This window comes from Ligilactobacillus equi DSM 15833 = JCM 10991, assembly GCF_001435735.1.
GTDB classification, from domain to species: Bacteria; Bacillota; Bacilli; order Lactobacillales; family Lactobacillaceae; genus Ligilactobacillus; species Ligilactobacillus equi.
On the sequence record NZ_AZFH01000204.1, the window covers coordinates 1 to 50,039 of the forward strand.

At 39.6% G+C, this 50,039-nt stretch carries 44 protein-coding genes; 34 read left to right on the top strand and 10 right to left on the bottom strand.

Translation table 11 applies throughout. The features are described 5' to 3' along the window. Positions 1-90 precede the first annotated feature (90 nt). From FC36_RS11170 to glyS, 10 genes are all read left to right on the top strand, one after another. Positions 91-1,209, top strand: a complete 1,119-nt coding sequence (locus tag FC36_RS11170) for an exonuclease SbcCD subunit D (protein WP_035189705.1) — start codon at positions 91-93, stop codon at positions 1,207-1,209. Continuing rightward, positions 1,210-4,377, top strand: coding sequence for an AAA family ATPase (locus FC36_RS11175; protein ID WP_025020869.1), 3,168 nt, complete (start codon positions 1,210-1,212; stop codon positions 4,375-4,377). Between the two features lie 21 nt (positions 4,378-4,398). Continuing rightward, positions 4,399-8,199: a PD-(D/E)XK nuclease family protein gene (locus FC36_RS11180; RefSeq protein WP_056986976.1), complete on the top strand. Its 3,801-nt coding sequence runs from the start codon at positions 4,399-4,401 to the stop codon at positions 8,197-8,199. Further along, positions 8,192-12,250 carry a helicase-exonuclease AddAB subunit AddA gene (gene addA / locus FC36_RS11185; RefSeq protein ID WP_056986978.1) on the top strand — a complete coding sequence of 1,353 codons (4,059 nt, stop codon included), beginning with the start codon at positions 8,192-8,194 and terminating at the stop codon, positions 12,248-12,250. The genes FC36_RS11180 and addA overlap by 8 nt, the downstream gene beginning before the upstream one ends. A gap of 72 nt (positions 12,251-12,322) precedes the next feature. Continuing rightward, on the top strand, positions 12,323-12,910 hold the full coding sequence (locus FC36_RS11190) for a GNAT family N-acetyltransferase (protein ID WP_025020866.1): 588 nt from the start codon (positions 12,323-12,325) through the stop codon (positions 12,908-12,910). An 18-nt stretch (positions 12,911-12,928) separates the two neighbouring features. Next, complete coding sequence (locus FC36_RS11195; RefSeq protein ID WP_025020865.1) at positions 12,929-14,164, top strand: hypothetical protein; 1,236 nt, start codon at positions 12,929-12,931, stop codon at positions 14,162-14,164. Between the two features lie 118 nt (positions 14,165-14,282). Further along, complete coding sequence (gene glmM, locus FC36_RS11200; protein ID WP_056986980.1) at positions 14,283-15,629, top strand: phosphoglucosamine mutase; 1,347 nt, start codon at positions 14,283-14,285, stop codon at positions 15,627-15,629. Positions 15,630-15,687: 58 nt separating this feature from the next. Then, positions 15,688-16,497 (top strand): DNA repair protein RecO, encoded by an 810-nt coding sequence (gene recO / locus FC36_RS11205; RefSeq protein ID WP_025020864.1) that lies wholly within the window; start codon positions 15,688-15,690, stop codon positions 16,495-16,497. 302 nt (positions 16,498-16,799) lie between these two features. Beyond that, a complete protein-coding gene (gene glyQ, locus FC36_RS11210) occupies positions 16,800-17,717 on the top strand; it encodes a glycine--tRNA ligase subunit alpha (protein WP_023859383.1) in 918 nt (305 codons plus the stop codon). Position 17,718: 1 nt separating this feature from the next. After that, the gene (gene glyS, locus FC36_RS11215; RefSeq protein ID WP_025020863.1) at positions 17,719-19,800 is read left to right on the top strand and encodes a glycine--tRNA ligase subunit beta; all 2,082 of its coding nucleotides are present in this window, start codon (positions 17,719-17,721) and stop codon (positions 19,798-19,800) included. Positions 19,801-19,993: 193 nt separating this feature from the next. Here the strand turns inward: glyS and FC36_RS11220 are convergent, their stop codons facing one another. Beyond that, the gene (locus FC36_RS11220; RefSeq protein ID WP_025020862.1) at positions 19,994-20,809 is read right to left on the bottom strand and encodes a Cof-type HAD-IIB family hydrolase; all 816 of its coding nucleotides are present in this window, start codon (positions 20,807-20,809) and stop codon (positions 19,994-19,996) included. Positions 20,810-20,992: 183 nt separating this feature from the next. On the opposite strand from FC36_RS11220, the gene FC36_RS11225 reads away from it, so the two are divergent. From FC36_RS11225 to pyk, 6 genes are all read left to right on the top strand, one after another. Beyond that, positions 20,993-21,748, top strand: coding sequence for a dienelactone hydrolase family protein (locus FC36_RS11225; protein WP_025020861.1), 756 nt, complete (start codon positions 20,993-20,995; stop codon positions 21,746-21,748). Positions 21,749-21,753: 5 nt separating this feature from the next. Further along, a complete protein-coding gene (locus FC36_RS11230) occupies positions 21,754-22,719 on the top strand; it encodes a hypothetical protein (protein WP_023859379.1) in 966 nt (321 codons plus the stop codon). Further along, a complete protein-coding gene (locus FC36_RS11235) occupies positions 22,713-24,122 on the top strand; it encodes an RsmB/NOP family class I SAM-dependent RNA methyltransferase (protein WP_025020860.1) in 1,410 nt (469 codons plus the stop codon). The genes FC36_RS11230 and FC36_RS11235 overlap by 7 nt, the downstream gene beginning before the upstream one ends. 81 nt (positions 24,123-24,203) lie before the next feature. Beyond that, on the top strand, positions 24,204-27,530 hold the full coding sequence (locus FC36_RS11240; protein WP_056986983.1) for a DNA polymerase III subunit alpha: 3,327 nt from the start codon (positions 24,204-24,206) through the stop codon (positions 27,528-27,530). A gap of 120 nt (positions 27,531-27,650) precedes the next feature. After that, on the top strand, positions 27,651-28,616 hold the full coding sequence (gene pfkA / locus FC36_RS11245; protein ID WP_023859376.1) for a 6-phosphofructokinase: 966 nt from the start codon (positions 27,651-27,653) through the stop codon (positions 28,614-28,616). Between the two features lie 57 nt (positions 28,617-28,673). After that, positions 28,674-30,440: a pyruvate kinase gene (gene pyk, locus FC36_RS11250; protein WP_023859375.1), complete on the top strand. Its 1,767-nt coding sequence runs from the start codon at positions 28,674-28,676 to the stop codon at positions 30,438-30,440. A 254-nt stretch (positions 30,441-30,694) separates the two neighbouring features. On the opposite strand, the gene FC36_RS11255 is transcribed toward pyk, so the two are convergent. Further along, positions 30,695-31,576, bottom strand: a complete 882-nt coding sequence (locus tag FC36_RS11255; protein ID WP_162257674.1) for an IS3 family transposase — start codon at positions 31,574-31,576, stop codon at positions 30,695-30,697. 646 nt (positions 31,577-32,222) lie between these two features. On the opposite strand from FC36_RS11255, the gene FC36_RS11265 reads away from it, so the two are divergent. Continuing rightward, positions 32,223-32,894: a nitroreductase family protein gene (locus FC36_RS11265; protein WP_025021548.1), complete on the top strand. Its 672-nt coding sequence runs from the start codon at positions 32,223-32,225 to the stop codon at positions 32,892-32,894. 33 nt (positions 32,895-32,927) lie between these two features. On the opposite strand, the gene FC36_RS11270 is transcribed toward FC36_RS11265, so the two are convergent. Beyond that, positions 32,928-33,401: a helix-turn-helix domain-containing protein gene (locus tag FC36_RS11270; protein ID WP_023859474.1), complete on the bottom strand. Its 474-nt coding sequence runs from the start codon at positions 33,399-33,401 to the stop codon at positions 32,928-32,930. A 164-nt stretch (positions 33,402-33,565) separates the two neighbouring features. Here FC36_RS11270 and FC36_RS11275 point away from each other — a divergent pair, with 164 nt between their 5' ends. Genes FC36_RS11275 through crcB form a run of 3 tightly spaced genes read left to right on the top strand, consistent with a single transcriptional unit; the run spans position 33,566 to position 35,131 of the window. Then, positions 33,566-34,390 (top strand): Cof-type HAD-IIB family hydrolase, encoded by an 825-nt coding sequence (locus FC36_RS11275; protein ID WP_023859475.1) that lies wholly within the window; start codon positions 33,566-33,568, stop codon positions 34,388-34,390. A 21-nt stretch (positions 34,391-34,411) separates the two neighbouring features. Further along, complete coding sequence (locus tag FC36_RS11280) at positions 34,412-34,774, top strand: fluoride efflux transporter FluC (protein WP_225349971.1); 363 nt, start codon at positions 34,412-34,414, stop codon at positions 34,772-34,774. Beyond that, complete coding sequence (gene crcB / locus FC36_RS11285) at positions 34,775-35,131, top strand: fluoride efflux transporter CrcB (RefSeq protein WP_056986985.1); 357 nt, start codon at positions 34,775-34,777, stop codon at positions 35,129-35,131. A 24-nt stretch (positions 35,132-35,155) separates the two neighbouring features. On the opposite strand, the gene FC36_RS11290 is transcribed toward crcB, so the two are convergent. After that, positions 35,156-35,464, bottom strand: a complete 309-nt coding sequence (locus tag FC36_RS11290; RefSeq protein ID WP_023859478.1) for a hypothetical protein — start codon at positions 35,462-35,464, stop codon at positions 35,156-35,158. 613 nt (positions 35,465-36,077) lie between these two features. Here FC36_RS11290 and FC36_RS11295 point away from each other — a divergent pair. Then, the gene (locus FC36_RS11295; RefSeq protein ID WP_056986987.1) at positions 36,078-37,622 is read left to right on the top strand and encodes a LysM peptidoglycan-binding domain-containing protein; all 1,545 of its coding nucleotides are present in this window, start codon (positions 36,078-36,080) and stop codon (positions 37,620-37,622) included. A gap of 45 nt (positions 37,623-37,667) precedes the next feature. Here the strand turns inward: FC36_RS11295 and FC36_RS11300 are convergent, their stop codons facing one another. From FC36_RS11300 to FC36_RS11310, 3 genes are all read right to left on the bottom strand, one after another. Further along, the gene (locus FC36_RS11300) at positions 37,668-38,174 is read right to left on the bottom strand and encodes a TetR/AcrR family transcriptional regulator (RefSeq protein WP_025021294.1); all 507 of its coding nucleotides are present in this window, start codon (positions 38,172-38,174) and stop codon (positions 37,668-37,670) included. A gap of 202 nt (positions 38,175-38,376) precedes the next feature. Continuing rightward, a complete protein-coding gene (locus FC36_RS11305; protein WP_025021295.1) occupies positions 38,377-39,057 on the bottom strand; it encodes an ABC transporter ATP-binding protein in 681 nt (226 codons plus the stop codon). A 4-nt stretch (positions 39,058-39,061) separates the two neighbouring features. Beyond that, the gene (locus FC36_RS11310) at positions 39,062-40,123 is read right to left on the bottom strand and encodes an ABC transporter permease (RefSeq protein ID WP_023859482.1); all 1,062 of its coding nucleotides are present in this window, start codon (positions 40,121-40,123) and stop codon (positions 39,062-39,064) included. A 172-nt stretch (positions 40,124-40,295) separates the two neighbouring features. Between FC36_RS11310 and FC36_RS11315 the strand changes: the two genes are divergently transcribed. The 8 genes from FC36_RS11315 (at position 40,296) to FC36_RS11345 (ending at position 45,435) form a co-directional block, all read left to right on the top strand. After that, positions 40,296-40,754, top strand: a complete 459-nt coding sequence (locus tag FC36_RS11315) for a hypothetical protein (protein ID WP_056986989.1) — start codon at positions 40,296-40,298, stop codon at positions 40,752-40,754. A gap of 1 nt (position 40,755) precedes the next feature. Beyond that, positions 40,756-41,172, top strand: coding sequence for a peptide deformylase (locus FC36_RS11320; protein WP_023859484.1), 417 nt, complete (start codon positions 40,756-40,758; stop codon positions 41,170-41,172). Positions 41,173-41,296: 124 nt separating this feature from the next. Further along, on the top strand, positions 41,297-41,470 hold the full coding sequence (locus tag FC36_RS12285) for a hypothetical protein (protein ID WP_023859485.1): 174 nt from the start codon (positions 41,297-41,299) through the stop codon (positions 41,468-41,470). 194 nt (positions 41,471-41,664) lie between these two features. Then, on the top strand, positions 41,665-43,515 hold the full coding sequence (locus FC36_RS11325) for a heavy metal translocating P-type ATPase (protein ID WP_025021297.1): 1,851 nt from the start codon (positions 41,665-41,667) through the stop codon (positions 43,513-43,515). Between the two features lie 79 nt (positions 43,516-43,594). Further along, the gene (locus FC36_RS11330; RefSeq protein WP_025021298.1) at positions 43,595-43,822 is read left to right on the top strand and encodes a heavy-metal-associated domain-containing protein; all 228 of its coding nucleotides are present in this window, start codon (positions 43,595-43,597) and stop codon (positions 43,820-43,822) included. A 15-nt stretch (positions 43,823-43,837) separates the two neighbouring features. Beyond that, positions 43,838-44,116, top strand: a complete 279-nt coding sequence (locus tag FC36_RS11335; protein WP_025021299.1) for a hypothetical protein — start codon at positions 43,838-43,840, stop codon at positions 44,114-44,116. 27 nt (positions 44,117-44,143) lie between these two features. Continuing rightward, on the top strand, positions 44,144-44,797 hold the full coding sequence (locus FC36_RS11340) for a Crp/Fnr family transcriptional regulator (protein WP_056986990.1): 654 nt from the start codon (positions 44,144-44,146) through the stop codon (positions 44,795-44,797). Positions 44,798-44,805: 8 nt separating this feature from the next. Continuing rightward, positions 44,806-45,435: a hypothetical protein gene (locus FC36_RS11345; protein WP_056986993.1), complete on the top strand. Its 630-nt coding sequence runs from the start codon at positions 44,806-44,808 to the stop codon at positions 45,433-45,435. Positions 45,436-45,481: 46 nt separating this feature from the next. Here the strand turns inward: FC36_RS11345 and FC36_RS11745 are convergent, their stop codons facing one another. Beyond that, on the bottom strand, positions 45,482-45,661 hold the full coding sequence (locus FC36_RS11745) for a helix-turn-helix domain-containing protein (protein ID WP_235805826.1): 180 nt from the start codon (positions 45,659-45,661) through the stop codon (positions 45,482-45,484). Positions 45,662-45,879: 218 nt separating this feature from the next. Then, positions 45,880-46,065 (bottom strand): zinc ribbon domain-containing protein, encoded by a 186-nt coding sequence (locus tag FC36_RS11750; RefSeq protein WP_420843347.1) that lies wholly within the window; start codon positions 46,063-46,065, stop codon positions 45,880-45,882. 449 nt (positions 46,066-46,514) lie between these two features. On the opposite strand from FC36_RS11750, the gene FC36_RS12760 reads away from it, so the two are divergent. From FC36_RS12760 to rnhB, 5 genes are all read left to right on the top strand, one after another. Continuing rightward, positions 46,515-46,685, top strand: a complete 171-nt coding sequence (locus FC36_RS12760) for a transposase (protein ID WP_420843348.1) — start codon at positions 46,515-46,517, stop codon at positions 46,683-46,685. A 558-nt stretch (positions 46,686-47,243) separates the two neighbouring features. After that, on the top strand, positions 47,244-47,369 hold the full coding sequence (locus tag FC36_RS12765; protein WP_263640310.1) for a hypothetical protein: 126 nt from the start codon (positions 47,244-47,246) through the stop codon (positions 47,367-47,369). A 233-nt stretch (positions 47,370-47,602) separates the two neighbouring features. Continuing rightward, on the top strand, positions 47,603-47,803 hold the full coding sequence (locus tag FC36_RS12770) for a hypothetical protein (protein ID WP_025021303.1): 201 nt from the start codon (positions 47,603-47,605) through the stop codon (positions 47,801-47,803). Positions 47,804-48,111: 308 nt separating this feature from the next. Continuing rightward, positions 48,112-48,972, top strand: a complete 861-nt coding sequence (gene ylqF, locus FC36_RS11360) for a ribosome biogenesis GTPase YlqF (protein WP_023859495.1) — start codon at positions 48,112-48,114, stop codon at positions 48,970-48,972. 1 nt (position 48,973) lies between these two features. After that, positions 48,974-49,741, top strand: a complete 768-nt coding sequence (gene rnhB, locus FC36_RS11365; RefSeq protein ID WP_056986995.1) for a ribonuclease HII — start codon at positions 48,974-48,976, stop codon at positions 49,739-49,741. Positions 49,742-49,790: 49 nt separating this feature from the next. On the opposite strand, the gene FC36_RS12775 is transcribed toward rnhB, so the two are convergent. Then, positions 49,791-49,979: a ribbon-helix-helix domain-containing protein gene (locus FC36_RS12775; protein ID WP_082614618.1), complete on the bottom strand. Its 189-nt coding sequence runs from the start codon at positions 49,977-49,979 to the stop codon at positions 49,791-49,793. Positions 49,980-50,039 lie beyond the last annotated feature (60 nt).

Consider the following 50,039-nt stretch of genomic DNA (forward strand, 5'->3'; position numbering starts at 1 on the left):
TGTTAAGCTTTTTTTGCGAATTTTCAAATATTACGAACTAGCAAATCGCGTATAATGTTAAAAAAGAGTATTGGGAAAGGTGGGCCAAAAATGAAATTTTTACATACTGGAGATTGGCACTTAGGGAAAAAATTGGGAGATTTCGACTTGCGTCAGGAACAGTGGGATGCTTTTTTAAAGCTTGTGGCCATTGCTAAAGAAGAAAAAGTTGATGCTATCGTGATTGCTGGAGACTTGTATGATAGCCCGCGTCCTAATGAAGATAGTGTTGCTCTTTTGAATCGAATGCTTGTGCAGTTGAATTTGGAAGAAAAGTATCCTTTATTGATGATTAATGGAAATCACGATTCTGCAGTCCGTTTGAATACGGGAAATCAGTGGTATCGTTTAAACCATTTTTACTTGAATACTCGTTTGGAAGATGCCTTTGATCCGGTAGAAATTGGGGATTGTCAGTTTTTTTTAGTGCCTTATTTCAAGTTGGCGCAAGCCAAAAATTATTTTGATAAAGATTATCAAGATTTAGCCCAAGCCATGCAAGATGTAGTAGCGTGCTGCCAAGAAAAATTTGTGGTGGGGAAAAAGCATGTTTTTGTTGGTCACTTTTTTGCGGCGGGTAGCCTACGGTCAGATTCTGAAACCAAGGTAGAAGTTGGTGGTTTAGGAGCCGTTCCGGTGGACTTATTTGCGAGTTTTGATTATGTTGCTTTAGGTCATATTCACAAAGCCAATGCTTTGCAGATGGATAAGGTTAAGTATAGTGGTTCCCCTTTGAAGTTTTCGGCTTCGGAGGCTAAGGATAAAAAAGGGGTTTGGATTGTGGATACGAATATGGATGCGCCTTATTTCCGAGAAATTCAACCTTTAAATGATTTGTATCAATTAAAAGGCACGGTGGCAGAATTAACGCGTGCAGAAAAGCGACAGGAAATTCCTGTAGGTTCGTATGTATCTGTGATCATGACGGATGAAAAACCAGTCTTTGATAGTTATGAACGTCTGTTAGCTTGTTACCCACATATGTTCAATCTCCAAAGACAAACGCCAGCCTTTTCTTCAACAGGCTTTGAAGTCGTGGCAGGCGTAGGAGAGATGCAACCCACTGAATTAGTGCAAACATTTTTTAGTCAGGTAATTGGTAAAGATTTAGAACCCGCGGACTTAGCTTTAGTGGAAGATTGTCTGCAAAAAGTTGGAAAGGAAGATTAAATGCAACTATTAACTTTAGAATTATCTTATTTTGGACCTTATCAGGAAGCTAAGATTGATTTTAATGAATTTAGCGATAGTCAGCTCTTTTTAATCAGTGGTAAAACAGGTTCTGGAAAGACGACCATCTTTGATGCTATGAGTTTTGCTCTTTACGGAGAAACTTCGGGTTCTGATCGACGTGGGGAGGATTTACGTTCGGAATTTGCTAGTGAAAAAGAAGTTACCCAGGTGAAACTAGTTTTCGAGCATCATGATTTAATCTATACTATTATGAGGCAACCCGCTTACTTTAGGGCTAAACGTGGGGGGCAAGGTTTGACCAAAGTTGGAGCCAAAGTCGAATTAACTTATGAAGATGAACTGGGGGAATTTCACAGTTTAGACAAGGCCAAAGAAATTAAAGCCAAGCTTGAAGAAATTATCCCTTTGACGGCCAAACAATTTCGGCAAGTGATTGTGTTGCCACAAGGACAGTTTCGAAATTTTTTGGAAGCAGATAGTAATGCCAAGGAAGTTGTTCTCAAAGAAATTTTTGACACCCAGATTTATGCAGATTTAGGCCAGGTAATTGCCAGAAAAACCAAGGAAATTCGAGATAAAAGTGATGCTCAGGCGCAAAAAGTTGAGCTTTATCAAAAAAGTGTTTATGAGAAAGAAGGCTTGGCTCCGAGTGTAGAGTATGGTTTATGGTTTGAACGAGTACAAGCGCGCTTGGCAGAATTAAAGGCAAGTCAGCAAGAGCAAGCCGCTAAACTACAAAATGTTGAAAGCCAAAAAGAACAATTACGTGAAGCAATTGCGCGCAAGAAAGGGCTTTTGGTAGATTTCCAGGCGCTAAAACAAGCCCAAGCCGAGTCTGAAAAATTAGTACAAGAAGAAGCTGCTCAAATACAACAAAATCAATATTTGGACCAGTTGTTGTGGGCGCAAAAGCAAGCACCATTATGGCAAAAAGTTTGTGATCAAAGACAAAGTATTCAGGTTAAAAATGAACAATTGGCGCAGTTAGACCAAAAGTGGCAGATTTTGGTAGACGAAGAAGCCCACTTAGTTAAGCAAGCTAATCAATTGGCTAGTTTAGCTAATCAAGCAGAAGACAAAGAAATTTTGCTGAGTAAGTTAGCAGGCAAAGAAGAGCTTTATGATAAATATCAAGGTCAGACAATACAATTAGAACAGCAATTAGCTAGTCAGGCGACAGAAGCTCAAAAGGTTAAGGCGACTGCGGAACGTTTGGAAAATGGCCAAAATATCTTGACAAAAATTAAAGCAGATTTGAACCAGAAACGGGCAGAATTAATGGCGGTTAATCATAATCAGGCGGATCTAGCTAACTTAAGGTTACAAGCCCAAACTACGGCAAATTATCAGATGCAAGGCCAAGAATTACAGGCCTTGGCAGATGATTTGGCACAGCAAAAGCAAGTTTGGCAACAAAAGGCTGAACAAGTTCCTAACTTAAAAGCCGAAGTACAAAAAAAGACTGCTGCTGTTCAGGTTTTAAAAAAACAATTAGCACAAAATATTGCGGCGAGTTTGGCAGAAGATCTCCAGGAAGATAATCCTTGTCCTGTTTGTGGAAGTTTAAACCACCCTCACTTAGCCCAAAGAACCGATGAAATCAGTCAAGCGATTATTGAGCAAGCAGAAAAAAACCAGCAAGTAGCCCAAAGTCAATTTGATCGCTTGCAAGCTACTACTAATCGTGACAAAGCTGAATGGCAAAGCGAAGTTAAGCGATATGCTGGCAAATTAACGAATTTTCAAGAAGCGGTGGCAATGCCTGCTGTTGCTTTAGAAGAAATTTTGTCAGCCTTAAAACAAAAATATGTGACCTTATCCAAGCAGGTTACAGAGTTAGAAGCTCAAGAGGAGATTGCTGTAACTTTACAAGCTGAAATTAGCGCCTTAGAAGTGAAGCAGGTTAAATGTGAACAACTATGGCAAGATTTAACGGTTGAGCATCAAGTAAACCAAGCTGCCTTTACAAAGGTTCAATTGGAAGTGAAGGCTTTGGAGGGGAAAATGGTGGAATTAAAAGCCAATCTTTTACCAGAATATCCGGATAAAGAGGCTTTTGTACGTTACTACCAAGACTTACAAGCCGAGGTGATAGCTTATCAGGAAGAAAAGCAAGCCTATGAAAATCGTCAGCAAACTTTCAACCAAGAAAAAGCTGAAGTGAAAAGTTTACGTCAAGCTAAGCAAGCTGAATTAGTAGACCTTGAAAAGGAAAGTCAGATCCAAGCGAACGCTTTAGCGAAAGTTTTAGAAACGGCGGACTTCAAGGTTGGTTTATCGGATTTAGAAAATCTTTTAAAGAATTTGGAGCAAATTGATAGTTTACAAGTCGCTAAGACCCAGTTTGCAGTGGCTAAAAAGACAAACCAAGAAAATTTAGCCCGTCTACAGGAAAAATTAGGCTCGAGTTTAATGCCAGATACGCGTGAAGATGAAGCGCAATTGGCTGCGTATAATGAAGAATTGGATACTGGTCAAGCTGTTTTAGGGCAATTGGTTCGACGATTGGAGAATTTGCAGGAAAGTTACCAACAAGTTCAAGCTATCCACGAAAGTAGTCATGAGATTTTAGAGCAGTTGAACCGTTGGAGCTACCTTAACGAAGCGATTAATGGCAGTGGACGCCGCAAGGATAGTAATAGTTTGAGTCTGGAACGTTTTGCCCTCCAGCAATACTTTCAACAGGTCTTGGCCGAAGCCAATCGAATTTTTACCCGTTTGTCGCATGGACGTTATAGTTTCTTATTGAAGGACGGCCAGGACCGCAGTGCCAAGCATACAGGTTTGGAATTAAATGTCGTAGAGGCTTATTCGGGTAAGCAAAGAAGTGTTAATACCTTGTCAGGTGGAGAGGGTTTTATGGCTGCTTTGTCCTTGGCTCTTGGTTTAGGTAAGGTGATCCAAATTCAAAATGGCGGTTTACAATTGGGGGCACTCTTTATTGATGAAGGTTTTGGTTCTTTGGATCAAGAGAGTCTCGATACGGCAATTTTGACCTTACAAAACCTGGAAGGTGACCATCGGATGATTGGGATTATTAGTCATGTGAGTGAATTAAAAGAAAGAATTGCAGACCAGTTGCAAGTAACTGCCGATCAAGGACAAAGTCACTTGCAAGTTATTCACGGGCGTGATCGTTTTTAAAGATAAGGAAAGGAAGAATTTATGGCATTAGGATTCGTATTGGGGAAGGCTTCCCATGACAAACAAGCCGTGATGCTAGCGCAACTAGCTACTTGGTACCAAGAAGAACCCAAGCAACATTATTTCTATTTGGTACCTAATCATATTAAATTTGAGTCGGAAGTACAGGTGTTAGACTTTTTACGCCAAAAATTTGGCCATGATGGGGTTTATGCCGCGGAAAATGTGCAAATTTTCTCCTTTTCACGTTTAGCGTGGTACTTTTTAAAAGACCATCCCAAACTTCAAGCGCGCCATCTCTCGCAAACCGGTTTAACCATGATGGTCCAACACATCTTACATCAAAGAGATGATTTAGTGGTCTTTGCGGCTGCCAAGAATCAGCCGGGTTTTGCGGCCCAATTGACCAGCCAGTTAATAGAATTACGGCAGGGAGGCTACACCAGTCAAGACCTGGTGACTATGGCTCAAGATTTAGCCCAAAAACCTAACTTGACGCGTTTACAAACTGCCTTGCAAGAAAAATTAGCCGAGTTAGCTAAAATTTATGCGGATTTTGAAGCTCTAGACCAAAGTCAATACGTCGATGTAACCGTGATTTTAACCGAGTTAAAAACGTACCTAACTGAGGCGGATTTAAGTGATACTGTTATTTTTATTGATGGATTTACGGATTTCACTGCTTTAGAAGAACAAATTATTTTACTATTGGCCCAAAAAGCGAAGGAAGTACGGGTAAGCTTGGACTTGACCAAGGAACAAGCTCGTCAAAAAGAAATATCCAGTCGGGACATGTATGCTCCCGCCTATCGCCGTTATTGGTCTTTATATCGTCAAGCTATCAAGGCTGGCATCCCGGTTTTATACGATGACCATTCCGCTCATTTGCGAGTGCAACCGGATTTATTAGCACTGGAGAAAGTTTGGGAGGCGGAATTTAGTCATCAGCAAATTTCAGATTTATCCTTAAGGAATAATCAAGCCTTACAAGCTTATCATTTTAGTGATCGGGTGAGTGAAGTTCGTTTTGTCGCTAGCCAAGTTCGACAGCTGGTAGCCCGTGAAGATTATGCTTATCGAGATATTTTGGTTTTGACGCCGGATATTGAAAAATATCGTAACTTGTTGGTACCTTTGTTCCAGCAAGCAGAGATTCCGACTTTTACTGACCTGTCACGAAGTATGCAAACGCACCCCTTTGTAGAATTTATGACCAGTCTCTTGGAATTTGAAGGGCAAAATGGGCTTTATCCCTATCAGTTAGTGATGCGTCTCTTGAAGACGGAATTAATTGTGCCGGAGCTATATGTCTATAATCCAGACTATAATCAGCAACGGACTGATTTTAAAATTGAGCATGGTTTGCGCTACCAAACTGATGCTACAGGGCAAAGAGTCTATGAATATGTCAAAAAGCGTAGCTTAGGGACTTACCGGGATAATGTCGATTGGTTAGAAAACTTCTTGCTGAGAACAGGAATTAGTAGTCAAAAACGTTGGGAAGATGATCAAGTCTGGGAAATTGAAGGTCGGAAGAGTGTCGGAGTCAAACGCTTGCATGATTTAAATGGTCAAATCATTCGTCAAACTCTGGTTCACTTGCGGCAGCGTTTCAGTCAAATTTTAAAAACTACCCAAACTGGTCGTCAATTTGCGGTAGCTTTGATGGAACTTTTAAATGAGATGCAAATTCCGCAAACTTTAGTTTTGTGGCAGCAAACTGCTCAAAATTTACGGGCGGATGCTAGTGATGCCAGTCGTCCTAAGGAAGTTTGGGATGCTTTTTGCAATCTCTTGGACGAATATGTTTTGGCTTTAGGCGATGAAAGTTTTAACCTAGCTAGTTTCAGTGAAATTTTGCAAAGTGGTTTTAACCAAGCAACCTATAATCAAGTGCCCTCGACTTTAGACCAGGTAATTTTCTCGAAGACTGGTATTGAGCAGATGCAAAATCGCAAAATTACCTTTATTTTGGGTTTGAATGCTGATGTTTTTCCTCAGACGACTGTGACAGAAGGTCTCCTAGGCGACTTGGACCGGGAATTACTTGCCGAGACTAGTCACAACTTAGTTAATAGTGAAAGCAAGCACCTTAACGACCGCCCTCAAGTTCAACTAGATAATGAAATTTACTGGGCTTACCGAGCCTTTATGACAGGACAAGATCGTTTGTATCTGACGGCTGCCAGTTTAGAAGTTACCGGTGAAAAGTTAGAATTGTCACCTTACTTGCTAACTTTGGTTGAAAAGTATGGTCTAGAACTTCAAACGGTTAACGCTGACCAAGTTGAAACTCTAGCTGGAAGTCCTCAAAGTATGCTGACGGACCTTATTAATTACAGTCGACAGCATTTTGGACAAGTAAAAGTACCTGCAACTTGGCGTGTGGTTTACCAAAATTTAAAGGCTAAGTTACCGCTTCAAGTCGACCAGCTTTTTCAAAGTTTAACTTATCGTAATGAAATTTTACCTGGGGTAGCTGAAGTTGATGGTCACAAACATTTAGATCAGGAGCTAGTGGATGAATTATACCGTAAGGATGATGGCAAAATTTATCTATTTGGATCGGTTTCGGCTTTGGAAACCTACTTCGAAAACCCTTATGAGTACTTTTTGAAGTATGGTTTGAAACTTCAACCACGTCAGGAATTTAAGGTTGACGCAGCTAAGACCGGGACTTATTTTCACGAAATTTTGGAAGTCTTTATCCGTACGGTTCAAGAAACAGGGCAAACTATCGGCGAGTTAAGTTCGGAGCAATTTGACCAAATAATGCAGACAACCTTTGCTAAGGTACAAGCTAATTTAGAAGAACGTAAATTAGAAGTCTTTGACAGTACCCATCGTTATCAAAATATGCGTAAGCGACTCAACAAGACGGCCTATAAAGTCGCCCAATCCATTTGGGACCAAAGAAAACAAGTACCAATTGTAACCTTACAGACTGAAACACCGTTTGGAGACTTCGGAGGACGTGAGCGAACCTTGAACGGTTTGATTTTACCTCCGTACGCTCAGGCTGGTGCGGCTGGAAGTTTGAATTTACGGGGGCGGATTGATCGGATTGATGTGGTTGCGGCTCAGTTGGCCGATCAAAAACAATTATTTTTAAATTTGGTGGATTACAAGTCAGGGAATATTGAAGGTCGTATGAAAGATTTTTATGTCAAAGCCTATCACGGTTTGACATTGCAACTTTTAACCTATCTAGCAACCTTACAGATGCCAAATAATCAACCTTTACTGGCAGAAATGTTTGCTAATTTACCAGTCCAATTAAGAAAGAAATTAGGTGGTACAAATCAGCTGGATTTCGGCAGTGTGGCTTACTTGCAGTTAAACGACCCAATTTTAAAATTTGCAGACTTCAAGCAAAAACAAAAAGACTTGCCAGCCTTATTTGCCCAAAATCACCGCTATAGCGGTTTATTACGCCAAGACGATAGTGATTTTCTCAGGACAATTGACGCCGGTTTAAGTCAAGATGCCAAAAGTGGGGCTAATTATCAAATCAAGGCCACCAAGAAAGGTCTCACAACGCTAGCTGGTAGTCACTTGGTAACGCCAGAACAATTACAACTCTTAATTCAATTGGATTTGTTGAAATTAGAAGAAGCTCGTCAAGAAATTTTAGGCGGAGTGATTGACCTAGCACCTTATCGCTTAGGGCAACAATCCGGCTTGCAGTATAGTGACTATCAAGACATTATGACATTTGATAGCTTGGTAGGGAATGAATACCGGGAATTATCTAAGCTGAGTGATGAGGAAATGTGGCAATTGATTAAGGCTAAAGTAGAAAGGGAAGGAAAAAATGAGTAAATTTAAGCAGCGAGCAACCCCACAACAAATGCAAGCGATTGTTGATCAGGGGCAAAATATTTTGGTGGCAGCTTCTGCTGGTTCGGGGAAAACTGCGGTTTTAATCGAACGTCTGCGTCACCGCATTATTGGTCAATATTTGGAGACTCCAGGAAATGACGAGAGCCTTTTAAACGATGTTAGTAACTTTTTGGTAGTGACCTTCACCAATGCTGCTGCTACGCAAATGAAGGACCGCTTAAAAAAGGGATTAGAAGAAGAATTGACTGATTTAAAAAAAGAAGTTGACCCAGTTAAACAAAAGATTGCGCGAGAATTTTTGAACCAACAGCTTTCTCAAATTAACGTGGCCGATATCTCTACACTCCATGCTTTTTGTTTGCATCTCTTGCGTAAATATTACTATGCTTTAGATTTAGATCCTAATTTCCGTTTATTGGTAGAAGATAACGAAAGGAGCCTTTTACGTAATGAAACCTGGGAAGCTGTCCGAGAAAAGTATTATGCTGGTGATTTCAATGATGGCCAGGAAGATTCAGACTTTAATCGTTTAGTGACTGTTTTTGGAAGTGATCGAGATGATGATGCTTTGACAGCGGCAGTCTTTGCGGTAGATAACTATGCTATGGCAACGGCTAACCCGGATTCATGGTTACAGAAAATCAGCAAGCTTTATGACTTTCACAGTGGTCAAGATTATAGTCAAACTAAGTTATGGCAAGAACAGCTTCAACCAGCGCTTGATCAGGAATTAAGAGTCATTTTAGGTGCTAGCCAGAAGTATGAGCAAGATTTAGAAAATAAATTACTAAGCTTAATGGAAGATTATTGGCAAGGTGAGGCTTATACTTATTACGAAGAAAAGAAGCCAGCCAAATTTGTCCCTGATCAGGCTAAGCACCTAGAAAAATACCAATTAGCTCGTCAAGCGGTGGCGGAGTTTAACCAATCCTTGATAGACTTAGTGGAAAATCATGGTCAGCTTACTTATACCAAGTTACAAGCGCAGGTAGCTCAATTGAGCTTGGCATGGCCTCGGCTAATAAAAGCCGGGCGTGGTGCCGGGGATTTTCCGGTAGAAGCTGAAGCTGTAAAAAACCAAATTAAAACTCAGCGTGATGCTATTAATGACCACCTGGCTAGTTTGAAAGAACGTTACTTGGCTTACTCGAATGAAGAATTACAAGTTTTAATGAGTGGTAGTCAAGGTGTGGTTAGAAAGTTGGTTGAAGTGGTTCAAACTTTCCAGCAAGCCTACTATAAGCTGAAACAAAGGAGGCACCTTTTAGAATTTAATGACTTAGAGCACCTTACTTTGGAGTTGTTGGCAGGACGCACGGAACAAACCCAAAAAATTGCTCAAATTTTGCAAGAACAATACCAAGAAATAATGGTTGATGAATACCAAGATACCAACGGGATTCAAGAGGCCATTATTCGAGCTCTAGCACCCCAAAAGCCGGGTAAAATTTTTATGGTAGGGGATGTAAAGCAGTCTATTTACCAATTCCGCTTGGCTAAGCCGCAATTATTTACCGATAAATATGATCATTTTGAAGTTGAGGCTCAAGATGGTCAAGATGAATTGATTGTGCTCCAAAATAACTACCGTTCTGCTCAGACAGTGACGGGCTTCACTAATTTGATTTTTAGTCAGTTAATGGATAAAAGTTTGGGGGAAATTAGTTATGATCAGCTGGCTCAGTTAGTTTCTGCTAACAACGTCTACGCAGAAGCGCAGATTCCTGCCCCCACAATTTTAGTGTATGAAAGTCAAGAAACTGCAAGTGACCAAGAAGTGTCACTAGATTTTACGATTGATAGTAAGGAAGCTGGTCAAATCCAAATTGTGTTGCAAAAGATTAAAGAATTGGTCGGCCAAGCCGAAATTATTGACCGGGAAAACGGCGGCCAAAAACGTAAGATTAAGTATGGTGATATTGCTATTTTAGCTTCAACCCATGGTGACAGTGCGCTAATCGCTGAAAAATTTCAGGAAAGCGAAGTGCCAGTCCAAGTCGATAATGTTGATAACTACTTCCAAACGACAGAAATTAAGTTGATGTTGGCGATGTTAAATATTATTGATAATCCGCACCAAGATATTCCGCTAGTAGCGGTATTACGTTCACCAATGTATGGTTTCAACGAAAATGAACTGGCCTATTTACGAATTAATACTAAGCAGGGAGATTTTTATGGGACTTTAACGGGCTTTCGAAACTTGTATGAAGCAGAAGCTAAAGGTGTTTCTAAACTTTTCAAGTTTAAGAATGCGAATAAGGATAATTTAAAATTCGAAACTGATTTATATGCGAAAGTGGTTCGTTTTTTGGATGATTTAACCACCTTACGAGTTCAAGCACGCCGGGCCGAAATCGCGCCTTTAATTTGGTCAATTTATGAAAAGACCGGTTTTTTAGACTTTGTGACGGGAATGCCAGGTGGTAAGCAAAGACAAGCTAATTTACACGCTCTTTATGAAAGAGCCCAAGCCTACGAGCAAACTAACTACCGTGGAATTTTCAGATTTTTAGGCTTTATCAAGAAACTCCAGGAACACGATAAGGATTTGGCAGAAATTAATCAAGAAGATAGTGAAGATGCGGTTCATTTTATGACAATCCACAAAAGTAAGGGATTAGAATTTCCGGTGGTTTTCGTAATTAACACTACTAAGCGTTTCAATCAACACTCTTTAACAGAACGTTATATCTTGGACGATGACTTGGGGCTAGGAATTCAATACATCAGTCAAAAAATCAGTGATGATGGGCAGTTAGAGTTTTATTTACAACAAACCACCCCTGTTTATCAAGTCATTCGAGCTCAAAATGAAAAAAAGATGCTAGCCGAAGAGATGCGTAAGCTCTATGTGGCTTTGACGCGTAGTGAGCAATATTTATATCTTGTAGGTGAATATAAGGATCAGGCGACGGCTTTGAAAAAATGGCTTGTTGCTAAAGATGATGAAGCTTTAGTTTTAGAGCGAACCCACCGTCAAGCTTCTAAAAATTACTTAGATTGGGTGGGGATGGCCCTGGTGCGTACACCACATTTTCAGAATCACGTAATGCTGGGGCAGGATCGCTTAGCAGATTTAGTCGCAAGCGAAGCAATCGACTTAGACGTCGCACAAGCAGAAATGATTCCTGCTGATTTACAAGCAGATTTTGCAGTCGAATTTTGGACAGACGCAGATTTAGCAGCTCAATCGGTAGTTGTTAAAGAAGAGAAAACGCCAAGTTTAGCAGAATGGCAAGCAACTTTAGGTCAAGTAGTACCTAAGGATAATATAGAATTGCAAGCTATCCGCGAGGTTCTGGACTTTAAATACGAGCAGACCGCTAAAACTCAAACAGCAGCCTACCAAGCAGTAACCGATTTAAAGCCTTTTTTCGCGGACCCAGATATGAATCAGATGCAGGCAGTGGATGTTGATAAACTTACTTTAGGGATTAAAGCGGACTTTCAACCTAGTCTTCAGACCTTTAGTCAGCCTGAATTTATGACAACGGAAGAGAAAATTACTCCAGCGGCAGTTGGGACAGCGACGCACCTGGTTTTTCAAAAACTCACTTTAGACAAGGAACCGGATTTAGTAGCGATTGAAGCGGTGATTAAGCAGGCTGTTGCAGACCGTTTGGTTACGGATAAGGTAGCAGAAAAAATAAATCGTGCCGGAATTTTAGCCTTCTATCAAAGTCCATTAGGTCGAGCTATGATTGCTAATCATAGTCAAGTTCACCGTGAAGCGCCATTTTCATTGCTGTATCCGGCGGGTAAAATTTTTGCTGATTTAGGTGATGATGACCAGCCCCTTCTAATTCACGGGATTATTGATGGTTACTTTGTAGATACTAAGGGAAAAGTAATCCTCTTTGATTACAAGACTGACCATGTAGCGGGGGAAGCCGGACTGGAATCTTTAAAGCAAAAGTATCAAGGACAAATGAACCTCTATGCCTTAGCTTTAGAAAGTATTACGGGTCAAAAAGTCGCACATCGCTATCTATATGCTGTAGCTGCACAAAAAGTTATTGAAATTTGATTAAAATACCCTATAGCAGGGTATTTTTTGTTATGATGTAGTAGTAAAGAATTTTTGAAAGGAAGAAACGCGATGCGGATTGAGAAGACGAAGTTAACTAGTCCAGATTTTGCCAAAATTCAGACCACTTACTATGAAGCCTTCCCTAAGGTGGAACAGTTGCCAATGTGGTTTATGAAGATGATGGTACTACGGGGACGAGCTGAGTTTGTTTCAATTTATGATGGCATCAAATGGGTGGGCTTTATGTTCACTATTTTAGATGCTCAAACAGCCTACATCTTCTTTTTAGCTATTGGAAAAGATTATCGATCACAAGGTTATGGGAGCCGTTTTTTGGATTTGGCTAAACGGCGCTATATCCAAAGAAAACTTGGTCTCAGTGCTGAAAGACCCTTACCTTGGGCACCGAATAATGAACAAAGGCAGCGTCGACAAGCCTTTTACGCGCGTAATGGTTTTGAAAAAGCAGGTTTTTATACTCAAGAAGCAGGAGATGAATGTTATGACTTTTTGACAGTAGGAGCCGATTTTCCTGCGCAAGATTATGTTAAGTTGATGGATTGGGCAATGTTTCCTTTGCGAATGCGTTACCTGCCCTTGACTGTTCGACGCGATGATGAACCAGCACGACAACCACGGAAGTTATTGCAGGGTTAAGAAACTTGAGGTGATTACATGCATATTCACACTAATAAAAAATTATTAGCTAAAGCTCAATTACTGGTAGCTAATAAGCCGTTGGAAATCGAACTACGGCAAAAGCGCAAGCGTAAGGTAAAGGTTCAAGCTTATACTGACTGGTATTTAACTGAAGCTAAATTTTATGGAAAGGAGAGTTTGGTCTTAGTCCAACCCGACCTGAAATTGTATCTACCGTTAGCTAAAGATGACGATGTGTTGGCAAAAGCCTTGTCCATTTTACCATACATGTTAAACAATACCATGGTGCCAGATATAACCATTAATAACTATCTTGACGCTCTATATAATGGGCGTGAAATTGAATTTGTGGTAGATGAGCAAGCTTATCAGCTTCCTGAGTTAAAAGAACCTGAAAATTCCGTTTATGAAGATGTGTTTGATACTGGTCTTAACTTATTTGAGCGGTTGAAGGCAATAGGAAGTAGTGGGGCTTTAATATCGGCTTTTAACAATCCTAATCAAACAGAGTTTGCGGTCACTCTTTTAAGTCAGACTTATCCTCAAAGGGCGAAAAAGCCAAGTCGTAAATTTGCTTACATGGATATGGAAGCTAAGTTTCAAGACTTTCGTACTTGGCAAGCCGTAGAATTTAAGCCGATCCAAGATATTAGTGCGGTCAAAAAGGAAATTATGGCTAATAATGTAGCGGTCATTGCACAGTTTTTAGAAACTGATTTACGTTTGGGATTACCTGATAAAATTGTCGGAGACCTTGTGAAATCTTATCTCAATGACTACCTGTTAATTAGCGATTTTCGGATGGCGACTTCCAACTTGAGCGACCTAGCCATGTTTGTCTGGGAGGTAATTGACGGTGAATTACAAAAAGACCCTTACGTGGCTCTAGATGGAATTGAGATGGTTCAAGAAATTTTCCGGAAATTCTACTTGTTCTTGACTAGGACAGGGATGATGACCAAAGCTGATATGAAATATGTGGACCAAGCTTTAGAAAATGCGGTTGCATGGGTAGAAGATGAACTTGAAATAGAGTCAAGCATGCTAAATGAAACAGAATCGGGTATGTTAAACGATGTAGAATTTAATGAGATATTAACCGAACTTGAAGGAATGCCAGTGGAATTTCGTGAGATGTTGCTCCAGATAATGCCTCCGAGAGCACAAAAAGTATTTGAAACCGAACTGGACCGGTGTAAAGTGCACCAAGACGTTAATGATAAACCCTACATGAAAATTCGGAAGAAATAGTTAACTTTTGGGGTTGATATGTTATAATGAGAGCGGACAGGTTCAAAAATTAAAATGTGAAAAAGTACAAGGTCCCCCTCCTTAGTGGGACCTTTTAATTTGAAAGGAAGAAAGAAACGTGAAATATTTTGGGACAGATGGTGTACGTGGGGTTGCTAATGAGAGCTTAACTCCAGAGCTTGCCTTTAAATTAGGTCGCTGTGGCGGATATATCTTAACCAAGCACGCAGAAGGTCGAACACCACGCGTACTTTTAGCACGTGATACGCGAATTTCAGGGCAAATGTTGGCTCAAGCCTTAACCGCTGGCTTATTGTCAGTGGGAATTGAAGTCTTTGATTTGGGTGTTATGACCACCCCTGGGGTAGCTTACTTAGTGCGGACTGAAGATATGGATGCGGGAGCAATGATTTCTGCTTCCCATAACCCTGCACAAGACAATGGCATTAAGTTTTTTGGTAATGATGGTTACAAATTATCTGATGAAAAAGAAGCCGAAATTGAAGCATTATTAGATGCTGAAGTTGATGACTTACCACGGCCATCAGCTCAAGGTTTAGGCACGATTTCCTCCTACAACGAAGGGGTTATGAAGTACCTACGCTTCTTACAAAATACAATTCCTGATGATTTGTCCGGATTAAATGTTACCATTGATGGAGCTAACGGGGCAACTAGTGCCTTAGTAGCGCAATTATATGCCAATGTAAATGCCGAATTTACTACGATGGCGACCCATCCTGATGGAATTAATATCAATGATGGTGTGGGCTCAACCCATCCTGAAGCATTGGCTAAATTTGTAGTTGAACAAGGTGCTGATGTTGGTGTGGCTTATGATGGTGATGGTGACCGCTTTATCGCAGTTGATGAACTAGGTAACATTGTTGATGGTGACAAGATTATGTACATTTGTGGGAAGTACTTGGCCGAGCAAGGACGGTTAAAGCAAGACACAATTGTAACGACAGTTATGTCTAATATTGGACTTTACAAGGCCATGGCGGCTCACGACTTGAATTCTGTGAAAACTAAGGTTGGCGATCGTTACGTGGTTGAGGAAATGCGGAAGTCAGGTTACAATCTTGGGGGGGAGCAATCCGGTCATATTGTCTTCTTAGACTACAATACTACTGGTGACGGGATGTTGACTTCCTTACAACTTTTAAATGTTATGAAGCAAACCGGCAAGAAATTGTCTGAATTAGCTGCTGAAGTGATAACGTACCCCCAAGAATTAGTAAATGTACGCGTAACTGACAAGCAGGCGGCTTTAGATAACCAAAAAATTAAGGATGCTATTGCTCAAGTGGAAGAAAAGATGGCTGGAGATGGTCGTGTCTTAGTGCGTCCTTCTGGAACGGAAGATCTTTTACGAGTAATGGCTGAAGCTTCTACGCAAGAATTAGTACACCAATATGTACAAGAAATTGTTGACGTTGTGCAAGCTGAAATGGGAATTTAATGTAAAAGAATCGTAAGTTAACTTGCGGTTCTTTTTTAAAGATGAGGGGGTGTAGGTAATGGCGACGCATCATGGTGAAGTTTTTGAGGGGTTGGTCGTATCGCGTCAAAACTATAAGGAACGCGATATGCTTGTCAAGATTCTAACTGACCGTTTCGGTTATAAAACTTTTTTTGTTCGTGGTGTACGTAAGCGAGGTTTCAAAATGGGAGCTGCAATTCTGCCTTTTACCCGCGGAACTTATATTGGTAATATTAATGATGTGGGCTTATCTTTTTTGACTGCTCCTCGTGGCTTACAACAATATCAGGCTATTAGTGAAGATATTGCGTTAAATGCCTATGCGACTTATATTTTAGCCTTGGCCGAACGAGCGTTTGGAAGTGACACCATCTTGCCTGGCTTATGGTTTGAAAAAATTATCGAAGCGATTTGGTTGATTGATACTGGTAAGGACCCGGCGGTGGTGACTAATATCATCGAAGTCCAATTACTAGCGGCTTTTGGGGTAGCACCGCAGTTAGCTGGTTGTGTGGTTTGTCAAAAGACCAGTCGGCCTTTTGATTATTCAGAAAGTTATGGCGGACTCTTATGCCCACAACATTATCACTTGGACCCACATCGTTTGCATCTAGATCAAAGAACGATTTATTATTTGCAGGCTTTTTCCGTTTTGGATTTAAAAAAGTTAGGCAAAGTGGAGCTAAGGGCAGAGACCAAGCAACGCCTGCGGCAGACGCTTGACTTAATTTATGATCATCAAGTTGGAATCTATCTCAAAGCCAAGAAATTTTTGGACCAGATGGATTCGTTTGCGGGCATGTTTCACCCGTTACCCAAAAAAGATTCTAAAGTTGACGATGGTTGAGGCTTGACAATGGTTAGAAATCAGCTATACTATACTTATTAATATTGCTACGGTGATGAAAGAAGAAACTGTGAAGGAAGTCTTAAGCGAGCCTGGTGGGTGAAAGCAGGTGACTTTAAAGCAGTGGTGGCACTTTCGGAGTTGCGTGAATTAAGGTGCTAGGCTGTGCCTAGAAGTAGGGTGGAACCGCGATTATCGAAGATCGTCCCTATATGACCAAGTGGCGTCATATAGGGACGATCTTTTTTATGATGCTGGCTTAGTTGTTTTCGAAAATCGAACACACAGAAAGGAATTTTTTCATGACGAAGAAATTATCAGTGCAAGAAATTATTTTAACCTTGCAACAATTTTGGTCAAAACAAGGCTGTATGTTAATGCAAGCTTATGACACGGAAAAGGGTGCGGGAACTATGAGTCCTTTCACTTTTTTGCGGGCGGTTGGACCTGAACCTTGGAATGTGGCTTACGTGGAACCTTCACGTCGTCCAGCCGATGGTCGTTACGGGGACAATCCTAACCGTTTGTTCCAACACCACCAATTCCAAGTCTTAATGAAGCCTAGCCCCGCAAACATCCAAGAATTATATCTGGATAGTTTGAAGGCCCTAGGAATTAACCCAGAAGAACATGATATTCGTTTTGTGGAAGATAACTGGGAAAACCCTTCTATGGGTTGTGCCGGTGTTGGTTGGGAAATCTGGCTTGATGGGATGGAAATTACTCAATTTACCTACTTCCAACAAGTTGGTGGTTTAGAAGTTAAGCCAGTAGCGGCCGAAGTGACCTATGGTTTGGAACGTTTGTCTTCTTACATTCAGGATGTTGACAATGTCTTTGAACTTGAATGGACAGATGGGGTTAAGTATGGTGATATTTTCAAGGAACCGGAATACGAACACTCTAAGTATGCCTTTGAAGAATCTAACCAAGAAATGTTGGCCAAAGCTTTTGATGTTTATGAAGAAGAAGCTAAGAAGCAAATTGCCAATGGTTTGGTGCACCCAGCCTACGATTACATTTTAAAGTGCAGTCACACTTTCAATCTTTTAGATGCCCGGGGGGCGGTTTCCGTAACGGAAAGAGCGGGTTATTTATCCCGGATTCGCAATATGGCCAAATCTGTGGCCAAGGTTTTTGTGGCGGAACGTAAGAAATTAGGCTTCCCATTGATTAAAGATGAAGCTTTACGGCAAGAATTGTTGAAGGAGGAAGACTAGGATGGCACACACATTTTTACTAGAAATTGGTTTGGAAGAAATTCCCGCTCACGTGGTCACACCTTCTGTGAACCAATTAGTGGCTAAGGTTGAAAATTATTTAAAAGAAGAACGGTTAGCTTTTGACAGTGTCTTACCTTTTTCAACACCAAGACGTTTAGCAGTTAAGGTGACAGGGTTAGCTGATAAGCAAGAAGATATTTCCACCGAAGCTAAGGGCCCTGCTAAAAAGATTGCTCAAGATGCTGAGGGTAATTGGACTAAAGCAGCGCAAGGCTTTGCTCGTGGTCAAGGTTTAACCACGGATGATTTATTCTTCAAGGAATTAAAAGGGGTTGAGTACGTCTACGCCAATAAGTTTGAAGCAGGGAAATCCGCACTAGAAGTTTTAGCTGGCATGAAAGAAGTGGCGATGTCCCTTAAATTCCCAACTATGATGCGTTGGGGGACAAATGACTTTGAATACGTCCGTCCTATCCGTTGGTTAGTAGCCTTACTTGATAATGAAGTGGTAAACTTTGATATCTTAGGTACCAAGACAGGACGGGTTAGTCAAGGTCATCGTTTCTTAGGTAAAGAAGTTACATTAAATTCAACTGACGACTATCCTGAAGCTTTATTAGCTGAATCAGTAATTGCGGATGCGACTAAGCGCAAGAATATGATTCGTGGACAAATCAACGATTTAGCCCAAGAAAATGGCTGGAAGGTTGATATTGATGAAGGCCTCTTAGAAGAAGTTAATAATTTGGTGGAGTGGCCAACGGTTTTTGCGGGAAACTTTGACGAAAAGTACTTAGCTGTCCCTGATGTGGTTTTGATTACTTCCATGAAGGATAACCAACGCTATTTCTACGTAACTGATGCAGCAGGTAAACTCTTACCACACTTCATCGCTATCCGTAACGGGAAGGACGCCTTCTTGAACAATGTAATTGCCGGAAACGAAAAAGTGTTAACGGCACGTTTGGAAGATGCGAAATTCTTCTTTGAAGAAGACCAAAAACAATCACTTCAACACTATGTTGACCGCTTGGACAAGGTGATGTTCCACGATAAGATTGGAACTTTGGCCCAAAAGATGCAACGGGTAGGTCTCTTAGCGCAATTCTTAGGTCAAAAGTTAGGTTTATCTGACCAAGAATTAGCTGATTTAGCTCGGGCAAGCCAAATTTACAAGTTTGACTTGGTGACAGGAATGGTTGGCGAATTCTCCGAATTACAAGGGGTCATGGGCGAAATTTATGCTAATCTCATGGGTGAAAATGCGGTGGTGGCTCAAGCTATTCGTGAAGAATACATGCCAACCAGTGCCGAAGGTGTCTTACCAGCTTCCACGGTGGGGTCCGTACTTTCCATAGCTGACAAGTTGGATAGTTTACAAGCCTTCTTCAGTGCAGGCATGGTACCATCTGGCTCTAATGACCCTTACGCCTTACGACGTCAGACTTTAGGAATTATCCGTATAGCCTTGGCTAATAATTGGCAATTATCAGTGGATGACTTAATGGATGCGGTGGCCTTTGCCCAAGGTAAAGCGCATGATCTATACGCTAACATTGATCCCGCAACGAATGCTCAAGCTTTACGCGACTTTGTAGCGGATCGTCTCCACCAAATTTTGGCTAACGACCACTACCGCCACGACGTCTTAGAAACGGTAGTAGCTAACATGGCGAATACGTTTGTTGATGTTAGTCAAGCAGCCAAGACATTGACTGCCCACTTGGATGATGCAGACTTTAAGGAAACAATTGAAGCTTTGACACGGGTGGCACGTTTGGCAGACAAGGCTGACTTAAGTCAAACCTTAACTGTTGATGAAAGTCTTTTTGAAAATGATAGCGAAAAAGCTCTGTTTGCTGCTTACCAAGTACAAAAAGAAGCTATGGAAGCTGCAAATGACTATGACGCTAAATATCAGGCTATTCATGCTTTGAAGGACGCCATTTCAGCTTACTTCGAAGCAACAATGGTTATGGTTGAAGATACAGCGGTGAAGAACAACCGTTTACATCAATTAGTTTTAGTTAAGCAATTAACTCAAAACTTTGGTGACTTAGCTCAATTAAATGTAAAATAAAGCAAAGAAATCCTCGCCGGAGCCGGTGAGGATTTCTTTTAAAAAATAAGTTATTTAGTTGACAACTAGTATATACAAGTGTAAAATGAATTATGCTATTAACCTAGCATAAGCTTCCTTATAAGCTTGAGCCTTATTAGGCAAATCACATATGTTATTATCTGCGCTAGATCCTCCCTTGATCTAGCGCTTTTTAAGCATCCTTTAAATTGAGGTAATCTTCCAGGTAAAGGGCGAGTCCATCGTGGTCATTGTCGACTTGAGTAATATCATTGGCAATCGATTTGAGTTGTTCTGTCCCATTTTGCATAACCACCCCGTGGCCGACGTAGTCAATCATAGCATAATCATTGTGTTCATCTCCGAAGGCGATGATATCTTGACGCTTGATACCGTAGTGGTGGGCTAAGAACTCAACGCCATGAGCCTTATCAATACCTTTTGGTGAAAGTTCCAAGATGGGGGTGGGTCCACCCCAAACGCCGACATTGATATCTTGACCATAATCTTTTTCTAATTGTTTGACCGTGTCTGGTAATTGCTCTTTGTCAACTAGCATTGTCATAGCAGCGGGGTCCTCTTGTAAGTTCAGATGATTAAGTACTTGATGGGCTTCCAGTTTGGCAGGGAAGAAGTCGTCGATAAAATTATTAGGCTGGTCGGCTAGATTCATGAATTTACCTTCCGCCGCAATAACTTTGAGCCCTAGACGTTTCTTGTCTGCTAGGAGGTTGAAAGCAATTTCTTTAGAAAAGGTCACTTGATATTCTTTATCCCAGGATTGGTGTGGAATATGACCAAGAGCGCCGTTAAAATTAATCAGAGGTGTTTTCAATTCCAAGTAATCATAGATATCTCGGGTCATACGGTAGGGTCGCCCTGTTACAATGGAGACGATATGACCTTGGTCCTGCACCTTTTGCAGAACTGCCTTAGTTTTAGGACTAACTTGGGCTTGCTTATTTAAAGTCGTACCATCAAGATCAATGGCAATTAGTTTAGTTTGCAAGAGATTCATCCTTTCACATAAGTAGTTTTTGCAAATTATAGCACAAATCTCCGATAGGGGTAAAGGGATGCCTAGGAAGTTTGACACTTTGCGTTTTAGTTAAAGGATTGTCAGCTGGCTTGCTAGAGTTTAAGCAATCCGCTAAAATAGAAAAAGTAAGCTAATGAGAAAATGGGTGATAAAATGATTACAATCCAAACTAAAGAAATTATGGGTCTACCATTTTTAGAAGTGGTCAAGCCAGAATTAAAACAAACAGCAGCTCCTTTAGTTGTGTTTTACCATGGTTGGACAGGCTGTAAAGAAGAAGTCTTGGGCCAAGCCTTAGAAATCGCTAAGCATAACATTCGGGTACTTTTACCGGATGCCTTATATCATGGTGATCGACAGGACGGGCAAGTTGAAAGCCACCAATTAGAATTTTGGCAGATTGTGGTTAATTCAGTTAAAGAATTTCCGCAATTAGTGCAAGCCTACCAAGAAGCAGACTTAGTTACACCTAAGCAAATTGGGGTAGCGGGAATGTCGATGGGTGGGATTACTACCAATGCTATCTTCACCCTTTATCCTTGGGTCGATGCTGCCGTTTGCTTAGAGGGTACACCACAGCTGATGAAGTTTGCTCACTATTTAATTGAAAACCTTCCGGGTGATCTAAACTTAGATCCTGCTTATATCGAGGAACAAATTTCGCGTTTGGCAGTTTTAGATTTGTCTCAACAAGCGAAAAAAATTGCTGGTCGGCCCTTACACTTTTGGCATGGTACCGCTGATTCCACAATTCCTTTTGAAGTGACTTGGGATTTTTATCAAGATGTTAAGGCTTTTTCTTATGGTAGAAATGTAACTTTCACGGCTAAACAAGGTGGTGTGCATAAGATTAAGCACGAAACTATGGTTGAAATGGGACAAAAATTTGCGGAGTATTTTGGAAAGTAGGCTGAATGGTGTTTAAGAAAAAATTTTTAATTGTGGTGGCCGCAGCAGTTTTAGCTTTTATCTCGGCATTTGCTTTTTATCAAATTCAAGAAAAAGATGTGGTTATCCGTCTGGATAATCATAATTTGTCCCAGGATGCTTATCGAATGAAATTTAAAGCAGGTACCAGTCTGGCCGAAGTTGTTACTAAAACACGAAAAAGTACTTTGAAGGATGTGCAACTTCACTTTCAAACACAGCAAAAAAATGTTACTTACTTTTATGGAAAAGGTAACTTTGCAACACCACCAATGATTTCAGGAAATTTCTTTTCTCAGGCATCCTTTGTCTCTGACGTGCCAACAGCTGTTGTCGGTAAGAATTTAGAAAAGCAACTCTACAAGCCTCAAGCGCAAGCGTATATTAAAATTAAGGGTAATTATATTCCTGTCATTGGAATTATGGGGTCCAAGTACCACTCAGAATTAGATCAGCAAATCTTTATTGCAGTGGCCCCGGAAAATCTTGTGCAAAAAAAAGCTAATGCCTACCACGTTTTAATTGATGGTAAGAATCGTTTGGAAAAAGCAGATATTAAACGGGCTTTTCATCCTCGAAGTTTCAGACACGTATCTTATGGAACCTTTATTATCGCCAAACGCACCTGGATTAAGGAACATAGTACCCAAGTCCTGATTTTAGTAGGGGTAGTAGTTGGCTACTTAATTTTATTGCTGATTTGGTTCTTTACCAGTCGCAAAAACTTCCAGCAACTACGCTTTCTTAATGATGACCGCCAACGTTTTGTTTTCCAAGAATGGGAATTTTATACTTTATTTATCGGTTTGGGCTTAGTTCTAGGTACTATAGTAGGGATGATGATTTACTCCATGACTTCTTATAGTTGGTTATTGATTTTTAATGGGGGAGGCATGCTAATAGACAGTTTGTTCTTCCTCTGGATTTTAAATGTGAGGGTTAAGAGATGGTAAAGTTACCAAGTGAATATCAAGAAAAATATTTAAAGTTATTAGGTCCGGTTGAAGGTCAAAAATTTTTGGACAGTATTGATGCTAAGGTTCAGAAAGGTTTTCGACTTAATCCCTTGAAGGCTAACTATCAAGAAGTAGCCTATGATTTGTCTAATCCAACCCCCCATGTGCCTACGGGGTATATCGGGTCCGTTTCAGGGCGGTCATTAGAACACCAAACAGGTTATGTCTATAGTCAAGATATTTCCGCTATGTATGTAGCTCAAGTTGCTGATGCTCAACCAGGCGAAAAGGTACTAGATTTATGTGCAGCACCTGGAGGGAAATCCACGCAATTAGCTGAAAATATGGCTAATCAAGGTCTTTTAGTTGCTAATGAAATTAATCGTAAGCGAGCAGCTATTCTGGCAGAAAACTTGGAGCGAGCCGGGGCTTTGAACACTATAGTGTTAAATGAATCGCCTCAAAACCTAGCGTCTGTTTTTCCTGGGTATTTTGATAAAATTGTAGTCGATGCCCCTTGTTCAGGGGAAGGGATGTTTCGCAAAGATCATGACGCTATTAAGTACTGGCATGCTGATTATCCAGCGGAATGTGCGGTCTTGCAGAAGGAAATCTTAACAGAAACTATGCAAATGTTACGACCAGGGGGGACTTTAGTTTACTCAACCTGTACGTTTGCCCCAGAAGAAAATGAGCAAATTGTGGCCTGGCTCTTAGAAAGGTATCCTTATTTAGAACTGGTGCCGATTAAACGTTTTGCAGGGATGGATGCAGGCCGTCCTGATTGGGCTAATGGCAATCCCGACTTAACAAAGACCGTGCGTATGATGTTTCATCATTTTCAAGGTGAAGGCCAATTTGTGGCGAAGTTGGTTGATACGCGGATGCCAGAAGTAGCAGCTAAACCTCAAAAAAAGAAAAAAGCCAAAGGGAAAAGAACTAACCACATCGGGCTTAGTGGCCAACAGTTTGATTTGTGGCAAGATTTTGCTCAAAAATCGGGATTGAAATTGGAAATTTCCAAGTCAGACTTACGTTTGTCAGGTGACTATCTTTACTGGTATCATAAAGACTGGCCTGATATTTCGCGCTTAAAATTTATGCGCCCCGGTATCATGTTAGGAGTCTTTAAGAAGAACCGCTTTGAACCAAGTTATACTTTAGCTTTGGCTTTACAGCCGGAACAAATTGAACGGGTTTTGGAGGTTACCAAAGAAGAGTGGCAAGCCTATGTTGCTGGCAATACCTTGACGCTTACTCAACGGCACCCAGTGGGGTGGTATTTATTAGTTTGCGAAAAGAAACCTTTCGCTTTTGGTAAAGTTGTTGACTTGACAGTCAAAAACTTCTTCCCTAAAGGCTTGCGTTTTATCGGTCTTTTAAATAATCAAGAACTTTAAAGTTGAGCCTTCCTGTTTTTGGCAGGAAGGCTTTTTGTTGTTATAATAGAAGAGAAATTAAAATAAAGGAGGGCGGAAATCATGTTTACCCCAATTGATGTGACCTCAACTTTTACTTTATTGGAAAGCAATCTCAAAATCAGTGACTATGTGGCCCGGGGCAAAGAGCTAGGTTATCGTTCTTTGGCTTTAAGTGATGAAGATAATCTTTACGGTGCTTTGACTTTTTACCAGGCCTGTCAAGCGGCCGGGATTAGACCTATTTTAGGTTTAAAATTAAATCTAAACTTTGTAGGTTCTAAGGAAAACGTACTTTTTATTGCCCTAAACCAGGCTGGTTATCAAAATTTATTACAACTTTCATCTTTGAAGTTAACCCAAACTGATCGACGAGAAGCCTTAACTTGGCGAGAATTAGCGCCTTATCTGGCAGATTTAGCCGTGATTATGCCTGATGAAGCTAGTCCGGTTGCCAATCGCATGAATAATGGTCATTCAGAGACTGTTGGGACCTATTTAAATGAAGTATATCAATATACCACTGAACTTTACGTGTCAGTTAGTCCCCAAATGTCTTTGATTTACCGAGAGACCTTATTAGCAGAAGTTGCAAAAACTAGCGTCAAATTAATTGCCGGTGCTCCGGTACATTATTTAACAGCTCAAGATGCCTTTCATGTTAAGGTTTTACGTGCTATTAAAGACGGAAGTAAATTAAGTGCTGAAGATTTAGAAAAGAAAGAACCCGGAAAAAATTGGTTACGCCCGGTTACTGAGTACGCAGGGGCCTTTAAACAAAATGGTCTCAGTCAAGCCTTTGAAAATAACCAAAGTTTGGTAGCCAAAGTTGACCTACATTTGGAATTTCCGGCCATGCGCTTACCGGTCTATCCTACCCCGCAAGGTCAAGCGGCTAAAGATTACCTAACAGAACTTTGTTATCAAGGCCTTGAAGTACGTTTGGAAGCGGAAGCTTGGAAGCAGCATCGTCGTGCCGATTATACTGCACGTTTACAACATGAATTAGCAGTTATTAATCGCATGGGCTTTGCGGATTATTTCTTAATTGTTTGGGACATCACCAATTTTGCTCACCAACAAGACATCTTACTTGGCCCGGGTCGGGGGTCAGCGGCCGGCTCATTAGTGGCTTATGTTTTAAAAATCACTGATGTTGATCCCTTACAATACGGACTTTTATTTGAACGTTTCTTAAATGAAGAGCGTGCCCAAATGCCTGATATTGACTTGGACTTACCTGATAATCGTCGTGACCAGGTGATTGCTTATGTACATGATAAATATGGTCATCAACATGTAGCACAAATTATTACCTTTGGTTCATTGGGAGCCAAGCAAGTTATCCGTGATGTTGGACGTGTGATGGGTTTTTCTATGACTGAAACAGACCGCATTAGTAAGTTGCTTACGACAAATCAAAAGCTTAGCGAGGCTTTTCAAGAAAAAGTGGCTCTATCTAATTTGATTCAAAGCAGTCAAAAACTCAAATTGCTATGGCAGACAGCTTTGGCGTTGGAAGGCTTACCGCGACACTTTTCTACTCACGCTGCCGGGATTGTTTTGAGTGATGAGGATTTAACTCAAATTGTGCCGGTCCAATTAGGTAATGACGGCATCTTACTGAGTCAATATGCCAAAGGGGATGTTGAAGCTGTTGGTCTTTTGAAAATTGATCTTTTGGGTTTGACCAATTTGAGTCTATTAGCCAATGCCTTACGCCTGGTTGAATACGGTTATAAAGTTAAATTAAGTCAGATTCCTTTGGATGATTCTGAAACCCTTGCTTTATTCGCCCGCGGTCAAACAACCGGGATCTTCCAATTTGATTCTCGAGGGATTCGTGGAGCCTTGCGTCAAGTTGCGCCAAGCAGTTTTGAAGATGTGGTTGCGGTCAATGCCCTCTACCGGCCGGGACCTATGCAAAATATTCCGGAGTTCGTGCAAAGAAAGCAGGGCCAAAAGCAAGCAGAAAAATTACCGCCAGTTTTGGGGCCGATTTTAAATCCCACTTATGGCATCATGGTTTATCAAGAACAAGTTATGCAGGTTGCTACAACTATGGGGGGCTTGACTCTTGGACAGGCCGATAACTTGCGGCGGGCTATGTCTAAAAAAGACCACGTTGCTATCACTAATTTACAGAATCTTTTTATACAGGGAGCCCTTAGGCAAGGTTATAGTCAAGAAATTGCTCAGCAAACCGCTGATTTTATTGCTCGCTTTGGAAATTATGGTTTCAATCGTTCACATGCTGTTGCTTACTCCAAGATGGCTTTTGAACTTGCTTATATTAAAGTTCATTATCCGGCAGCTTTCTTTGCGGCACTCTTAAATAAGGTGGCTGGTGATAGTCAAAAAACAGCGGCCTTCATCCAAGAAGCTAAGGAAAGACAGATTAAAATTCACCTACCAGCGCTCAATCACAGCGCTTATAGTCATATTTTATTGGGGCAAACTATTTATTATGGGCTTGGTAATATCAAAGGAGTCCGACGGGATTTAGTTACGGAAATTTTACAGGAAAGGAAAAGGGCTGGTAATTTTCAAAGTATTGCAGATTTTACCCAAAGAATTAGTGATAAGTGGGTAAAAAAAGAAATGATTTTACCATTAATTTACGCTGGAGTCTTTGATGATTTTGAAAATGACCGTAATAAGGTTTTGCAAAAAATTGAAACCTTATTGGAAAAGCAGAAGTTTTCTGGACAAAATGAGCTTCTAGCTAAATTACTAACACCAAAAAAAAGCCTTAAACTCGCAGATACAGACCGGCTAGAAGCCGATGAATTATTATTGAAAGAAGCCGAAGTTTTGGGGGCCTACATTTCTCACCATCCGCTCGATAAGTATCGTCAGTTAGCTATAGTAGAACATACTGTTCCACTGATTAAGTTACAAGCCAATCAGCCAGCTAAGGTTCTAGTTTATCTGCAAGGAATACGTGAAATTACTGATAAAAACCATCGTAAGATGGCTTTTCTAACGGTAGCTGATCAAAACTTGCAATTAGAAGCGATTATTTTTGCTAGGGAATATGAACTTTTCAGTCATGAAATTAATAATGAAAATGGTAAAGTTTGGTTAATGGAAGTTAAACCCCAATGGCGTAATGATCAAATGAATTTGATTGTTAATAAAATGTATCCCGCCCGAAAACTAGAAACTCAATGTTGGTATTTACGTTTTGATGAACATGTGGATCGGGCTTTGAAAACCAAAGTACTAGCGATTTTGCAACACTATAAGGGGCAAACACCGGTAGTGGTTTACGATTTAGCCAAAGGTAGCAAGACCTTACTAGGCCGGCAATATTGGTTGCGCAAAGATACTAAGATTAAAGAAGAACTTACCTTTTTACTGGGTGATGAAAATGTGGTTTTAAAATAGATGAAAATTTTTGAAAATACCATTAGAAAATCCTCTTTTTACAAGACATTTTTATACAAAAGTGGTAATATAATTGGTGGAGGATGTAGTTACTACTGAATTTAAACTTGAGGTGAAGAAATGAAACGCATTGGTATTTTAACTAGTGGTGGCGATTCCCAAGGTATGAACGCAGCCGTTCGTGCAATCGCACGTTCAGCAATGCATGCTGGTCTTGAAGCCTACGGGATTAACCTAGGTTACAAAGGCCTTGTTGAAGGTAACGTCTTCAAGATGGACTCTTTGGCAGACCTCGACGGTATTATTAATCGTGGGGGGACAATTCTTCGCTCTGCACGTTTCCCAGAATTTGCAGAAGAAGAAACACAACTCAAGGCGATTGAAATGCTTAAGAAATTAGGCATTGATGCTTTAGTTGTGATTGGTGGCGATGGTTCATACCACGGTGCCATGAAGTTAACTAAGCACGGCTTTAACTCAATTGGGGTTCCCGGTACTATTGATAACGATATTCCAGGAACTGATTTTACAATTGGTTTTGATACAGCTGTGAACGTAGCAACTGATGCCTTAGACCGAATCAACGATACTGCTCGTTCTCACCAACGTATCTTCGTGGTGGAAGTAATGGGCCGTGGCGCTGGTGACATCGCATTATGGTCAGGGATTGCGGCAGACGCAGATGCCATTGTTATTCCTGAACGTGAATATGATATCAAGGCAATTGCTAACAAGTTAACTGAAAACCGCAAAAATGGTAAGGACAACGGTTTAATTGTTGTGGCTGAAGGAGTTATGTCTGCTGAAGAATTCAAAGCAGAACTTGATAAGTACGGTGACTTTGATTCCCGTGCTGTAACTTTGGCTCACGTACAACGTGGTGGGGTTCCTACTGCTAAAGACCGTGTCATTGCTAGTCAATTAGGTGATTACGCAGTGCAACTTCTCTTAGAAGGTAAGGGTGGTATGGCGGTTGGTATCCGCGATGGCAAACCTGAAGCACATGACATCATCGATACTTTGGAAAATCACAAACACAAGACAGACGTTTCGCTTGCAGATTTAAACGACCGTCTTCGTTTCTAATCCACTTGCTAAAAGCGTAGAACTTATCACAAAAACTCTAAAGGAGAGATTTTACTCATGAAAAAAACCAAGATCGTAAGTACACTTGGACCAGCCAGTTCAGATTTAGATACAATTGTTAACTTAATCGAAGCCGGCGCAAACGTATTCCGTTTCAACTTCTCACACGGGGACCACGAAGAACACATGGGCCGTATCAACCTCGTGCGTGAAGCCGAAAAGAAGACTGGCAAGGTTGTTGGTATTATGCTTGATACAAAGGGTGCGGAAATCCGTACTACTGTACAAGACACTGAAACTGGTAAATTACACTTTGCTATCGGTGATGTAGTTCGTATCTCAATGGACGAATCATTGAAAGGTAGCCAAGAAAAGATTGCAGTTACTTACCCAGGCTTATATGATGATGTTCATGTTGGTGGTCACGTTTTATTTGATGATGGCTTGATTGACATGGAAATCACTGAAAAGGATGAAGCTAACCGCGAACTTGTATGTAAAGTCTTAAACGAAGGTACTTTGGGTTCACGTAAGGGTGTTAACGCTCCTGGTGTTTCTATTAACTTACCTGGTATTACTGAAAAAGATGCTGATGATATTCGTTTTGGTTTAGACAACCAAATTAACTTTATTGCTGCTTCATTTGTACGTAAGCCACAAGATGTTTTAGATATTCGTGAATTATTAGAAGAAAAGAACATGAACCATGTTCAAATTTTCCCTAAGATTGAATCACAAGAAGGTATTGATAACTTTGATGAAATTATCAAAGTTTCTGATGGTTTGATGATCGCTCGTGGTGATATGGGGGTTGAAATTCCAGCAGAAAACGTACCAATGGTACAAAAGAGCTTAATCAAGAAGTGTAACGCTCTTGGTAAGCCAGTGATTACTGCTACACAAATGCTTGACTCAATGCAAGAAAACCCACGTCCTACACGTGCCGAAGCTTCTGACGTTGCTAACGCCGTATTCGATGGTACAGATGCTACTATGTTATCTGGTGAATCAGCAAACGGTGACTACCCAGTAGAAGCTGTTGCTACTATGGCTCGTATTGACGTCAAGGCAGAAAATGCTTTACGTGCACACCGTAACTTTGATTTAAACCAATTCGACAAGACTGATGTGACTGAAGCTATCGGTCGTGCCGTTGCTGAAGCAGCAAACAACTTGAATATTAAGGTTATTGTGGCTGCAACTAAGTCTGGTCACACTGCACGAATGATTTCCAAGTACCGTCCAGATGCTGACATCTTGGCAGTTACTTTCGATGACAAGACTCGTCGTGGTTTAACTATTAACTGGGGTGTACAACCTGTTTTAGCTGAAGCTCCTGCTTCAACTGATGAAATGTTTGCGGTAGCAACTGAAGAAGCTAAGAAGTCTGGCCTTGCTAAGGAAGGTGACTTAATCTTAATCACAGCTGGTGTACCAGTTGGTGAAGAAGGTACTACTAACATCATGAAAATTCAATTAATTGGTTCAAAATTAGTTGAAGGCCAAGGTGTTGGTGACGAAACTGTTGTAGGTAAGGCAGTTATCGCTAACTCAGCAGCAGAAGCAAATGAAAAAGCTGTTGAAGGTGGTATCTTAGTTGTTAAGTCAACTGACAAGGATTACCTTCCAGCTATTGAAAAATCAGCTGCTTTAATCGTTGAAAACGGTGGCTTAACTTCACACGCAGCTGTTGTTGGTATCTCAATGGGTATTCCTGTTGTAGTTGGTGCTGCTGATGCAACTTCATTGGTTGCTGATGGTGAAGTCGTAACTGTTGACTCACGTCGCGGTATCGTTTACCACGGTGTTTCAAACGCCCTTTAAGATTAAGCAATATCAACGTTTCTAGCGCTTTATAACACGCTAAGCTAGAGGATGCAGTAGTAGCCTTTTGAGATTTCTGCACACCTCACACAAAGCTATATAACGAATTTCAGGACTGTTTAGTATAAATTATATGCTAAATGGTCTTTTTGTTGTTCTTTACGAATCGCTGTATTTAACAATTTTTAATCAATCTAAGAATTCGAATTTGGTTTGAAGTGCAACAAAAAAGTTAGACAAAAACATAATATATTTTAAGTAGCTAAAGCATGAGTTCGGAAATCAACTGGACTCATGTTTTTTGTTTTGTTCGAAATTCGGTCGTTATTATACCAATTGATATACTTTCTGAAGAGACATGTGAACTCAGCTATGTCCTTACAGCTCCTGATTTTAGGTAGCGATTCGATTTTGAGAAGGTGGGAAAAACTCTCCATAGGGGCATTATCTAAATAATTTCCCTTGCGGGACATATTTTGGATTAAACCCAATGAATCAATCTTTTCACGATAGTAGTCCAATTGATAGTGCCAACCTTGGTCAGAGTGAATAATGGGATTAACACCTTCAGGAAGTTTGTCTTCAAGTTGTTTTAACGTGTCCGAAATCAGCAGTTTATTTGGACTTTGGCTAATAGAAGCAGCTAAAACCTCTTTAGTAGCCTGGTCCAAGATGATTGACATATAGGCCCAAGTAGAATTGCCTAAACGTATCTGTGAAACGCCAGTATGAAGGACGGTGTAGGGAATAGTGGTATCAAATGTTTGATTCAGTAGATTTTGAGCCACTTTACCAATTGTACCTTTATAAGAAGAATAGTGGTCATTCTTACGGCGATTATACATCGCCGGTTGGACGCCTAATTCGCTCATTAAGCGACGTAAGGTCGCTTCAGCCATATGGTAACCCGCCTCTTGGAGGAGTGGCAGTATACGGCGGTAGCCGTATGTGTAATTTCCCATCCACTTGCCTTTTTCCGCTATTTCCTTGATTATTAGCTTGATGTCTGCGTACTTATCAATTTTGTTGGCAATGCGTTTACGTTCATCGTAGTAAGTTGCGCGCTTTAAGTCAACCATTCTCAGAAGCTCACCAATCCCATATCGTTTATTTTTGGGCAAGCTCTTCTGATCCACAATTACCGTCTTATCTTTGGCTTTGAGGGTCCGAACAGGGTCAGTGATTTTTTTAAGATATCACGCTCCATCTTAACTTGACGGAGTTCTTGTTTTGACGCCTCCATTTCGTCGCTTTCCTTCTTTAACATTTTACGGGTATTCTTCTTACTTGTCTTTGACACCTTACTTGGCCTACCTTTCTTCTTCGGTTTCAAGGCCTCCAGTCCGCCCTCCTTAAATAACTTGAACCATATAGATACCTGGGAACACAAGAGATTATGGGTAGACGCAACAAATAGAGATCTGAATGCAACATATAATATCAGAGATTGGTCTTTGGATGTAAAAAAACACGCTGTATTGAAACAGCGTGCTAAATATCCGTTTTTAGATGAGAACAATCTTGTAGAAATTATCTAGAATAACTTTTTGGTACAGACCCACCTTCCAACCTTAATTGGTATGGTGACATGTTAGCAGCGGTACTGTCTGGGTTTGCTTAGTTGAAATAGTATTAGGATAAAGACACCCTAATATGTTACTGGAGAAGTCGGAATCTCGTAAGAGGTTCTAGAAACTTAGTATCTTTGATGTCGAGTAGGTCACTTAGTGTCTGAATAGCTTTTTTTGTGCTATAATGACAGAAAAAATGAAGGATGATTTGATGGATAAAGCAGCAATTCAAACAGCAATATTAAAAGGGACGCATTTTCGACGGGCTATTCGTGAATATCGGGCACAAGCTGTAAGCGAAGCTGATTTGAACTATATTTTGGAAGTAGGGCGCATGAGTCCTTCTTCGATTGGACTTTTAGATTGGCGCGTCCTGGTCTTTGAAAATGATGCCAAGTGGGATCAAGTGCGGCAACATGCCTGGGGTGCACAAAAGTCAATTGAGCATGCGGCTGACAAATTTATTGTCTTTGTGGCGCAAAAAGAAGTGCGTTATGACCAGCCTGCTATTCAAGAACTCTTTACTTCCCGAGGCTTCAATCAAGCTCAAATGGATAAGGCAACGGCACGCTATCGTAGTTTTCAATTGAATGATATGGAAATTCCTTATGATGATGCGCGTGGTTTCTTTGACTGGGCGGCCAAGCAAACCTATATCGCCATGGGGATGATGATGTCAGCGGCTTCTGCGATTGGGATTGATTCATGTGCGATTGAAGGCTTTAATCGAGCTGAAGTTAACCAAGTTTTAGTAGAACAAGGCTTGATTGATAGCGCCAAGGAAAGTGCTTGTCTGATGATGTCTTTAGGCTACCGCTTAAATGATCCCAAGCGTCCGCAAGAAAAATTAAGTATGGATGATTTTGTTAAATTTGTAAAATAGATAAAAAATACAGCCCGAGAAGAGCTGTATTTTTTACTGATGTTCAATAGCCGCCAAATAATCATCATCAAGCCAAGCTGGCAGGTTATCGTCATTAACTGCCACCACGGTGGTACCGTCTTCTTGGAGGAGAGGAATGTCACCTTGGACGGCCCAGCTGGCAATGGTTTGAGGTGAGTATTTAAATTCTTTAGCAGCGGCGGCCACAGTGACAACTTTTCTTTGGTTAAAAAGGTTACTGAGTTTATTGATATTAGCTAGTCGCCGGTCTAGATTAACTTGGGCTTGATTGGCATCGGTGACTGGGACAACGGGACGTCCGTGGAGGTCTAAGAGGGGGATATCGCCATCCTTTGCCCATTTAGCAACTGTTTGGTAAGTGTAGTGAAAATAAGCTGCTGCTTGGGAGATGGATTGGTAACGCTCCTCGTTGAATCCCTGACGGAGGAGCATAATTCTTTGTTGGCGTTTTTCATTACTAGCTAGTGCCATATCGCTAAGAGCCATAAAATCACTTCCCGAATTGTAATCGTCAAATTTGCTTTTAATTATATCGCATTTATCATGCACAAGAAAAGATAAAATTAAATTTTCTTAAAATGAGACAAGACGTTGGCTATGAAAAAGCTTATAATAAAAAGGGTAAACTGAAATGATTGGTGGAAAGAAAAATGTCTGAGATTAAATTAATTGCTTCCGATATGGATATGACCTTCTTAAAAGCAGATGGTACCTATAATCACGAACGATTCACAAAACTTTTGGATCGGCTAGAACAAGAGGGCATTCATTTTGCAGTGGCCAGTGGACGCTCGTTGTGGATGGTAGAAGATATCTTTGGGGATTTAAGTTCACGTTTGGATTATGTGGTAGAAAATGGTGCTTATGTCCTTGCCCAAGGGAAAGTTGTGGCAGACCCTAAGTTGAACGCTCAAGAAATTGCCGATTTTGAAGCTTTCTTTGTAGATAAGCCGGAAGCTTTCTTATTGGCAGCAGGAGCTAAAGGCCTTTACTATCGCGGTAAAATTGCTAATTATCCTAGCTTAGAAACAATGCCTACTAAGTTGGTTGAATTATTTAAAAAAGGACAAAGTTTAGCAGACTTTAGTCAAATTCCAATTGATGAAGAAATTTTTAAAATGACGGCAATTGTGCCGGTGACATCCGTAGAGGCGATTTCAGCGGAATACAATAATCAGAGGACTTTGACATTAAAGGCGACGCCGAGTGGTTATGGTGCCATTGACTTTATCAAGGAGGGCTATCATAAAGCTTGGGGGTTAGAACAGTTGTTAAAGCACTATGGTTTAAGTCAAGACCAGCTTATGGTTTTTGGTGATGATGTCAACGACCTGGAAATGATGCGTTTCGCTGGTCAAGCTTATGCCATGAAAAATGCCAAGTCAGCAGTTAAAGCTGTTGCTAATCAGGTAATTGCTAGTAATGAAGCAGAAGGAGTATTGGCTACAATTGAAGCATATCTAGATAAAATATAAGAAGAATTTGAGGTGAATGCTGTGAGCTTTAAAAATTTCTTAAGTGTGGGAGGTTTCGCCTTTTTTGGCGGAATGGCGCGGTATGGCTTACATCAATATTTTGATCAAGGTGGGACCTTGGTAGCTAATCTCTTGGGATGTTTTCTATTAGCTCTTTTTACTTATGCAGTAATCGAAGCTGGTCACCTACGTCCTTGGCTAAATGTAGGCTTAGGAACCGGATTTGTCGGAGCCTTTACGACTTTTTCAACTTTTAGTAGTGAATTGGTAAAAATGTTACTAACCAGTCAGAAGCTAAGTGCAGTGTGCTATTTAAGTATGAATGCAGGTTTGGGTTTTTTAGCGGTTATGCTAGCGTATTTTTTAGTAAAGAAGGTTATGTAAGTGGATTATTTTTGGGTGGGACTAGGTGCAGGTCTGGGGGCGATGTTACGCTATAGTTTAACTCTTGGAATTAAAGCAAAGTGGCCGGGAACTTTTCCATGGGCGACGCTTGTAGTTAATTTAAGTGGGGCTTTGATTTTAGGTTTCTTACTTGGTTGGCAAGTTAATCAGCTGGTGAGTCTCTTTTTAGGAACAGGACTTTTAGGTGGTTATACTACTTTTTCAACGTTTAATACAGAACTTTGGACGTTGTTTCATAGTCGTTATTACTGGCTATTTGTTTGTTACGCCTTAATTTCCTATGGTGGTGGCATCTTATTAGCATATGTTGGCTTGCTTTTAGGACAAAAAATATAAAAAGGCGGTGCGATGCGCCGTCTTTTAAAAATCATCTACTTTTTCTAAAATTGTTTTAAGTTTTTCCAGTTCGATGTAGTTGAGGTGAGCGATAGAAGCTCCTTGGTCTAAGGCATCGAGAAGTTCTTCGGCGGCATCTAAGTCTAAGTGACTAGGGGCGTAGCTGACGGCTTCCTGGGTGGCTTTTTGGAGAATATGTTTCAATTCTTGGATGTCTTGATCCATTAGATTATAGGAAACTCCATTTTCTAAAGCTCGCAGTAAATTATCCGCAATATCTAAAGCAATGGTGTTTAAAATTAAGTTGGGCGTGTTGTTAATTTCTGCAGTCATAAGTTCCACCTCTTTTGTTAGCGTTTTCTTTAATTTTATTTTACCACGAATAAAAAAATTCACAAATAAAAATCGGAACTAAAAATTTGAAAAGTTAAGTAATGAGTCGACAGGCAACAAAAATTACAAGTAATTATGACTAAAGTGTCCGAGATTCTGAGGTAATTGTTGTGAAAATTAGAAATGAAAGTCTTCGTAAGTTATGGACGAATAATTCTTAGGGGCTAATACTAATATCTAAAATCTTGTCATTAAAATGTAATATATTAAATGGAAGTCATGCTTTTGTATTTTTATAAAATGTATATTCATGGTTGAGTGTGCTTATAATTGTAATTTAAAATTAAGTATGTGCAAATAAGACCATAAATATCAAGGATTATTTGGTGAGAAAGGAAAAAGTATTTATCTGAGTAAAAATGTGTATAATCAAGATGGTTTGTTTTAAGAAAAGTTTAAGACATTGGTAATTTGGGTAAAATAGTGAACAGATTGTGATTTTAACTTGAAATTATTCGTTTGTATGGCATAAAATAAGGGTATTGAATTATATTTGAGAATGTATCTGAAAAAGTAAGGAAAATATAACTGAAGAAGAATAGAGGGGATTTTATTGAATAAGTCAAAGAAAGCTGCGTTATTAGGTACGGTGGGTGCTGCTGGAGCCGCTTTAGCTGGTACTAGTGTGGCAGTCCAAGCTGATTCTATCCACAAGGTTGTTCAAAATGATACTATTTGGACATTGTCGCAAAAATACGGTGTATCAATGGATAAGCTTCAAAGTGATAATAAGATTGACAAGAATACATCTTTAATTTACGTGGGCCAAGAATTAAAAATTGCGGATAATGAGCAAGGCCAAAATCAAAAGACTTCCGCAAATGAAAAAAGTGTTGTCATCCAAACGGGTGATACCTTATGGGATTTAGCCCAGAAGTATCATACTACTGTTGATGAGTTACGTCGTTTGAACAACATGCCGGCTGATGCCTTTATCTTACAAGTAGGGGCAACTTTAAAAGTTAGTGGCGAAGCCACTGCTATAGCAGCGCAAGCAACCCTCGCTGCGAGCCAAGCGTCAGCAGTTACGACTGATGTTCAAACAAGCGCTCCAGTGGCTACAACATCTGGTGTGGATACGGATACCACAAATGAAGCTGTTGCAAGCCAAGCGTCAGCAGTTACGACTGATGTTCAAACAAGCGCTCCAGTGGCTACAACATCTGGTGTGGATACGGATACCACAAATGAAGCTGTTGCGAGCCAAGCGTCAGCAGTTACGACTGATGTTCAAACAAGCGCTCCAGTGGCTACAACATCTACTGTGAATACGACCGCAGAGACTTCACAAGAACCTGTAACCTCGGCAAGTTCAACCGAAAGTGCAGCAACGACAGAAGTTTCGCCTCAAGCTGAAAATACCAAAGTTGCTAATAGTGCTACAACAAGTAGTCAAGCAGAAGCACCAGTTGTGGCTGCGGCCTCATCTACCGCACCTGAAACTCAAGAAGTTAGTGTCGCATCGATTGCACAAACCGCTGATAATACTACAAGCAATCAAGTAGTAGCTTCTAATGCTACTAGTCAGGTGGATACTAATACTCAAGTTGAAGCTAACAACTACGGGGTACAAGCTCAAGCTTATGCCAGTTCCTACCAGGAACCAGCGGCTGCAACTGAAGTACAAAATTCTTACCAAACTCCAATAGCCGAAACGAGTGCGCAAAGTAGTTACCAAGCAAGTTCTGAGACAAATACGCAAGCAACCAGCACCCAACCTCAAGCTGCGACATCTACTAGTGCTGATGGATCAGCAATTGCAAGCTATGCCCAAACTTTATCGGGAATTCCTTATGTTTGGGGTGGATCAACGACATCAGGTTTTGACTGCTCAGGTTTAACCCAGTATGTTTACAACCAATATGGTAAAGATATTGGACGGACAACTTACCAGCAACAATATGCTGGGACCAAAATTGATGTTTCCCAAGCCCAAGCAGGTGACCTCTTATTCTGGGGGAATTACGGTGATGCCTACCATGTAGGAATTTATACAGGCAATAATCAATACATGGCTGCTCATGATTTTGGTGAATTATCTTCAACCAAGTCAATTTCTCCATATTACCAACCATCCTTTGCGGTACACGTTAACTAAAAAGCGAAGAAAAATCCTTCCTCATTTCAGGGAAGGATTTTTAGTTTAAACTAAAGCTTCAAGACTAGTCTGTAAGCGTTTTAAGGCGTCGTCTTGGCATTCGGGATTTAAAAAAACATCGTGAATCGTTTGGTGACAGAGACTAGCCACAGCCCACATTTTGGGTGGAACTTCAATAGGCATAGGTTTTTGATTTAAAAAGGCTGCATTATAGATGATATGCATTTTGATAAGTTCGCGATATTGACTGTTAGAGGCCTGGCTTAGAAATTTGGCAGTTTGGTTAACAAAAAGTGCAACCGTATCTGCAGTCAACATAATTCGCGGAGTGTCATTATGGACTTCTTTGAGAACTTCTTGATAAAGATAATTGTAGGCATCTTTTTGGTCTTCAAAATACTTGTAAAAGGCACCTCGAGCGATTTGCGCGTCTTTAACAATCGGAGTAACTTGCGCTTGCGCTAGAGGTTGACGACTGTATTCATTTAAAAGGGCTTGGGTAATCCGGGCTTTTTTTTCAGCGGGTAAATTCATAAACGTTTGGCTAGGCATGTATCTACCTCCAGTTAAGGTTATCATTAGTTATTTTAAAGGGTTTAAGCTTGAGAAACAAGTAATTTGTGTGAAATTTACCGCATGTTAGTGAGGAAAATTCCCCTTTATTTTCAGTTATTAGGTTATCACGAAGGAATTTGTCCTGAATATTCTAAGCAAAAAAGTCTTAATTAATCTCGACTATTATGTTAAAAAACTTTTATTTTTGTTTTTCGACTAACATCCCATCTTGAAGTTCGTAAATTTTATCAGCAAACTTTTCCACCCGAATATCGTGTGTGACTACAATGATAGCCTTGTTTTGTTGGTGAGCTAAATCAGACAGCAAATTACCAACTTCTGTCACGCGCTGGGAGTCTAAAGCTGCTGTGGGTTCGTCAGCTAGGATAATTTCGGGATTCGCATAAAGGGCTCGTGCAATAGCAACTCTTTGTTTTTGTCCTCCAGATAAATGGTCAGGATACATGTGCAAGAGATTTTGGATGTCTAATTGAACAAGGATATTTTGGAAAGCTTGAGCATCAATATTAGGTGTTTTTTTGACTTTATCGACTAAAGAAAATTGTTGGGCTACGGTAAGATATGGTACCAGGTTATAGGCTTGTAAGATGAAACCAATTTTATTAAGACGAAGTTGTTCACGCTGTTTACCTTTAAGGTTGGCGATTTCTTGCTCTTCAATAGCAACTTGCCCAGAAGTTGGGGTTTGTAACCCCCCGGCAATGGTTAAAAAGGTACTCTTTCCCGAACCAGATGGTCCGAGAATTAAGATGAGTTCGCCAGCTTGAGCGCTAAAGTTAAGGTCTTTTAAGACATGGACCTTAGCAATTCCTTGTCCAAAATATTTATTAATGTTAGTTAATTTAATACTTGTTGTCATAAGTTTATCCTCCAATCACTGAAACCGGGTCGACTTTAGTTACCATACGCATTGGAATGAGAGCCCCCAGAATGGACATAAGAATTAGGCCAATGCTTACTAAGCTAGTAATAACAGGGTCGACAGTCATCGGTACAGATTCGGGTAAGGCATAACCGGTGATGGTGATAAAAATCAAGGCGATAACTACCCCACTAGCAGTTAAAAGGAAAGATTGAGCCAAAGTTGCGTTGATTAAGAAGCGGTTAGGTACTCCTTGTGCACGTAAGACGGCGTAGTTAGGTAGTTTTTGTAGGGTGACAATGTACAAGAAGACGGCAATGATAATCAAGGAGATAATCATTAAGAAACCAATCATGAAATAAAAGGTAGTATTTTGAGCAGAGTAACCAGGTAACTTATCGATAATATCAGTTAATGAGTAAGATTTAAGCGCTTTATCAGTGGTTTTAATGGAGTCATTTTTAGAGAAGACACCACTGGCTGCGAAACGGGGACCAACTTGGCTTAGTTCTTGCCAAGCGGGGATGGTTCCGTAAACAACAGGGACAATGTTTAATTTAGCTTTGTGAGTAAAACCTACAATAGTGTAAGCATGATCACTAGAATTAAGGCGGATTTTTTGATTTAACTTATAGCCCTTGGCTTGTAAGGAATCATCGAGAACAACTTGATACTTACGATGGACTTTTTTACCTGTAGTAAGTTCCATATCTTTGGCGATAAATTGATTTTCACGTAGACCAACAAAAGTCACGGCCTCCTTATCAGCGCCTTTACCAGTCAGAACTACTGAGGTTTCGGCCATAGCAGCATTATCTTTACCCTTGGTTAAGGCATCAACTTGGGCTTTGGTTAAGAGGGATTGGCGTAAGTTAACGTCAGCACTTTTATTTAAGACCCCACTTTTGACATGCCAAGAATAAAGAGCATCGGTATTTTCATTGGCCAAGCCTAAGGCTAAGCTGGTCATGATAAAAATTAAGTAAGCTAGGAGGGTGATCATGGCGATGACCAGTCCGTAGCGTAACTTTTCATGCTTGAGTTCATTAAAAGCTAGAAACATAAGATTTTCCTCCTTTGATGACGACTTGTCATTTCTTTGATTGTATTCTATCTCTTTGGTGACATGATGTCAATGTAGTTTTTAAAATTTTAGATATTTTGATTAAAATTTTAGCTGTTAAACATGCTATAATTAAACTAAGTCAAAATTAGCACTTTTTGGGGGTGGGAAAATGTTAAGAAAAATTCGTTTGAATTATCCAAGTAGCCGAGTGGTCCAGGTGGGGGATTTGGTGCAAAAGGATGGTAAAAATATGGTAATCATCAATATTTTACGAGCTTTTCCTCTTTTAGTGACAACACCGGAAAACCAAAGGGTAATTTATGAATGTTTAGCACAAGTTTATGGCACCCCAGATTATTCCCGAGATTATATGGAAACTACCACGACATTAGAATACAACCTTTATGATTTTGGACGAAATGTCTTACAGGTGGGGGACATTGTTAAGGATGACAGCACGGGAATTTGGGTTCAAGTGAACGAAATTTCAGAGATTCGGCGCCAGGAAAATAAATATACGGTGACTTATCGCTTCACCCCGGTTAGTGAATGGAGTCAAGCTGATATGGTTGCTTGTCTCGCTCAAAGCGCCGGGAGCTATATGCAAGTTTATAAAAAGGAAGATTAAAATGACGGTACAAGCAATCAATCGAGATCAACTTTTCTTAAGCCAAAAAGCTGCAAAGGCGACCCCAGCAGACCGCCAAGTAATTCAAGATTTAAAGGATACCTTGGCGGTTCATCGCCAGGAATGCGTTGGGATGGCGGCCAATATGATTGGTGTGAATAAAAAGATTATCATTGCCTCCATTGCGCCCATGCTTGATTTAATTATGGTTAATCCACGGATTACCGCCAAGTCGGGTGCTTTTAATACCATGGAAGGTTGTTTATCTTTAAAGGGTCAAAGACCGACCAAACGTTATCATGAGATTACGGTGGAATTTTTAAATGAAAATTTTGAAGCACGGGTACAAACCTTTAAAGATTGGCCGGCACAAATCATTCAACATGAACTTGACCACTGTCAAGGGATTATTATTTAAGCTATAATGGAAAGGGCATAGTGTTAAGCAATAATACGCAAAAATAATCAATTTTTGGTGCTTAGAATTTCTCGAGAACATTTTAATAAGTGTTCTCGCTTTTTTTATTTTCAGGAGGAAAATCATGCAAAAGAATGAACAGTCATCACGACAAATTGTGATGTGTCATCTCATGGCTATCATGAGAATTGATATCGAGAACGCAAAGAGGATTGTTGTTGAAATGGAAGAGTCTGGCTTAATCCAGTTTGATGACATGGGAAATGTTGGTCTGTTAGTGTTGGAGGGACAATCATGAAACGTAAGTTTGACTTCGTATTTTACAACTATTGATTTACTTCATTCAAAACACAAAATAGTGTTTTTAAATAAGATTAAAAACTAATATTTATATGAAAGCTACTCAACACCAGTGTTTTTAAAACTTGATATAAATCAATTATTATATTTCTATGCTCGGTTATACTGGATATAATAAAGGAGGTAGAAATTATGCAAAAATGGTTATCACGTTATCGGAATTGGTTGACAGCAATAACTGGTATTCTTATTATACTTGCTTTTTCATCCAAATGGGTTTTTAGTAGTGAGCAGGGCTCAGCTTATCTACTGTTTGTAGCTTCATTAGTTGGTGGTTTACCAATTTTTGTTCAAGCCTATCAAGCTCTTAGAGTTAAGGTAATTAGCATCGATCTCTTAGTAACTCTTGCTATTTTAGGGGCATTTGTTATTAAAGAGTTTGAAGAATCAGCTATTGTAGCTTTTCTTTTCTTATTTGGTGCATACTTAGAACAAAGAACATTAGCCAAGACACGTTCTGCGATTAAGAATCTCGTGGAGATGGTACCAGAGACTACTTTTCGTAAACTACACAATGGTGACTTTGAAGAGGTGTCAGTTGAAGAAGTTAATGAAGAAGATATTCTTTTAGTAAAAACTGGTGGAAAGATTCCAGTTGACGGTGAAGTGATATTTGGCTCTGGCACTGCAAATGAAGCAAGTATTACGGGCGAATCTATCCCAGTCTCTAAAGGTTTAAGAGATAAAGTTTTTGCTGGTACCATTCTTGAAAATGGTACTATACAAATACGTACTGAGAAGATTGGGGAAGATACAACTTTTGGGAAAATTATTGAATTAGTAGAAGAAGCACAGGACAGCAAGTCAAAAGCTGAGAGATTTATTGACCAATTTTCAAAATACTATACTCCTTTAGTTTTAGTGTTAGCGATTATTGTTTGGCTTATTAGCCGCAATATTGAGTTAGCCGTTACTATTTTGGTTCTTGGATGTCCTGGTGCACTGGTTATTGGCGTACCAGTTTCAAATGTATCAGGAATTGGAAACGGCGCACGACATGGCATTTTATTTAAGGGTAGTGATGTCATTACAAACTTTAGTAAAGTTGATACAATGTTATTTGATAAAACAGGAACATTAACTTATGGTAACCCTCAGGTTGCACAGACAATCTATTATAGCAGTGATAGGAGTCTTGCTGAGAGCTTACTGGCTAGTGTTGAGAGAGAATCAGATCATCCGCTCGCGAAAGCAATTGTGAACTATTACTCAGGTTCTGTAGTAGGGGTAATTGACTCAACAGAGGTCGTTCAAGGTGGGGGAGTTGTTGCTCGTATTCAAAATCACCAAGTTCTCGTTGGGAACTCTTATTTGATGAATCAATATAATATTCCTTTCACTAACCAGATGAAGAGCGACATAGCAGGGATGGAAGCAGAAGGGAATTCAATTGTCCTAACTGCTATTGATGGACAAATAGCTCTTGTTGTAGGAATTCGCGACCAGATTAGACAAGGGGTCAAGGAGGATTTAGAGACGCTTAAGAATATGGGAGTAAAAAATCTCATTCTATTATCTGGAGATAATCAAGGCACAGTTGATTTAGTTACTAATCAATTAGGCTTAACCGAGGCTTATGGTCATCTACTGCCAGAAGACAAGGCAGAATTTGTGAGAAAACGTCAGGCAAGTGGAGAAATAGTAGCATTTGTCGGAGATGGTATTAATGATAGCCCATCATTGGCCTTAGCAGATATTGGAATTGCCATGGGAAACGGTACAGATGTTGCCATTGAAACTTCAAATGTTGTTTTGATGAATTCGGATTTTCACAGAATCCCTCATGCGATTGGATTGGCTAAAGCTACACGACGTAATATGATTGAAAATATCTTCATTGCATTGCTAGTCGTAGTAGTTCTTCTTATCAGCGTTCTCTCAAGTTCGTGGATGAATATGGCAATTGGCATGTTTGTTCATGAAGGTAGCATTCTCGTAGTTATTTTGAATGCTATGAGGCTTTTAAAATATAAAAGAAAATAGAGATTCTTGATAGAAATCAATTTTTTATTCTAAATATCGTACTATACTAAAGATATAATAAAGAAAGGGAGTAAAAATGATGAAAAAAGCTATACTACAGCTTGAAACACTGGCTTGTCCAACATGTATGCAAAAAATTGAGGGAGCCATTAAAAGTGTAACAGGTGTCGATAAGGAAAGTGTCAAAGTTCTATTCAATGCCAGTAAGGCAAAAGTAAATTTTGACGCTAGTGTGATAAACATTAATGAAATTGTGAAGGCAGTGCAAGCAATTGGCTATGATGTCCTAAAAGTATCAGAAAAATAACAGGAGAAAGTTACAATGGTAAAACAATTTTTTGAAGCAAATGATGAGATGCTTGATCTATATACAAATGCTATTACAAAAGCTCATGGGAAAAATCATCCAGAAGTCTTTGATGTTCGCAAAGTTTATGAAACAATTCAACATAAAATTAGGAATAATAATTTGGACCTATCAAATGAATTTTCAGAACTAAGATCTCTTACAAAAGATTATACAATTCCAGATGATGCTTGTGAGACACTTACTAAAACTTATCAGCTATTAAAACAAATTGATGAATTATCTCAAGAATAGGTTTTATCAATTAGAAAGAGGCTATCCATGGTTCAACATATTTGTGTGACACTTGTACCATTATTCAATTATCTGTCAGAAGATGAACAGATTAAAATTAATAGATTGGCACAACACAAAAAATTTAAAAAAAATGAAATTGTTTTTAGACCAGGAGATGAAAATCTGGATATCGTGGCTCTCGGAAGTATGAAAGTATTCCAACTGTCTACAAATGGTGATGAACAGCTTTTACGGGTTGTTGAACCAGGTGGATATGAGGGTGAGAATCAGTTGTTCGGTATTAAAAATGAATCTCTTTTTGGTAAAACTCTTGAAACAACTGAAATTTGTAGATTAAGTAAACAAGCTTTTGATCAAGTAATGCTTAGTAATCCACAAATAGCTCTTAAATTATTTGAATTAAGTGCGCAAAAGATGATTCAAGTAGAGAAGCAGGCCCATATTTTATCTATGGAGCGTGTTGAGCAACGTTTAGCGAACTACCTCTTGGATCTGTCAAAAGTAGCGAACGATTATCGGTTCAGTTTACCTATGAAGATGATTGATATCGCGCGATATATAGGAACTACCCCTGAAACTCTTTCTAGAAAATTTAGATTTCTTGAGGATAATAGATTGATAAAACGTTCAGGTAGAAGAATAATTATTCTTAACGGAGATGGCTTAATTGATTTATGAGGTGAAAAATGTCATTTGACAAATTAAAGGAATATCTACCCTATCGAGGAGAAAAATATATTAAGCCGGAAAAGGCTGGTAATTATCTCCAGTATATGACGGATTTAAGGGACCTAGCTCGACAGGCCCGGGATGAATTCAGTTTAATCAGTAAATCTTTTGAAGACAGGGTAAAGCCATTTAAAGCAGAGCGTGTTAGTCAATGGATGAATCAATCTCAGCTATGTCGTCCACATTTTTGGTGTTACTTCCGATTGCCTTCCGATGATTTGGATAATTCAGCATTGGCTATTCGTCTTTATGGGGAATCTGATAATTTTGGAATTTCCGTTGAGGTTAGTTTTGTAGAAAGAAGGAGGTCTGAAAACAGTTTAGAAAAACAAAATAAAGTTTTGAATCTTCTTCCTTTTGGAGCCATGTATTATTTTGTACAAAAAAATGGTATAAGTTTCAAAATGGATGCAACAGAAGAAAATCGAAAGAGTTTACTAAAACAGGTCAAATCAGGTGAGGTTCGTAAGGTCTTGGTTAAACAGGATATTCCAATTGAGACTGACCACTCATTAGAACGGTTAATTGATGATCTATTAAAAAGTTTTGATGAATTACTGCCATTTTATAAGAAAACAAAGAAATAAACTAAAGGATAGGTAGAAGTAGCACCTATCCTTTAGTTTATAAAAATTATAGAAAGTCAAATTTATCCCAAAAAGAACGAAATAGTATAATTTTCTTTCCATTTCTATTTATTAATCTTTCTTCTTGAAAAGCTCTTAATTTACGGGATATAGTTTCAGAACTGGTAGCTAGATAGCTGGCTAGTTCTTTCAGTGAGACTGGTATCGTAATGGTCTCTTCAGTCATTACCTCTGAAGGGAGAGAGCTGACTGAAGTAGGTAGCTAAACGATCCTCCAGTCAACTACCCCAGTCTAAAGACTAGGGCTTGTGAGAAGGCAAGCCTTACGGCTTACCCGACCACAATTTGCATAGATACATCACTGCATGATTACAAAGTAATCACGTCTAACACGATAATTACCAATGCCTTTAGAGTCCGCAAGTTGCCAAACGGACTGCCTAGTTATGCTAGGCTTTTTTCTTTTTCCTTAGCTAGTTTTTCTAATCCTTTTTCAAGAATATTTTTAGAGGCATTAATGTCCCTAATATGGAATGTACCACAATTAGGACAAGTCCATTCCCTATCTTTGAGAGTTAGTTTTTCTGTACCTTTTGTCCCCATGGTAAACTTACAATCATTACACGCGATTTGCTAGTTTGTAATATTCAATAATTAGCAAAAAAGCTTAACAGGGTTAAACTCTAAATAAAAAACTAAAAACCAAAAAAGGAGTCAAACCATGTTAAGCTACCTCAAGATTAATAATAATGCTCAAACTTTTCAAGAGTTATTTTCCCAATATTGTCTACTTTTCGATAAATTAATTAAAAAGTATGTACCTATCAGGTACCGTGACAGAAGGAATATCGAACATACTAAAATTTCTGACGCTTCAATCATGGCTATGATGTGCCTTAAGGCACAATACCGTATATCGTCTTGGATTAGTTTTTACCGTCTGTTTAAGCTCACTTTACCTAATGGAACCAATGCTTGAATATTCTCGCCTTTTACGGAGAAGAAAACGTTTAGCCCCTTATTTTCAGTTAATTAGGCAAGGACTATTAACCCAAACATCTATAAGTACTATGGCGATTATGGACAGTTTTCCATTGCCACTTTGCCAACCTATTAGAAACGGAAGAGCCAAAATTTTTAGTGAAGTCGCAAATATTGGTTATAACGCAACTAAAAAGGTTTATTTGTATGGCTTTAAAATTCATATGGTAGTAAGTGTTACTGGCTTAATTTTGAAATATGAGAAGTAACACCTGCGTCAGTCAATGATGCCAAAGTGGCTCCAGAGTTAATATCTGGTTGCCCGTGCTAAGTTTTAGCAGACGCTGGATATATCGGTAAAAAGATAGTTCAAGAATTTAGGAAAATGGGTTATCAATTATAGACACCATTTCGTTCTAATATGAAGGGTGCCAAACGGCACAATAATTCATTGCTTAATCAAATTCGGCGAAGGATTGAAACGTGTTTTTCACAGCTAAAATTGTACGGTAGTGAAGAAACTCATAACCGTAGTTTAGAAGGGTTTCAAGCCGATTTTGAATCAATCGTAACACTGTATAATCTTCAAAAAATGGTACAAACTAGCAATTAGCGTATGAAAATAAGATTTGTATCTGTTGAAAATAATATCGCTGAATGGGCAGATAAAAAAGCACTTATGAGAAGATGGGAAGGATTAAAAGAGTTTTTAAGATGGAAACAAAGGACGGTAAAATAAAGAAAATCGTGGTATAATAGACATTGTCAAATTTTCTATTAAATATAGTTTCGATTTTCTTTTAGATAATACTAAAGAGGGCGATATTATGTATTATAGAACACGAAAAAATGCTAAAGGAGAAACTCGTTTTGAAGTAGTTGAAAAATACAAGGATCCACTTACAGGAAAGTGGAAGAATGCTACAGATGCTGTGATAAGATTGGTAAAATAGTCAACAGCGTAGAATATCAATATAATCCTCAAAAAAGCAAGAGATTTGGTCGGTTGAAACAAAATTGGTTAGAAACTTGGTCTGTTTCAGTGAAACCGCAAACTGTCAAAAGAGAAGCCTTTGTATTAAAGAGATTAGGAGATATTATTGGTGATGACTTTTTGCTTGAAAGCATTACGCCATTACTTCACACTCTTTTCGTGAGGTGTTAGCTAGAGTTGAACAGGAGCTAGTTGAAACTTGCGAAGAGAAATACTGATTTGGCTATGAGAGATATTATGGAGCGTGTAGGTCATGCTAATTATGAAACTACAATCGGCTATACTCATAGACAAACTAACGCTCAAGAAAAAGCAGTGAATACATTAAATAATTTTATTGATAAAAATCAAATTTCGTTCACTGCTTTAAAATCTTGGTCCTGTAAGTATTAAACGATTGGATTGAAAAACACTATGAAAGCAGAAAAACAAATTTAAATTTAGATGAATTCCGAAATATAATTGGAATTAAAAAAAGCTATCTTCCAAGGCATATTCATGTTAATATCCTACCAAAATTATTAAAAGACATTAACATTCAAATTTTGATATTAAATGTATTCGAGAAGGAAAGTAAAAAATTATTGGGTATGAAATGGTTTGGTAAAATTAGTCTAAATTTGGTGACTTTTTGGTGACCTGATAGAATTTTGACAAGTTTACCTCCATAAAACCCTTGATACGAAAGGAATTATACACTTATGGCTACTATTCAATGGTTTCCTGGTCACATGGCCAAAGCCTTACGTCAAGTTAAAGAAAACTTAAAATTAGTTGATGTCGTCTTAGAATTAGTCGACGCACGCTTGCCAGAATCATCCCGAAATCCACAATTAGAGGGACTTTTGGCTAACAAAAAATCTATTATCGTCCTTACCAAGATGGATTTGGCCGATCCTAAAGAAACGGAAAAGTGGGTGCGCTACTATGAAAGTCAAGGTCAACCAGCCGTAGCTATCAACTCAGTACAAGGTAGCCTGAAGGTCATTGAAAAGAAAATCAAGCAAGTTTTAGCGGAAAAGCTAGTCGCTAAAGAAGCCCGCGGGATTAAAAATCAACGTATCCGTGTCATGTGTATCGGGATTCCTAATGTGGGGAAATCGACATTATTAAACCACTTAGTTAAGAAAAATGTCGCCCAAGTTGGTAATAAGCCTGGGGTTACCAAGGCTCAACAATGGCTGAAAGCTGGGAAGGACTTACAATTATTGGATACCCCAGGGATTTTATGGCCGAAATTCGAAGATCCTTTGGTGGGTAAGAAACTAGCTTTAACAGGGGCCATCAAAGATACTTTGTACAATAAAGATGATGTGGCCCTATATGCTTTGGAACACTTTGTTGATACTAATCCACAAGCTTTAGCGGACCGCTACAAGTTGTCGGAAGCTGAAATTGATGATACGACGGTGGAATTACTTTTGGCCATTACCCGTAAGATGGGCTTTAAAGAAGATTACGACCGGGCCAGCGAACGTTTGATTTTTGAAATTCGACGTAGTAAGTTGGGGCGTTATACCTTAGATCCTGTACCTTTGACGGCTAAGCGTAGCGAGGATTAAGATGACTAAATTATCGATTGCTCAAGTTAAGGAATTACTGAAAACTAAAGTGACAGCGGAGGTTTTAGCTAATTTGGCACGAGATGAGCGTAAAGGCGTTCAAAACGCTTTGGTTGCCTACCAAAAGCGTCAGGCAAAAGTCACTCAAGCCAAGCTTGCATTTGCGGAACGCTTGCGTCTTGAACAAAATCTTTGGACTCAAGGTATCGAGTATGTTGCCGGTGTTGATGAAGTTGGGCGTGGGCCGCTAGCGGGACCGGTTGTGACGGCGGCGGTGATTTTACCGCATGATTTTGATTTATATGAAGTAAATGATTCTAAGCAATTATCGGTGGCTAAACGTGAAGAACTGTATGGGAAGATTCTTGAGCAAGCGTTGACAGTAAATATTGGTGTGGCTTCTAACCGTGTGATTGACCAGGTTAATATTTATGAGGCTACCAAAATGGCCATGAAAGAAGCGGTCTTAGGGCTTAAACTTACGCCACAACACCTATTGGTCGATGCCATGCCGATTGAATTAGATCTCCCTCAAACCAAGCTCATCAAAGGGGATGCTAAGTCTGCTTCAATTTCAGCTGCTAGTATCGTGGCCAAAGTAACTCGGGATCACTTAATGACTTTTTACGATCGCGTTTACCCGGGTTACGGCTTTAGCCAGAACGATGGTTATGGTACCAAGCAGCATTTGGCCGGCTTAGTTGAGCATGGAACGACGCCGATTCATCGGATGACTTTTGAACCAATTAAATCCAAGTATGTGAAGTAAAAAAAGTTTCTCTGCTTTTTAATGAAAAAGGAGCGTAAATCCCCCTACTTTAGTGGGGGGATATAAGCTCCACTCGATAGCTCGTAAGAGCTATTTTGTTTTTTTCTAAATATTCTTTAGCCAATTTAGATAATATCTCTGAAACGGATGAATGTTCCTTGACTGCTTGTATTTTCAAGCTATCATTAAGTTCAACATTCATATAGATATTTATCCTTTTTGTTTTCTGCCACAGCACTTATCTTGTGTAATTGAGTATATTTTATTATAATATAACTGTACTAAAGGAGGTGAAAAT

What these genes read in the sequence shown, in the direction of transcription:
- FC36_RS11170 (WP_035189705.1), top strand. Translation starts at nt 91, where the DNA reads ATGAAATTTTTACATACTGGAGATTGGCACTTAGGGAAAAAATTGGGA.
- FC36_RS11175 (WP_025020869.1), top strand. Translation starts at nt 1,210, where the DNA reads ATGCAACTATTAACTTTAGAATTATCTTATTTTGGACCTTATCAGGAA.
- FC36_RS11180 (WP_056986976.1), top strand. Translation starts at nt 4,399, where the DNA reads ATGGCATTAGGATTCGTATTGGGGAAGGCTTCCCATGACAAACAAGCC.
- addA (WP_056986978.1), top strand. Translation starts at nt 8,192, where the DNA reads ATGAGTAAATTTAAGCAGCGAGCAACCCCACAACAAATGCAAGCGATT.
- FC36_RS11190 (WP_025020866.1), top strand. Translation starts at nt 12,323, where the DNA reads ATGCGGATTGAGAAGACGAAGTTAACTAGTCCAGATTTTGCCAAAATT.
- FC36_RS11195 (WP_025020865.1), top strand. Translation starts at nt 12,929, where the DNA reads ATGCATATTCACACTAATAAAAAATTATTAGCTAAAGCTCAATTACTG.
- recO (WP_025020864.1), top strand. Translation starts at nt 15,688, where the DNA reads ATGGCGACGCATCATGGTGAAGTTTTTGAGGGGTTGGTCGTATCGCGT.
- glyQ (WP_023859383.1), top strand. Translation starts at nt 16,800, where the DNA reads ATGACGAAGAAATTATCAGTGCAAGAAATTATTTTAACCTTGCAACAA.
- glyS (WP_025020863.1), top strand. Translation starts at nt 17,719, where the DNA reads ATGGCACACACATTTTTACTAGAAATTGGTTTGGAAGAAATTCCCGCT.
- FC36_RS11225 (WP_025020861.1), top strand. Translation starts at nt 20,993, where the DNA reads ATGATTACAATCCAAACTAAAGAAATTATGGGTCTACCATTTTTAGAA.
- FC36_RS11230 (WP_023859379.1), top strand. Translation starts at nt 21,754, where the DNA reads ATGGTGTTTAAGAAAAAATTTTTAATTGTGGTGGCCGCAGCAGTTTTA.
- FC36_RS11235 (WP_025020860.1), top strand. Translation starts at nt 22,713, where the DNA reads ATGGTAAAGTTACCAAGTGAATATCAAGAAAAATATTTAAAGTTATTA.
- FC36_RS11240 (WP_056986983.1), top strand. Translation starts at nt 24,204, where the DNA reads ATGTTTACCCCAATTGATGTGACCTCAACTTTTACTTTATTGGAAAGC.
- pfkA (WP_023859376.1), top strand. Translation starts at nt 27,651, where the DNA reads ATGAAACGCATTGGTATTTTAACTAGTGGTGGCGATTCCCAAGGTATG.
- pyk (WP_023859375.1), top strand. Translation starts at nt 28,674, where the DNA reads ATGAAAAAAACCAAGATCGTAAGTACACTTGGACCAGCCAGTTCAGAT.
- FC36_RS11265 (WP_025021548.1), top strand. Translation starts at nt 32,223, where the DNA reads ATGGATAAAGCAGCAATTCAAACAGCAATATTAAAAGGGACGCATTTT.
- FC36_RS11270 (WP_023859474.1), bottom strand. Translation starts at nt 33,401, where the DNA reads ATGGCTCTTAGCGATATGGCACTAGCTAGTAATGAAAAACGCCAACAA.
- FC36_RS11275 (WP_023859475.1), top strand. Translation starts at nt 33,566, where the DNA reads ATGTCTGAGATTAAATTAATTGCTTCCGATATGGATATGACCTTCTTA.
- FC36_RS11290 (WP_023859478.1), bottom strand. Translation starts at nt 35,464, where the DNA reads ATGACTGCAGAAATTAACAACACGCCCAACTTAATTTTAAACACCATT.
- FC36_RS11300 (WP_025021294.1), bottom strand. Translation starts at nt 38,174, where the DNA reads ATGCCTAGCCAAACGTTTATGAATTTACCCGCTGAAAAAAAAGCCCGG.
- FC36_RS11305 (WP_025021295.1), bottom strand. Translation starts at nt 39,057, where the DNA reads ATGACAACAAGTATTAAATTAACTAACATTAATAAATATTTTGGACAA.
- FC36_RS11310 (WP_023859482.1), bottom strand. Translation starts at nt 40,123, where the DNA reads ATGTTTCTAGCTTTTAATGAACTCAAGCATGAAAAGTTACGCTACGGA.
- FC36_RS11315 (WP_056986989.1), top strand. Translation starts at nt 40,296, where the DNA reads ATGTTAAGAAAAATTCGTTTGAATTATCCAAGTAGCCGAGTGGTCCAG.
- FC36_RS11320 (WP_023859484.1), top strand. Translation starts at nt 40,756, where the DNA reads ATGACGGTACAAGCAATCAATCGAGATCAACTTTTCTTAAGCCAAAAA.
- FC36_RS12285 (WP_023859485.1), top strand. Translation starts at nt 41,297, where the DNA reads ATGCAAAAGAATGAACAGTCATCACGACAAATTGTGATGTGTCATCTC.
- FC36_RS11325 (WP_025021297.1), top strand. Translation starts at nt 41,665, where the DNA reads ATGCAAAAATGGTTATCACGTTATCGGAATTGGTTGACAGCAATAACT.
- FC36_RS11330 (WP_025021298.1), top strand. Translation starts at nt 43,595, where the DNA reads ATGAAAAAAGCTATACTACAGCTTGAAACACTGGCTTGTCCAACATGT.
- FC36_RS11335 (WP_025021299.1), top strand. Translation starts at nt 43,838, where the DNA reads ATGGTAAAACAATTTTTTGAAGCAAATGATGAGATGCTTGATCTATAT.
- FC36_RS11340 (WP_056986990.1), top strand. Translation starts at nt 44,144, where the DNA reads ATGGTTCAACATATTTGTGTGACACTTGTACCATTATTCAATTATCTG.
- FC36_RS11345 (WP_056986993.1), top strand. Translation starts at nt 44,806, where the DNA reads ATGTCATTTGACAAATTAAAGGAATATCTACCCTATCGAGGAGAAAAA.
- FC36_RS11745 (WP_235805826.1), bottom strand. Translation starts at nt 45,661, where the DNA reads ATGACTGAAGAGACCATTACGATACCAGTCTCACTGAAAGAACTAGCC.
- FC36_RS12760 (WP_420843348.1), top strand. Translation starts at nt 46,515, where the DNA reads ATGGACAGTTTTCCATTGCCACTTTGCCAACCTATTAGAAACGGAAGA.
- FC36_RS12765 (WP_263640310.1), top strand. Translation starts at nt 47,244, where the DNA reads ATGTATTATAGAACACGAAAAAATGCTAAAGGAGAAACTCGTTTTGAA.
- ylqF (WP_023859495.1), top strand. Translation starts at nt 48,112, where the DNA reads ATGGCTACTATTCAATGGTTTCCTGGTCACATGGCCAAAGCCTTACGT.
- rnhB (WP_056986995.1), top strand. Translation starts at nt 48,974, where the DNA reads ATGACTAAATTATCGATTGCTCAAGTTAAGGAATTACTGAAAACTAAA.